This is a genomic window from Lysinibacillus sp. TE18511 (assembly GCF_054062295.1).
This window is the reverse complement of the sequence record NZ_JBSSFD010000023.1, coordinates 1-57,671: the sequence shown is the minus strand read 5'-3', so window position 1 is coordinate 57,671 and position 57,671 is coordinate 1. Positions and strand designations below refer to the sequence as shown.

61 protein-coding genes and 1 rRNA gene (2 of these 62 only partly in view) are annotated in these 57,671 nt (G+C 38.3%); 20 read left to right on the top strand and 42 right to left on the bottom strand.

All coding sequences use genetic code 11. The features are described 5' to 3' along the window. A protein-coding gene (locus ACVWXS_RS16345; protein ID WP_456959102.1) for an FtsX-like permease family protein crosses the window boundary here: on the bottom strand, positions 1-9 show its beginning. The gene continues 1,860 nt to the left of window position 1, outside the view; 9 of the gene's 1,869 nt are visible here — the first part of the coding sequence; its start codon is at positions 7-9; its stop codon lies beyond the left edge, outside the window. Beyond that, positions 1-763, bottom strand: the 5' portion of a protein-coding gene (locus ACVWXS_RS16340) for an ABC transporter ATP-binding protein (RefSeq protein ID WP_456959100.1). Its footprint begins 5 nt before the window's first position; only the first 763 of its 768 coding nucleotides appear in the window; the start codon lies at positions 761-763; its stop codon lies beyond the left edge, outside the window. The genes ACVWXS_RS16345 and ACVWXS_RS16340 overlap by 14 nt, the downstream gene beginning before the upstream one ends. A 25-nt stretch (positions 764-788) precedes the next feature. Continuing rightward, on the bottom strand, positions 789-962 hold the full coding sequence (locus ACVWXS_RS16335; RefSeq protein ID WP_456959099.1) for a hypothetical protein: 174 nt from the start codon (positions 960-962) through the stop codon (positions 789-791). A 503-nt stretch (positions 963-1,465) separates the two neighbouring features. Further along, on the bottom strand, positions 1,466-1,942 hold the full coding sequence (locus ACVWXS_RS16330; protein ID WP_456959097.1) for a glutathione peroxidase: 477 nt from the start codon (positions 1,940-1,942) through the stop codon (positions 1,466-1,468). Between the two features lie 17 nt (positions 1,943-1,959). Next, positions 1,960-3,294 carry an FAD-dependent oxidoreductase gene (locus tag ACVWXS_RS16325; RefSeq protein ID WP_368638033.1) on the bottom strand — a complete coding sequence of 445 codons (1,335 nt, stop codon included), beginning with the start codon at positions 3,292-3,294 and terminating at the stop codon, positions 1,960-1,962. 13 nt (positions 3,295-3,307) lie between these two features. Continuing rightward, the gene (locus tag ACVWXS_RS16320) at positions 3,308-4,453 is read right to left on the bottom strand and encodes a VanZ family protein (protein ID WP_456959095.1); all 1,146 of its coding nucleotides are present in this window, start codon (positions 4,451-4,453) and stop codon (positions 3,308-3,310) included. Between the two features lie 143 nt (positions 4,454-4,596). Further along, positions 4,597-4,884 carry a DUF6509 family protein gene (locus ACVWXS_RS16315; RefSeq protein WP_374964199.1) on the bottom strand — a complete coding sequence of 96 codons (288 nt, stop codon included), beginning with the start codon at positions 4,882-4,884 and terminating at the stop codon, positions 4,597-4,599. A 172-nt stretch (positions 4,885-5,056) separates the two neighbouring features. Between ACVWXS_RS16315 and ACVWXS_RS16310 the strand changes: the two genes are divergently transcribed. The 5 genes from ACVWXS_RS16310 (at position 5,057) to tatC (ending at position 10,153) form a co-directional block, all read left to right on the top strand. Beyond that, positions 5,057-6,241, top strand: coding sequence for an alanyl-tRNA editing protein (locus ACVWXS_RS16310; protein WP_456959092.1), 1,185 nt, complete (start codon positions 5,057-5,059; stop codon positions 6,239-6,241). 324 nt (positions 6,242-6,565) lie between these two features. Continuing rightward, the gene (locus tag ACVWXS_RS16305) at positions 6,566-7,312 is read left to right on the top strand and encodes a gluconate 2-dehydrogenase subunit 3 family protein (protein ID WP_456959090.1); all 747 of its coding nucleotides are present in this window, start codon (positions 6,566-6,568) and stop codon (positions 7,310-7,312) included. A 19-nt stretch (positions 7,313-7,331) separates the two neighbouring features. After that, on the top strand, positions 7,332-9,044 hold the full coding sequence (locus ACVWXS_RS16300) for a GMC family oxidoreductase (RefSeq protein WP_456959088.1): 1,713 nt from the start codon (positions 7,332-7,334) through the stop codon (positions 9,042-9,044). A 45-nt stretch (positions 9,045-9,089) separates the two neighbouring features. Further along, complete coding sequence (tatA, locus tag ACVWXS_RS16295; RefSeq protein ID WP_068986118.1) at positions 9,090-9,293, top strand: twin-arginine translocase TatA/TatE family subunit; 204 nt, start codon at positions 9,090-9,092, stop codon at positions 9,291-9,293. A gap of 11 nt (positions 9,294-9,304) precedes the next feature. Then, positions 9,305-10,153 carry a twin-arginine translocase subunit TatC gene (tatC, locus tag ACVWXS_RS16290; protein ID WP_456959085.1) on the top strand — a complete coding sequence of 283 codons (849 nt, stop codon included), beginning with the start codon at positions 9,305-9,307 and terminating at the stop codon, positions 10,151-10,153. A gap of 14 nt (positions 10,154-10,167) precedes the next feature. Here the strand turns inward: tatC and ACVWXS_RS16285 are convergent, their stop codons facing one another. The 12 genes from ACVWXS_RS16285 to ACVWXS_RS16230 all read right to left on the bottom strand — a co-directional run bounded on the left by ACVWXS_RS16285 (position 10,168) and on the right by ACVWXS_RS16230 (position 19,756). After that, positions 10,168-10,983: a metallophosphoesterase gene (locus ACVWXS_RS16285; RefSeq protein WP_456959084.1), complete on the bottom strand. Its 816-nt coding sequence runs from the start codon at positions 10,981-10,983 to the stop codon at positions 10,168-10,170. 135 nt (positions 10,984-11,118) lie between these two features. Continuing rightward, entirely contained in the window at positions 11,119-11,286 is a 168-nt protein-coding gene (locus ACVWXS_RS16280; RefSeq protein WP_456959082.1) for a hypothetical protein, read from the bottom strand. Positions 11,287-11,379: 93 nt separating this feature from the next. Continuing rightward, positions 11,380-12,102, bottom strand: a complete 723-nt coding sequence (locus ACVWXS_RS16275) for an amino acid ABC transporter ATP-binding protein (protein ID WP_456959080.1) — start codon at positions 12,100-12,102, stop codon at positions 11,380-11,382. Further along, positions 12,095-12,754, bottom strand: a complete 660-nt coding sequence (locus ACVWXS_RS16270) for an amino acid ABC transporter permease (protein WP_368638042.1) — start codon at positions 12,752-12,754, stop codon at positions 12,095-12,097. Before ACVWXS_RS16270 ends, ACVWXS_RS16275 begins: the two co-directional genes overlap by 8 nt. An 85-nt stretch (positions 12,755-12,839) precedes the next feature. After that, on the bottom strand, positions 12,840-13,637 hold the full coding sequence (locus ACVWXS_RS16265; RefSeq protein WP_456959078.1) for a transporter substrate-binding domain-containing protein: 798 nt from the start codon (positions 13,635-13,637) through the stop codon (positions 12,840-12,842). A gap of 352 nt (positions 13,638-13,989) precedes the next feature. After that, a complete protein-coding gene (locus ACVWXS_RS16260) occupies positions 13,990-14,349 on the bottom strand; it encodes a Na+/H+ antiporter subunit G (protein WP_456959076.1) in 360 nt (119 codons plus the stop codon). After that, positions 14,327-14,611 (bottom strand): Na(+)/H(+) antiporter subunit F1, encoded by a 285-nt coding sequence (locus ACVWXS_RS16255; protein ID WP_456959074.1) that lies wholly within the window; start codon positions 14,609-14,611, stop codon positions 14,327-14,329. The genes ACVWXS_RS16260 and ACVWXS_RS16255 overlap by 23 nt, the downstream gene beginning before the upstream one ends. Then, positions 14,611-15,093, bottom strand: a complete 483-nt coding sequence (locus ACVWXS_RS16250; protein WP_402989457.1) for a Na+/H+ antiporter subunit E — start codon at positions 15,091-15,093, stop codon at positions 14,611-14,613. Before ACVWXS_RS16250 ends, ACVWXS_RS16255 begins: the two co-directional genes overlap by 1 nt. Next, complete coding sequence (locus ACVWXS_RS16245; RefSeq protein WP_456959072.1) at positions 15,093-16,598, bottom strand: Na+/H+ antiporter subunit D; 1,506 nt, start codon at positions 16,596-16,598, stop codon at positions 15,093-15,095. The genes ACVWXS_RS16250 and ACVWXS_RS16245 overlap by 1 nt, the downstream gene beginning before the upstream one ends. Beyond that, a complete protein-coding gene (locus tag ACVWXS_RS16240) occupies positions 16,591-16,929 on the bottom strand; it encodes a Na(+)/H(+) antiporter subunit C (protein WP_068986129.1) in 339 nt (112 codons plus the stop codon). The genes ACVWXS_RS16245 and ACVWXS_RS16240 overlap by 8 nt, the downstream gene beginning before the upstream one ends. A gap of 3 nt (positions 16,930-16,932) precedes the next feature. Next, positions 16,933-17,355 carry a Na(+)/H(+) antiporter subunit B gene (locus ACVWXS_RS16235; protein WP_374964228.1) on the bottom strand — a complete coding sequence of 141 codons (423 nt, stop codon included), beginning with the start codon at positions 17,353-17,355 and terminating at the stop codon, positions 16,933-16,935. After that, positions 17,345-19,756 (bottom strand): Na+/H+ antiporter subunit A, encoded by a 2,412-nt coding sequence (locus ACVWXS_RS16230; protein WP_456959070.1) that lies wholly within the window; start codon positions 19,754-19,756, stop codon positions 17,345-17,347. The genes ACVWXS_RS16235 and ACVWXS_RS16230 overlap by 11 nt, the downstream gene beginning before the upstream one ends. Before the next feature lie 359 nt (positions 19,757-20,115). Between ACVWXS_RS16230 and ACVWXS_RS16225 the strand changes: the two genes are divergently transcribed. Beyond that, the gene (locus ACVWXS_RS16225) at positions 20,116-20,802 is read left to right on the top strand and encodes a histidine kinase (protein WP_368638049.1); all 687 of its coding nucleotides are present in this window, start codon (positions 20,116-20,118) and stop codon (positions 20,800-20,802) included. Positions 20,803-20,848: 46 nt separating this feature from the next. Here ACVWXS_RS16225 and ACVWXS_RS16220 read toward each other — a convergent pair whose 3' ends face one another. Beyond that, positions 20,849-22,051 (bottom strand): MFS transporter, encoded by a 1,203-nt coding sequence (locus tag ACVWXS_RS16220; protein WP_456959068.1) that lies wholly within the window; start codon positions 22,049-22,051, stop codon positions 20,849-20,851. A 116-nt stretch (positions 22,052-22,167) separates the two neighbouring features. Here ACVWXS_RS16220 and ACVWXS_RS16215 point away from each other — a divergent pair, with 116 nt between their 5' ends. Next, entirely contained in the window at positions 22,168-22,887 is a 720-nt protein-coding gene (locus ACVWXS_RS16215; RefSeq protein WP_427421298.1) for a DUF421 domain-containing protein, read from the top strand. Between the two features lie 18 nt (positions 22,888-22,905). On the opposite strand, the gene ACVWXS_RS16210 is transcribed toward ACVWXS_RS16215, so the two are convergent. Both ACVWXS_RS16210 and ACVWXS_RS16205 read right to left on the bottom strand, forming a co-directional pair. Next, positions 22,906-23,619, bottom strand: coding sequence for a CBS domain-containing protein (locus ACVWXS_RS16210; RefSeq protein WP_456959066.1), 714 nt, complete (start codon positions 23,617-23,619; stop codon positions 22,906-22,908). An 86-nt stretch (positions 23,620-23,705) separates the two neighbouring features. Next, complete coding sequence (locus ACVWXS_RS16205; protein WP_456959064.1) at positions 23,706-23,876, bottom strand: hypothetical protein; 171 nt, start codon at positions 23,874-23,876, stop codon at positions 23,706-23,708. Positions 23,877-24,145: 269 nt separating this feature from the next. Between ACVWXS_RS16205 and ACVWXS_RS16200 the strand changes: the two genes are divergently transcribed. Further along, positions 24,146-24,910: a MerR family transcriptional regulator gene (locus tag ACVWXS_RS16200; protein ID WP_456959062.1), complete on the top strand. Its 765-nt coding sequence runs from the start codon at positions 24,146-24,148 to the stop codon at positions 24,908-24,910. Beyond that, a complete protein-coding gene (locus ACVWXS_RS16195; protein ID WP_456959060.1) occupies positions 24,907-25,560 on the top strand; it encodes a GAP family protein in 654 nt (217 codons plus the stop codon). The genes ACVWXS_RS16200 and ACVWXS_RS16195 overlap by 4 nt, the downstream gene beginning before the upstream one ends. Before the next feature lie 111 nt (positions 25,561-25,671). Here the strand turns inward: ACVWXS_RS16195 and ACVWXS_RS16190 are convergent, their stop codons facing one another. From ACVWXS_RS16190 to ACVWXS_RS16175, 4 genes are all read right to left on the bottom strand, one after another. After that, positions 25,672-26,454: an ABC transporter permease gene (locus ACVWXS_RS16190; RefSeq protein ID WP_456959058.1), complete on the bottom strand. Its 783-nt coding sequence runs from the start codon at positions 26,452-26,454 to the stop codon at positions 25,672-25,674. Then, positions 26,451-27,344, bottom strand: coding sequence for an ABC transporter ATP-binding protein (locus ACVWXS_RS16185; protein ID WP_456959056.1), 894 nt, complete (start codon positions 27,342-27,344; stop codon positions 26,451-26,453). Before ACVWXS_RS16185 ends, ACVWXS_RS16190 begins: the two co-directional genes overlap by 4 nt. Continuing rightward, positions 27,341-27,544 carry a PLDc N-terminal domain-containing protein gene (locus tag ACVWXS_RS16180; RefSeq protein WP_374964238.1) on the bottom strand — a complete coding sequence of 68 codons (204 nt, stop codon included), beginning with the start codon at positions 27,542-27,544 and terminating at the stop codon, positions 27,341-27,343. The genes ACVWXS_RS16185 and ACVWXS_RS16180 overlap by 4 nt, the downstream gene beginning before the upstream one ends. Positions 27,545-28,243: 699 nt before the next feature. Next, the gene (locus tag ACVWXS_RS16175; protein ID WP_374964240.1) at positions 28,244-28,618 is read right to left on the bottom strand and encodes a YmaF family protein; all 375 of its coding nucleotides are present in this window, start codon (positions 28,616-28,618) and stop codon (positions 28,244-28,246) included. A gap of 278 nt (positions 28,619-28,896) precedes the next feature. Between ACVWXS_RS16175 and ACVWXS_RS16170 the strand changes: the two genes are divergently transcribed. Further along, positions 28,897-29,202 carry an inner-membrane translocator gene (locus tag ACVWXS_RS16170; protein WP_456959055.1) on the top strand — a complete coding sequence of 102 codons (306 nt, stop codon included), beginning with the start codon at positions 28,897-28,899 and terminating at the stop codon, positions 29,200-29,202. A 64-nt stretch (positions 29,203-29,266) separates the two neighbouring features. Further along, entirely contained in the window at positions 29,267-29,560 is a 294-nt protein-coding gene (locus tag ACVWXS_RS16165) for a 3-isopropylmalate dehydrogenase (protein WP_456959054.1), read from the top strand. A gap of 304 nt (positions 29,561-29,864) precedes the next feature. Here ACVWXS_RS16165 and ACVWXS_RS16160 read toward each other — a convergent pair whose 3' ends face one another. The 3 genes from ACVWXS_RS16160 to ACVWXS_RS16150 all read right to left on the bottom strand — a co-directional run bounded on the left by ACVWXS_RS16160 (position 29,865) and on the right by ACVWXS_RS16150 (position 33,321). Then, positions 29,865-31,544: a hypothetical protein gene (locus ACVWXS_RS16160; protein WP_456959052.1), complete on the bottom strand. Its 1,680-nt coding sequence runs from the start codon at positions 31,542-31,544 to the stop codon at positions 29,865-29,867. Positions 31,545-31,921: 377 nt separating this feature from the next. Beyond that, on the bottom strand, positions 31,922-32,353 hold the full coding sequence (locus ACVWXS_RS16155) for a protein-tyrosine phosphatase family protein (RefSeq protein ID WP_374964244.1): 432 nt from the start codon (positions 32,351-32,353) through the stop codon (positions 31,922-31,924). A 20-nt stretch (positions 32,354-32,373) separates the two neighbouring features. Next, on the bottom strand, positions 32,374-33,321 hold the full coding sequence (locus ACVWXS_RS16150; RefSeq protein WP_068986143.1) for a carbohydrate kinase family protein: 948 nt from the start codon (positions 33,319-33,321) through the stop codon (positions 32,374-32,376). A 174-nt stretch (positions 33,322-33,495) separates the two neighbouring features. Between ACVWXS_RS16150 and ACVWXS_RS16145 the strand changes: the two genes are divergently transcribed. Then, positions 33,496-34,059 (top strand): GNAT family N-acetyltransferase, encoded by a 564-nt coding sequence (locus tag ACVWXS_RS16145; RefSeq protein WP_374964245.1) that lies wholly within the window; start codon positions 33,496-33,498, stop codon positions 34,057-34,059. Between the two features lie 18 nt (positions 34,060-34,077). Beyond that, the gene (locus tag ACVWXS_RS16140; protein WP_368638062.1) at positions 34,078-34,995 is read left to right on the top strand and encodes an EamA family transporter; all 918 of its coding nucleotides are present in this window, start codon (positions 34,078-34,080) and stop codon (positions 34,993-34,995) included. A 57-nt stretch (positions 34,996-35,052) separates the two neighbouring features. Here the strand turns inward: ACVWXS_RS16140 and ACVWXS_RS16135 are convergent, their stop codons facing one another. Beyond that, complete coding sequence (locus ACVWXS_RS16135) at positions 35,053-35,250, bottom strand: hypothetical protein (protein WP_456959050.1); 198 nt, start codon at positions 35,248-35,250, stop codon at positions 35,053-35,055. 360 nt (positions 35,251-35,610) lie between these two features. On the opposite strand from ACVWXS_RS16135, the gene ACVWXS_RS16130 reads away from it, so the two are divergent. The 5 genes from ACVWXS_RS16130 to ACVWXS_RS16110 all read left to right on the top strand — a co-directional run bounded on the left by ACVWXS_RS16130 (position 35,611) and on the right by ACVWXS_RS16110 (position 42,140). After that, positions 35,611-36,717 (top strand): extracellular solute-binding protein, encoded by a 1,107-nt coding sequence (locus ACVWXS_RS16130; RefSeq protein ID WP_456959049.1) that lies wholly within the window; start codon positions 35,611-35,613, stop codon positions 36,715-36,717. A 132-nt stretch (positions 36,718-36,849) separates the two neighbouring features. Then, positions 36,850-37,920: an ABC transporter ATP-binding protein gene (locus tag ACVWXS_RS16125; protein ID WP_456959048.1), complete on the top strand. Its 1,071-nt coding sequence runs from the start codon at positions 36,850-36,852 to the stop codon at positions 37,918-37,920. 12 nt (positions 37,921-37,932) lie between these two features. Then, complete coding sequence (locus tag ACVWXS_RS16120; protein WP_456959046.1) at positions 37,933-39,654, top strand: ABC transporter permease; 1,722 nt, start codon at positions 37,933-37,935, stop codon at positions 39,652-39,654. 27 nt (positions 39,655-39,681) lie between these two features. Then, positions 39,682-41,196, top strand: coding sequence for an argininosuccinate lyase (gene argH, locus ACVWXS_RS16115; RefSeq protein ID WP_427421320.1), 1,515 nt, complete (start codon positions 39,682-39,684; stop codon positions 41,194-41,196). Continuing rightward, on the top strand, positions 41,184-42,140 hold the full coding sequence (locus ACVWXS_RS16110; protein ID WP_456959043.1) for an N-acetylglucosamine kinase: 957 nt from the start codon (positions 41,184-41,186) through the stop codon (positions 42,138-42,140). Before argH ends, ACVWXS_RS16110 begins: the two co-directional genes overlap by 13 nt. 46 nt (positions 42,141-42,186) lie before the next feature. Here ACVWXS_RS16110 and ACVWXS_RS16105 read toward each other — a convergent pair whose 3' ends face one another. The 4 genes from ACVWXS_RS16105 to ACVWXS_RS16090 form a co-directional block, all read right to left on the bottom strand. Next, positions 42,187-43,491, bottom strand: a complete 1,305-nt coding sequence (locus tag ACVWXS_RS16105) for a transglutaminase domain-containing protein (RefSeq protein ID WP_456959114.1) — start codon at positions 43,489-43,491, stop codon at positions 42,187-42,189. A gap of 147 nt (positions 43,492-43,638) precedes the next feature. Further along, positions 43,639-44,793, bottom strand: coding sequence for a transglutaminase domain-containing protein (locus ACVWXS_RS16100; RefSeq protein WP_456959042.1), 1,155 nt, complete (start codon positions 44,791-44,793; stop codon positions 43,639-43,641). 245 nt (positions 44,794-45,038) lie between these two features. Continuing rightward, complete coding sequence (locus ACVWXS_RS16095; protein WP_053993550.1) at positions 45,039-45,299, bottom strand: metal-sensitive transcriptional regulator; 261 nt, start codon at positions 45,297-45,299, stop codon at positions 45,039-45,041. A gap of 82 nt (positions 45,300-45,381) precedes the next feature. Next, positions 45,382-46,089: a glycosyltransferase family 2 protein gene (locus tag ACVWXS_RS16090; protein ID WP_456959040.1), complete on the bottom strand. Its 708-nt coding sequence runs from the start codon at positions 46,087-46,089 to the stop codon at positions 45,382-45,384. A gap of 355 nt (positions 46,090-46,444) precedes the next feature. Between ACVWXS_RS16090 and ACVWXS_RS16085 the strand changes: the two genes are divergently transcribed. After that, positions 46,445-48,295 carry an SEL1-like repeat protein gene (locus ACVWXS_RS16085; RefSeq protein WP_456959038.1) on the top strand — a complete coding sequence of 617 codons (1,851 nt, stop codon included), beginning with the start codon at positions 46,445-46,447 and terminating at the stop codon, positions 48,293-48,295. A gap of 57 nt (positions 48,296-48,352) precedes the next feature. On the opposite strand, the gene ACVWXS_RS16080 is transcribed toward ACVWXS_RS16085, so the two are convergent. The 7 genes from ACVWXS_RS16080 to aceA all read right to left on the bottom strand — a co-directional run bounded on the left by ACVWXS_RS16080 (position 48,353) and on the right by aceA (position 56,263). Next, complete coding sequence (locus tag ACVWXS_RS16080; protein WP_068986155.1) at positions 48,353-48,757, bottom strand: hypothetical protein; 405 nt, start codon at positions 48,755-48,757, stop codon at positions 48,353-48,355. Positions 48,758-48,833: 76 nt separating this feature from the next. After that, on the bottom strand, positions 48,834-50,207 hold the full coding sequence (locus ACVWXS_RS16075) for an ATP-binding protein (protein ID WP_456959112.1): 1,374 nt from the start codon (positions 50,205-50,207) through the stop codon (positions 48,834-48,836). Continuing rightward, positions 50,207-50,878 (bottom strand): response regulator transcription factor, encoded by a 672-nt coding sequence (locus ACVWXS_RS16070; RefSeq protein ID WP_456959036.1) that lies wholly within the window; start codon positions 50,876-50,878, stop codon positions 50,207-50,209. The genes ACVWXS_RS16075 and ACVWXS_RS16070 overlap by 1 nt, the downstream gene beginning before the upstream one ends. Positions 50,879-51,077: 199 nt before the next feature. Then, on the bottom strand, positions 51,078-51,473 hold the full coding sequence (locus tag ACVWXS_RS16065) for a GntR family transcriptional regulator (protein WP_456959035.1): 396 nt from the start codon (positions 51,471-51,473) through the stop codon (positions 51,078-51,080). A gap of 209 nt (positions 51,474-51,682) precedes the next feature. Next, positions 51,683-52,852, bottom strand: a complete 1,170-nt coding sequence (locus ACVWXS_RS16060) for a pyridoxal-phosphate-dependent aminotransferase family protein (RefSeq protein ID WP_456959033.1) — start codon at positions 52,850-52,852, stop codon at positions 51,683-51,685. 418 nt (positions 52,853-53,270) lie between these two features. Then, entirely contained in the window at positions 53,271-54,869 is a 1,599-nt protein-coding gene (gene aceB, locus ACVWXS_RS16055) for a malate synthase A (protein WP_368638076.1), read from the bottom strand. A 110-nt stretch (positions 54,870-54,979) separates the two neighbouring features. Beyond that, positions 54,980-56,263 carry an isocitrate lyase gene (gene aceA, locus ACVWXS_RS16050; RefSeq protein WP_456959031.1) on the bottom strand — a complete coding sequence of 428 codons (1,284 nt, stop codon included), beginning with the start codon at positions 56,261-56,263 and terminating at the stop codon, positions 54,980-54,982. Between the two features lie 214 nt (positions 56,264-56,477). On the opposite strand from aceA, the gene ACVWXS_RS16045 reads away from it, so the two are divergent. Then, positions 56,478-57,149 (top strand): LytTR family DNA-binding domain-containing protein, encoded by a 672-nt coding sequence (locus tag ACVWXS_RS16045; RefSeq protein WP_456959029.1) that lies wholly within the window; start codon positions 56,478-56,480, stop codon positions 57,147-57,149. 428 nt (positions 57,150-57,577) lie between these two features. Here ACVWXS_RS16045 and rrf read toward each other — a convergent pair. Continuing rightward, a 5S ribosomal RNA gene (rrf, locus tag ACVWXS_RS16040) occupies positions 57,578-57,671 on the bottom strand; the annotation flags it as partial.

Below are 57,671 nucleotides of genomic sequence, written 5' to 3'. Positions count from 1 at the left end.
TAACGTCATTTACTCCACCTCCGATGCCTGCAAGCACCTGTAAAATCTCTTGGAAGAACTGCTTTCTTGTTTGAGTACCACGATGAATTTCCTTAGAAAGCTGTCCGTCCTGAATGAATAGTATGCGCTGACAGAAGCTTGCTGCAAATGCATCATGCGTAACCATCATAATAGTGGCAGCTTGAGAATGATTCAGATCACTTAAACTTTCAAGCAAGTCTGTTGCTGATTTTGAATCAAGAGCACCAGTCGGCTCATCCGCAAAAATTAATTTCGGCTCTGTTACTAACGCACGGGATGAAGCTGTACGTTGCTTTTGCCCACCTGAAATTTGATATGGATATTTATCGAGTAACTCTTTTATACCAAACAGTGCGGCTATGCGTTCCACCCTTGCATTAATTACCTTTATTGGCATTTTTGCAATCGCGAGCGGCAAAACAATATTTTCACGAACTGTTAAAGAATCAAGTAAGTTATAGTCTTGGAAGATAAACCCTAAATTATCACGGCGAAAATCTGCTAACTCTGCATCCTTCATGCGTGCTAAGTTTGCATCGCCAATAACGATTTCACCAGTCGTTGGCGTATCAATCGTGGCTAATACATTTAGTAGCGTCGATTTCCCAGCCCCTGAAGGCCCCATTACACCAACAAACTCTCCTTTTTCTACTTCAAACGATATATTCGATAGCGCTGTAAATGTATTTGCGCCTTTGCCGTAAGTCTTTTCAACATTTTGTACCTTTAATAATGGCGTCATAAACGCTCACCTCTTCTTTCTGACTTTAGTATACGACCCCAAACTTACAGCAAATTTGACGCAAGCTTACAACAACCTTAAATCGTAGGCACAATGTGGGGTGGATTTCCGTTCCGATTGGGCGCTTTGCCGCTGACGCTTCGCTTTCGCGCAGATAAAACATTGCCGCTGACGCTTCGCTTTCGCGCAGATAAAACATTGTTGCTGCTGCTTCGCTTTCGCACAGAGCAAAGCTTCCTGGGGGCGTCAGTCTTCACTCCAATCAACCTATCTACATGACATAAGTTCTAACAAAATGTCACCCAACTTTTTATTTTTATCAACCAACTTTTTACTTTTATCACCTAACTTTTAAATTTTATCGACATCCACCTGCCAAAAAGCAAAAAAGGATTCACACACAAAATTGTGGGTGAATCCTTTTACTTTATTATGTCGCCCAGTCAGAACGAAGATCAACCTATCCTCATGACATGAGTTTTAACAAAATGTCATTCAACTTTTTAGTTATCGGGGCACTTTCATGAATTATCGATTAACTTTTAATCTTTATCGACTAACTTTCACGTTTTATCAACCAACTTTTGAATTTTATCGACTAACTTTCACGTTTTATCAACCAACTTCTGAATTTTATCGACATCCAACTTCCAAAGAGCTAAAAAAGATTCACACACAAAATTGTGCGTGAATCCTCTAACTTTATTCTGCTAATACTTTTTTTATATCATCCTCAAAGCTACTTGGCTTATCAGCTGATCCGTAACGTCCAACAACCTCACCGTTACGATTCACAAGGAATTTTGTGAAATTCCACTTTACACTGTTGCCAAGAAAGCCTTTTGAATGGGATGTCAGATAATCAAAAATAGGATGTGCATCTTTGCCATTGACCTTCACAATTTCATGCATTGGGAACGTCACACCATACGTCAAGCGACATTGTGACGCCGCTTCCTCAGCAGTCGCTACCTCCTGCTTAAACTGATTTGATGGAAATCCAAGAATCACAAGGCCCTCATCCTGATAATTTTTATATAAACCTTCTAACTCTTCAAATTGCGGTGTAAAACCACATTTGGAAGCCGTATTAACAATTAACATTGCCTTACCCTTATAACGATCTAAGCTATATTCAGTACCATCTTCTAAAGCAACTTGAATGTCGTAAATGCTCATTTCTTATTCCCCCTATGTTATAAACGCGCATTTTTTCTGGCAATCTGCTGTAGAGGATCCCAAACACCATTGAATGGAGGCGCGTAGGCTAAATCTAAATCTAGTAAATCTGGTAACGTCATTTTATTGTATAAAGCTGTTGCAAACACATCGATCCGTTTATCAATTCCTGCCGGTCCAACAATTTGTGCTCCTAAAAGCTGCTGATCTCGCTTACGAACAACAATTTTAATAAATATCCGTTGGGCACCTGGATAATAACCCGCAATATGGCGGGCAGACAATTTAAATGCCTCATATTCAAAACCTAACTCTTTTGCATTACGCTCATTAATACCTGTCGTGGCAATCGTTAAATTGAAAAACTTTAAAATTGAAGTACCCACTATACCACGAAACGGCGCAAACTTACCTGACATATTGAGGCCCGCTAAACGACCTTGCTTATTAGCTGTCGTTCCAAGAGGTACATAATCTAAGCGCTCTTTCACAATATTAAAATGGGTAGCACAATCTCCTGCAGCATAAATATTTTCGACAGATGTCTCTAAATGTCGATTGACAATAATGGCACCATTTTTATCTAGCACGATCCCTGTTCCCTCTAAAAACTGTGTATTCGGTCTAATACCTGTAGCCATAATGACTAAATCCGTATCAAATTCGCCATTGTCCGTAATTACACGCTCAACCCGTTGATTCCCCTCAAACGCCTCTACTTTTGTATTTAGCACAAGCTCGATGTCATTCTTTTTTGCTTCCTCATGAACATGTAGCGCAAGTTCTTCATCTAGAATTCTTGCAACATAGCTACCGCGTTGAATTAATCTTACTTTTTTGCCGCAAGCATGTATCGTCTCGGCCATCTCAAGCCCAATATAACCTGCACCTATAATCGTTACATTTTCTATATCTGACGTTAAATCCGCTAGTAAATCATCTAGCTGAGGTATTGTTTTCACCGTGTGTATACCCGTTAAATCTGAACCCTTCTCCACCGGCATAATAGGATCTGCGCCTGTTGCAATAAGTAGCTTATCATAAGGAATTTCAAATGTTTCCCCAGACGACTGCGTTCCAAGAACAAGCTTCTTGTCTACATCAATTCCGTTAACCTCATGACCAACACGGGCATCAATACGATACTTATCACGAAATGTTTCAACGTCTCTTGCGATAAGACGCTTTGTCGATGAAATACGCCCATCTACAACATAGGGCAAGCCACACTGCCCATATGAATAAATAAATCCACGTTCTAAAGAAGTAATCTCTGCTCCTGGTACATTTCGATATATTTCCATTGCTGCTGACATTCCGGCAGCATCTCCACCGATGATTACGTATTTCATCCAACAATCCCCCTTATTTTTTCCTCGTTGCTATTAAGGCTGCATACTGGTCCATAAATAAACGTCTTCTCCCTCCACTTATGATGACACGAACTATATGAATAGCAATAACCATCATTAGAACAAGGGACGCTATAAAGGCTAGCATGGTAATGACAATTTGTAGTACATAGAATGGTGAGTCCATATCTAATTGAATATGGCCTAGAATTGCGATGATCTTAGAAATACATACTACTACGAGAATTGCCGCACAACGGCGCCAAGATTGATATATGGTACTTTTGCCGTTTTCGCTGACCATCGTAAATCGCATAAATTTCATCCCTAACGTTGCGCCATTTGTAAAACTTGGGACAACACCAAATAGCAACAAATACAAAGCAATTTTTACTAAAAATTCTAAAGTATTACTATAACCAATTACAGTACCAATGATCATCCAAATGCAATGTGCAATAAATAAATCTATTGCTAGTGCCAGCAAAATAGATAATGGCTTGACGATATCTTTTTTGGCCATTTCTGCTGCTTTAGCCTCCACCGCTGCATGAGAAGGAAACAGCGCCCATACAACAGGTGCTAAAAAGAACCCTACTAACGCTCCAACACTATTAAGGATTAAATCATCCACATCAAAAATCCGGTATGCACAATTAAAAATGCCATAAATTCCTGTAACTTGTGTTACCTCATAAAACAATGTTAGCAAAAAGCTAAATAGAAATGCACGCTTCCAGTACTCTCTTTTTTTAAGAAAATAACGCAAGTATACGCCAAACGGCATGAGCAGTAAGAAATTGTAGAAAGCTTGGAAAAAAGCTGGTTGTTTCGCGATATAAAGCCATGTAGATGGATTCGTTAGAACAATCCCACTATCTTCTAAAATATCAGTGACAAATTGAAAAGGATGCAAATTATAATAAACTGTATCCGCAGATTGTAGAGAGCAAGTATCTCTTGTTTCTGGGAAAGGTAGCAAAACTAGACACAATGCTGATAAAAAGTAAAAAATAAATGAGAACATAATAATTGTTTTAGAAAAAGATAAGTAGCCGTATTTTCGATACGTATAAATAAGCCAAGGTACAAATAGCGCAAAGGATAGCATGATGGTTATTAAAAAAGCTACAATAATAGAATGTGTATAAACTGACATAAAGCACCTCTTTTTTTAAAATCCTCTTTTTTTTATTCTATAACTCAGTTTAACCTTTAAACACAACACTACTATTTCAGCAAGCTTAAATAATTCTTAATAAAAAACAGGTAAAGAAATTTTTCTTTACCTGCACGCTTCACTTATGCTTTTGTAATTTCTTCTTTGCAGAAGGCTAAAATTTCTTCTAGCTCCTCATCCTCTAATGCAAAATCTAAATACTCACCTTCAGCTTTTTCTATGATGAAGTAATTTAAAATAAATGACTCTTCACCTTTTTCAGCGATTAGTACACGAATTTCAATTCCTGCCTCATGATAAAGCTCATCTTCTTCATCAATATCTACATCTAAAATAAATTCGTAACGCTTACCTTCAATAATGTTTGTTGGATCTAAAATTTCTTCCACTGAGAATTGTGTAATTTCCATTGTATTATCTCCTTTAAGTTAACCTGTTCTTTTATATATTAAATCAAATTCAGCATGGGTCAACTAGAAAACTCATATACACCTATAAGTAATTATGCCACAATAAAATGGAACTAATTTAGAGACATGCTTCTCTTAAGGATACTCTACATATTTAAAGGAGGCTTTTTTCTTGAAAGAGCTACTATATTACCAAGATGTTATGCTACGAGAATTTGATGCAACAGTTGTCAGTAAAGGAACTGACGAAGAAGGCCGTAATTACGTGGTGCTATCAAACACTGCTTTTTATCCAACCGGAGGCGGACAACCTCATGACACGGGTACTTTAAATGATATCGAGGTCATTGATGTCGAGAAAATTAATGATGAAATCCGTCATTATATTCAAGGCGACTCTTCAAATTTGGCTGGAGAAATGCATGGTACATTGAATTGGCAACGACGATTTGATCATATGCAGCAGCATGCAGGTCAACATATTTTAACTGCAGCTTTTGTGGAGCTTTTTGATGCACCAACTGTGAGCTTCCACTTAGGTAGTGAGCAGGTCACAATTGATATTGCTGTAGACGCGCTTACAGAAGAACAGCTTGTAGCCGCGGAAGCTCGTGCCAATAACATTATTTTAGAGAATCGTCTAATTGAAACGAAGTGGATTACAGAAAAGGAACTTGAAAACTATAACCTACGTAAAGAGGTAGCGGTCACAGGAGACATCCGACTAGTGATCATTCCCGATTTTGATTACAATGGCTGCGGCGGTACCCATCCAACATCAACGGGACAAGTCAGCGCGATAAAAATTCTTGGAACGGAAAAAATGAAAGGCAATATTCGTGTTTCTTTTGTTTGTGGCCATCGAGTTTTAGCAGAGCTTGCCATGCGAAAAAGAGTACTAGGTGACGTGGCAAGACAATTAAGCGTACCTGAAGCTGAATCCGCTACAGCACTTACAAAAATCTTAACAACACAGAAAAATACAGAAAAAGCACTTTTGGCGGCAAAAGAAGAGCTGCTAAATTATGAAGCAGCAGCTCTAGTTTCAAGTAACGAGCACATTATTACTGCCGCCTTTAATCAGCGCACTATGCAAGAGCTTCAAAAATTAGCAAGAACTATTGTCGCTGAGCAGACCGAAGCTATCGTATTACTTGTTTCAGAAAATGAAGACAAGCTTCAGTTTGTCGCAGCTCGTGGTGCAAAAGTTGAGAAAAGTATGAAGGACATTGCTACAAAGGCACTGCCACTCATTAATGGAAAAGGTGGCGGAAGTGATCAAATGGTACAAGGCGGTGGCGAGCACATGATCTCTACCGAGCAACTATTGGAAGCTATGCAAGAAGTACTAAACTGATCTTTTCGATGATAAATTACAAAAAAGGAGCTCTCCGTTGCTAGGGAAGCTCCTTTTTTCATTCATCCACATCATCACTTGCTGCACGTTCTATTGCTACGATCTCCCCCATCGATGATTATAGTTTAAATAATCAATTCCTAAGAGCTTGCATTTACCAACATATTATCCACAATTAATCCACAGTTTATCTCGATACCATCAAACCAATTTACCAATCGGATGAAATTAAATATTTTTCCAACATTTCCTGATTATAATTTACTTTTTTTGCTGATTATAAAAAATAGAATAGTTTCTATACATTTTGAGGGGAGGATTTCTATGAGTCCTGAAAAAGATATTTCTCGTCGTGATTTTTTAAAAACAACAGGGATCGCAGCAGGCACATTAGTCGGCGGTGGATTAATAGGTGGTCTTGTAGGCTATAACATGCCTGGTAAAGGAACTGCCACGCTTGAGCATGGTCAGCATGGAACTGCTACTGAAGAGACTGGCTCGCCAAAAGCTAAAATGTTTTTTATGAATCAAAGAGATTTTAATATTTTAACAAATGCAACTGAACGTATTTTCCCTGAGGATGATTTAGGTCCAGGAGCAAAGGGCTTAGATGTGCCTTACTTTATCGATCATCAGCTAGCAGGGCAATACGGAAGTAATTCTAAAGAATATATGCATGGACCATTTGGCGAGGGCGCTCCAACACAAGGTTATCAGAGTCGTTTAACACGTGCAGAAATTTTTAAGCAAGGTGTTCAAAAGCTGGAGTCGGAAGCACAGAATCGCTACAAAAAAAGCTTTAATGATTTAGATGGCAAGCAAATGGATGAAATTTTAACGGCCTTCCAGAAAGGTGAAGTGCAAATGAGTGGTGTCACATCTGCATTCTTCTTTACTTTATTACGCGCAGCAACATTAGAGGGTGCTTATTCTGACCCAATATATGGTGGAAATCGTAATATGGACGGCTGGCGTATGAAAGGCTTCCCTGGTCATCAAATGACGTATATTACTCAAATCGAAAATCCGAAATTCCAAAAAATTGAGCCTAATTCATTAGGCAGCCACTAAATATACGGGGGTGTAGAAAATGGCAACAACATTACCATCTGTAGACGTTGTAACGGTCGGTGTAGGATGGACTGGCGGCATTGTCGCTGCAGAGTGCTCAAAGGCCGGCTTGAAGGTCGTTGGTTTGGAACGTGGACAAAAGCGTGGCACAGAGGATTTTCAGGCTATCCACGACGAGTATCGTTACGCCATTCGTTACGATATAATGCAAAATCTTTCAAAGGAAACGATAACCTTCCGCAATAATCGCAACATGAAAGCATTGCCTATGCGTCAGCTTGGTTCTTTTTTACTCGGTGAAGGGCTTGGAGGAGCTGGTACTCACTGGAATGGCATGACTTATCGTTTCTTACCATATGATTTCCAGATCAAGACATTAACAGACAAACATTATGGATCTAATAAGCTTGGACCTGATTATTTATTACAAGATTGGGGATTAACATACGATGAGCTCGAGCCCTATTTCGATAAGTTCGAAAAAACAACAGGTATTTCTGGTGATGACAAAAATCCATTTAGCGGCAAACGTTCAAATCCTTATCCTACTGGGCCTATGAAAATGACACCCATGCTTGAAAAATTTGAAAAGGCGGCAAAAAACCTTAAACTATCACCTTACATGGTTCCTTCTGCAAACGTATCAGAAGTTTATAAGAACCCTGATGGTGAAACAATTAATGCTTGTCAATATTGCGGTTTCTGTGAACGCTTCGGTTGTGAATATGGTGCCAAGTCATCTGCTGAAATTACTGTTGTTCCTACTGCATTAAAAACAGGTAACTTCGACTTACGCTATAACGCTAACGTTGTCGAAATCTTAAAACAAGGCAATAAAGTGACTGGCGTCAAATACGTCGATACGGTATCTGGTGAAGAATTTATTCAACCCGCGAATGTAGTTGTACTTACAAGTTATGTCTTTAATAATGCGAAGTTATTAATGGTTTCTAAAATCGGAGAACGATATGATCCCGCTACAGGAAAAGGAACACTAGGAAGAAACTATTGCTATCAGATACTCCCTGGAGCTGTAGGGTTCTTTGATGAGCAATTCAACACATTTATGGGTGCGGGTTCTCTCGGCGTAAGCTTAGATGATTATAATGGCGATAATTTCGACCATAGTGACTTAGATTTTATTCATGGTGGAAATATAGCTTTGACACAAACAGGGACTCGCCCTATCGGCTCAAATCCAACGCCTCCTGATACACCGGCATGGGGACCAGAGTTTAAAAAGCAATCGATTTATTACTATACACGCTCATTCGGTATAGGTGCACAAGGTGCTTCGATGCCACATAAGGAAAATTATTTGTCTCTTGATTCTGTATATAAGGATGCTTACGGCTTACCTTTAATGCAGTTAACATACAACTTTACAGATCAAGATCGTGCACTTCATAAATACATTTCAGCACGTGCAGCTGACATTATGAAAGAAATGGGTGCCAAAACCGTTGTTCCAAACGCTGAAATTACTGATTACAATATCGTACCGTATCAAACAACACATAATACAGGCGGGACAGTTATGAGCTTAAAACCGGAGGATGGCGTCGTCAATAATTATCTTCAACATTGGGATGTAGAAAATCTTTTTGCCGTAAGTGCCGGAAGCTTTGCTCACAATAGCGGCTATAACCCTACAGGTACTTTAGGGGCACTAGCTTATCGCTGCGCAGAGGGTGTTGTAAAGTATAGTAAATCAAGTGGTTCTTTAGTGTAAAAGCAATTGATAAGGCTAAATATTTTATTAAAGGAGGCAAGACTTATGGGAGGTCTTGGAGCAATTGGAGTACCTGGCTTAATCATCATTTTAGTGATTGTCTTAATCGTGTTTGGTCCAAAAAAATTGCCAGAAATCGGCGGTGCAGTAGGTAAAACATTTGCAGAATTTAAAAAATCTACGAAGGGGCTTATCGATGACGATGACGAACCTACAAAAAAGGTCGAAAAAAAATCTGATGCTTCGTAGGAGGGTTTCCTATGGATCCATATGAGGACGGAAAAAGAAAATATTTAAGCCCTCTTGATAAGAAAGCAGCTGAGCCTCCCACATCTGTGGAGGCTTTTGTTGAAGTTCCAATAATAGAGACAATCGAACAGGATATTGCAGCTAATCAACCGCTTTTTCCTGTGACATCATTGCTTGAACATATTACAGAACTACGAAAGCAAATTATTAAAGGGCTAATCGTATTTATCCTATTTTTTATAATTGTGTTCTCCACCATTAATATTTGGTTTCCTTTTGTAACTCGAGGCCATTCACTAATCATTTTAGGTCCGTTAGAGGTCATCAAGTTTTACATGACCATTTCCACAACGCTAGCTTTTGGGCTTTCCATGCCATTTCTAGTTCACTTTTTGTGGAGCTTCGTAAAGCCAGGGTTAAAAGAAGAAGAAAGTCGTTTTCTTGGTCTTTATGCACCTATAATGCTTGTACTCTTTTTACTAGGCGTAGCTTTCGGTTATTTTATTGTGAATCCGCTCAGCTACTCATTTTTAGTAAGCGTGGGAGCGACTAATTTTGATGTCATGATATCCGCAAGTGAATATATGCATTTTTTAGTTATGACAACCATACCACTTGGACTACTCTTTGAGTTACCTATAGTAGCCCTCTTTTTATCATCCATCGGTGTATTAACAGCTGAATCCATGAAAAAAATACGAGGCTGGTCTTATATCGCGATGGGGGTCGGTTCTGCTGTCATGACACCACCTGATTTTATTAGCCAGCTACTCGTATTAATACCAATGATTATTTTATATGAGCTAAGTATTTTCCTTGTTAAACGTATTGAACGAAAGCAAATTGAAAGCACTGCGTAGCATTCACGCAGTGCTTATTTTTTCTTTAAATCCATCACAATAATTTCCGGAAGATTAAAAATGCGATATGGTACAGTGCTATTGCCTAATCCTCGACTGACGACCATCCTAGTCTTTCCGTCTTCGTAGACACCAGCTGTATATTTTGGAAATAGCCCCTGCCCTGGCGCAAAAAGTCCTCCAAGTCCAGGAATACGAACTTGCCCACCATGTGCATGTCCTGAAAGCACCAAATCTATACCATGATTTACATACGTATTAAACACTTCTGGTCGATGCGCCAATAACAGCTTTAGCATATCATCCGGAAGACCAGCTGTTGCAATCTCCAACATTTCTTCCGTCGATCTACCCATTAGCGGATCTTCAATACCAATAATCGCCAAGCGCTCCCCGTTGCGCTCTAGCACGGTCGATTGATTGGTCATTACATGTACACCTAACGATGAGAGCGCCTCATAAATTTCACTTACCTTATTTGTCGCTACCTCATGGTTTCCTAGTACATAATAAACATCCGCTACTTCAACTAGCCCTCGAACTGCCTGTAGGCTTTGCTCCAAATCATAGCGATTGCTATCAATCACATCACCTGTGATAAAAATATAATCTGGATTTGTCGCTTTAACCGCTGCTATCAGTCTCTGTTGATTGTCACCAAAGAGAGCATCATGTAAATCTGATACTTGTACTATGCGAAGCCCATCAAAGCTGGCAGGCACTTTTTCTGATTCGAATACATGCTTATTTACAACCAGCCAGTGATTGTTTACGTACAAAAAAACGACTATAAAAACAAGAAAGAAAACTACGTATAATAATTTTTTCAATCGCAATCGCTCACTTTGTGGCTACTTTTTCAGAAAAATCTCTGACTCTTCTATTATAAGCGTAAAACGTTCGAATTGTAAGTCAATGCTCTGAAAATCCACAGATTGCACAAAAAGAATAACGCAAAATTATTCTCATTGAGTTACTCTTCTATTCGTCACTTCAGCCTTTCTATCCTTCATTTCGACTCTTCTTTCCGTCGTTTCAGCCTTTCTATCCGTCGTTTCGGCTTTATCCATCACTTTGACTCCTTTATCCATTGCCTTGGCTCTCCTTTCCGTCACCTCGGCCCCTCTTTCCATCGCTTCGATCCTCCTATCCACCGACTAATTTATATAAATACAAAAAAACGCATTTAGACACTCCTTTTAGAAAGTCTAAATGCGTTACCTTGTTTATAAAACTTTTTCTAAGAAATCTTTCGCACGCTGTGTAGACGGAGCTGTAAAAAACTCCTTTGGTGATGCATCCTCTATCAACTTTCCACCATCAAGGAATAGTATTCGGTCCGCTACCTCACGAGCAAAGCCCATCTCATGCGTTACGATTAACATGGTCATACCAGTATCCGCAAGATTTTTCATAACAGCCAATACCTCTTTTACCATCTCAGGATCAAGAGCTGAAGTTGGTTCGTCAAATAAAATTACTTTGGGATCCATAGCCAGCGCTCGAGCAATGGCAACACGCTGCTTTTGACCTCCAGACAAACGGTTTGGATATTCATTGCGCTTTTCAAAAAGACCTACCTTCGTTAATAAATCTTCTGCCTTTTTGATAGCAGCTGTCTTGTCCATACCCTTAACATTGATCGGTGCGTATGTTAAATTTTCAAGTACTGTTTTATGAGGGAAAAGATGAAAATGTTGAAATACCATGCCAACTTCTTCACGGATCTTCATAATATCTGTCCCTTTATCCGTCAGGACGTCACCAGCAATTGTAATTTTTCCGCTCGTTGGCTCCTCCAACAAATTTAAGCAACGTAAGAATGTTGATTTACCAGATCCTGATGGTCCAATAATGGCAATTACTTCTTTTTCTTTAATTTCTGTTGAAATACCCTTTAGTACTTCATTTTGTCCATATGATTTGTGTAAATCTTCAATTTTAATCACTTTTTCTCATTCCTTTCTCAATTCGTTTACCAAGGAACGTTAATACAAGCGTCATAATGTAGTAGATTACACCTGCAATTAGTAAAGGCTCGAGATAGCGATATGTTGCGCCACCTACAATATACGCTCGACGCATAATATCAAGTGCACTAATAACTGTTACAACGGCTGTTTCTTTATTTAATGTAATAAACTCATTCACTAAAGATGGTAATATATTTTTTACGGCTTGTGGGATAATAATATCCTTCATCATTTTTGCATATGGAATACCAAGTGCCTGTGCCGCTTCCATCTGTCCTTTATCCACCGCATTAATACCACCACGAATGATTTCAGAAATATAAGCACCTGAGTTTAACCCGAATGCAATAATAGCAGTTGGAACTGGGTCAATTTGAATATCTAATAGCTGTGGCACTGCATAGTAAATAATCATTAATTGTAGTACGAGCGGCGTACCACGGAAAATCGATGTATAAAAATCTGCAAACCAGCGCAAGACATTCACTTTACCAATTTTGCATAAAGCTAGTAATATACCAATTATAAAACCGATGATTGATGCACCGATTGCAATTTGAAGTGTAACACCTATTCCTTTTAATATATAAGGAATAGAGGGAATGATAGCTGTAAAATCTAAATTCACAGCGTCCCCTCCTTTCTCGTTCTTTTTTTAGGAAATGAAAAGCGCAAGCGATAGCCCTATATAGAGCTATCGCATTTCAACCTGCTTATTGAACTTTTAACCATTTTTCTTCTAGCTCTTTAATTTTGCCTTCATCTTCTAGTTCTTTTAACGCTTTGTTAATTTTATCTTTAAGATCGCTACCTTTTTGAACAGCGATTGCTTTGAAGTCTTCAGGTTGCTCTTTAACTGGGAACGCTTCTAGTTCATCGTTTGTTTTCAAATAACCTTTTGCTACACCACTTTCTACAATCCCAGCATCTAAACGTTTAGACATCATGTCTTGGATAATTTCAGGAATTCGTGTACGTCCTTCAACTGTTGCATCTACTTCTTTAGCAATAGTATTACCTAAATTTTCTTGGATAGAAGCTGTTTGTACACCGATCTTTTTACCAGCTAAGTCAGCCTCTTTTTTAATACCACTATCTTTTTTTACAATGATCACTTGCTCTGTTTGATTATATTTATCAGAGAAGTCTACAACTTTTTCACGTTCTTTGTTCGGTGACATTCCAGAAATAACAACATCAACTTTACCTGCTTGTAGAGCTGGCACTAGGCTGTTGAAGTCTATATCTTGAACTTGCATTTCTACACCCAATTTTTCACCAACTAATTTAATTAAATCGATATCAAAACCGATAATTTCTTCACCTTTTGCTACATCAACATACTCAAATGGTGCATAATCAGATGATGTACCTACTTTTAATACTTGCTTTTCTTCTGTGCCTTTGTCAGCATTTGAACTTGCATTATTCGCTTTATCTTCTTTTGTGCCACATGCCGCTAGTACACCAATGACTAGAACGAGCATTAGCATGAAAAATTTGTTCTTCATATTCAACAATCTCCTTTTATTTATGTTTTATTGTTTATGAGAATCTAGTTCTCGAAAATAGCTAAATGGATATTTATTCACTTTTAAGAATAAAAAATCTATCTGCTAATTAAGATATACTCTTTTTAAACAATAATCAAGCTAAACTAAAAATTTTTGGATAAAATATTATACACAAAATTTTCTGATAAATCAATTTATTCGAACCTGAAAACCAACTCACCTTGAATGCACGTTATCTTACTATTTTCTAATTGCTCTATAATTATCCCTACATCACAAGAATTCCATAAAATAACTTAGCTGTCTGAAAAAAAATAGACCCCCAAAAATTGGAGGTCTGCTACTTATCTTATTTTTCATCTGCGAATAGCTTAGATTTCAATTCGTCTTCACCAGATCCTTCCGCTAAAGGTACGCGAGAACGGTACGCCGCGCGACATATTAAATGCCCTGCCACAGGAGCTGTTACAAAAACGAAGACAATTCCTAAAATTAAACGTACACTAACATATCCGTCATGCACCCAAAAGTAAATAAACGTGCCCAATAGACAGGTTAAGACCGACAATGTCGAACTTTTCGTCGCAGCATGGGAGCGTGTGTATACGTCTGGTAAACGAATCATCCCAAATGCACTAATAACACTTACAATGGAGCCAGTCAAAATAAGGATGACCGCCGCCCATTCAATCATTTGATCTACGTTCAACAATCACACCTCTTTCAATATATTTCGTAAACGCTATGGTGCCGATAAAAGCTAAAATACCTAATATCAAAATGGCTTCTAAATACGCCTTTGTTTTCAATACAATCGAAACGATAGCGATTGCTGACAGTAAATTAACACCAATTGTATCAAGTGCTATGGCACGATCAGGCAACGAAGGACCTCCAATAACACGAAACAGCGATAACGCAATAGATACACTGAATAATGCAAGCGCCAACAGTAAAATTTTTTCAATCATTAACGTGTCACCTCCATGATCGCTTGTTCAAATTTTCCTATGGAACGAATGACAGCTTCTTTCGATTGTTCAATATCCATTGCATGAATATAAAACATATCGCCCTCTTCAGAAACCTCCATCACTACTGAACCTGGGGTAAGTGTGAGGAGCAACGCAAGTGCTGTTATTTCCCAATCTCCCTTGAGTTCTGTTTTATACGTAAATATGCCAGGAGTAATATTTAGTTTCGGCGTAGTAATTTGTTTTAACACGCTGTAACTCGATATTAGGAGCTCCCAGTTAAAGAGCCATAATAATTTTATAATCGAAAACACACGTCGCAAATAAAATTGTGTGCCGTAAAAGCGATGCATGACATATAATATCCCTATTCCTACGATAAACCCCATTAAAAATGTCGAAAACTGCGGGATCACTTCATCTTGTAACAGTAACCAAAGTGTTGCGATAAATAAATTCAAGATAAATTGCATCGCCATTATTTATTCACCTCACCTTGCCATGTTGTGCCATCCAACACTGCATCAATATAGATTGATGGTGTGTAGAGCGTTTCTGCTGCATCTATTACATATGGCGCCATCCATTCCGCTCCAATTCCTAAACCAATTGTACAAGCTACCAACAAGGTTAATGGCAATACAATACGCTTCGGTAACGGCTTTTCATCTTCTAAACTAATAATTGTTTCCCCAAAGAATGAGGAAAGGAATATTCGTAAGAGTGAATATAAAACAATTAAACTAGATAAAAACCCTAGCCCTAGTAGAACAAAATTTCCGCCCTCAATTGCACCTTGTCCAATTAAAATCTTACCTAAAAATCCACTTAACGGTGGAATCCCTGCAAGTGAACACATAACAATAAAGAAAAGCCATCCAAAAAAAGGATAATTTCGAATAAGCCCACTCATGTTATCGATTACCGTTTCACCAGTAACATAAATCATCATCCCAACGGCTAAAAACAACATGGCTTTAGCCACCATATCATGCATCAAATAGTATGTTACGCCCTGTAAGGCAGACTCAGTACCGATGGCAAGACCAGCTACTATAAATCCAACACCAATAAGGACATTATAAGAAGCAATTGTTCTTACATCTCTCCCTGCCAGTGCTCCCATACATCCAGCAATAATCGTCAGCCCTGCCATAATTCCAAGTACCATATGCGTCACTTCAGTGTTATTTGGAAAAAGTAATGTAAAGGTGCGAATAAGGGCATAAATTCCAACCTTTGTTAATAATGCTGCAAAAAGTGCGGCTATAGCTGTTGGAGGTGCACTGTATGAGCCTGGAAGCCAGAAAAATAATAATAGTCCAGCCTTCAAACTAAAGACAATTAAGAAAATGAGCGCTACAGTCGTAATTAGGGGATCAGCCCCAGCCTCCATAACACGGACAGAAATATGTGCCATATTCAATGTTCCAACGGTTCCATATAAAAAAGCTAATGCCACTAGGAAAATCCAAGATGCAACAACATTAATCAGCACATATTTTAATGCCTCACGTAGCTGAGTTTTATCGCCACCTAAACTAATAAGTGCATAAGAAGCAAGTAACATAACCTCAAAGCACACAAACAAGTTAAAAATATCCCCTGTTAAAAATGAGCCATTAACTCCCGCTACCATAAGCAAGACAAACGGGTAAAAATACATCTTTTCATAGCTCTTACCGATTGTGAACATGGCATATAACAAACAAATGGCTGCGACAATATTCGCCATTAACACAAGTAAGACTGCGAATGAATCAGCAACAAATAAAATGCCGAATGGCGGTGCCCAGCCACTAAAATCAATACGCATCACGCCTTGGTCCTGAATCTCTAGCAATAAAATAACACTAATGAGGACAACAAAGCTTAATGTCAATAAACTAATGATGCGCTGCAACATAACATTTTCACGTAAAAACACAAGTAAAATTGCCGTAATAATCGGCACAATTAATGGTAAAACAATCAGATTACTCATCCGGCGTACCTCTCAATTCATCAAAATTCGCCGAACCGTTCGTTTTATAGACTCGGTAACCTAGAACAAGTACAAATGCCGTCACCGCAAAGCTAATCACGATTGCAGTTAAAATTAAGGCTTGCGGTAGAGCATCTGTGTAAGGACCTTCTGATTCTTCTAAGAGTGGTACGTTCCCCTTTTTCAATCCACCCATCGTTAAAATCAGTAAATGCGCCGCATGCGATAATACCGCCGTTCCTAAAATCACACGTAATAACTGTTTCGAGAGGATTAAGTACGTCCCAACAGCTACTAATACACCCACTAAAACTAGTATTAATGACTCCATTGGCTATTCATCCTCACTTATACTTAAAATAATTGTGACCACAACACCTACAACAGTTAAAGCTACGCCAGCTTCGAAAAGCGTGACAGTCGAAAAGCCCATCTCCCCGAATATCGGCACATTTATATAACTATGAGCTTGCGATAGAAACGGCACATCAAAAAATAGTGAGCCAATAGCTGTGCCTGTTGCCAGTAAAACGCCAAGTGCTGCAACTTTTTTAAAATCAAATGGCATCCCTTTATGCACTGTCTCAATGTCATATGCTAAATACAGTAGAACAATGCCCGAAGCAAGCACGAGACCACCTATAAAACCTCCACCTGGAGCATGATGCCCTGCAAAGAATAGATAAATCCCAAGAGTTAAAATAATGAATACGATTGTCTTTGTAACAGTACGTAAAATAACGTCATTAATTTTCATGATCCGTCTCCTCCTTTCGTGGCTTTAGCTTCGTTAGTGTATACACGCCTAAGCCAGCAATCAGAAGGACAACCACTTCTAGCATCGTATCAAATGCACGGAAGTCGCCTAATATGGTGTTAACAATATTTGAACCACCCGCTAATTCGTAGGAATCATTAAAGTAAGTGGACACTGGTTCAAAGCGATCGAAATGGACAACCGCTAAGCCTACTAATGTAACAGTGGCACCAACGAAAATGGATATAACTGCCTTAGACCATTGCACTTTTTTATGGGAGGCGTCAGGCATTAAATCAGGTAAATATTTAAAGCAAAGAAGGAATAAAGCAGTTGTCACAGATTCAACGACTAATTGGGTTAACGCTAAATCAGGAGCACGGAAAATAACAAAGAAAAACGCAATTGAATAGCCTAACACGCCATTCAACAACATCGCCGTTACACGTCCTTTGGCGAAAATCATCCATACTGCTGCGAACATCATCACAAACACTAAAATGAGCTCATAAGACTCAATTGTAGAATCCTTCGCAAAATCAAATGCAATCGTATCCGACCAAATAAAATATCCCGCAATTAAGGCAACAAAAAATACATATATATAGACAAAATAATGTGTTAGATTACCTGTCATATAGCGATTAGTAAGCTTTGTAGAACTATTTTCACTAAACTCAAGCATACGATTGTAGTACGTATTAAACGCATATCTTTGAGAGAATATTCGATATACAGGCTTCCAGCTGTTTAACGTTTTAAATAAGAAAATCCCCATAATAATGACACCAAGAGTCATTAGCAATTCTGCATTAATGCCATGCCAAGCATGAATATGTGGTGTTAATTCACTAGTTGATGGGAATGTTGGATAAATACTCGCCATAGCAGGTTCTAAAATATAATGTCCTAGCACATTAGGGAAGAAGAAAATTCCAACTACAAATACGCACAGTATGATTGGCGAGAGTAGCATGCCTAATGGCGCTTCATGTGGTTTTTTATCCATCTTTTCAGGCTGTAGTTTTCCGAAAAACGTTCGGCTTATTAAAATCATACTGTAAACAAATGTAAAGATACTTGCCACCCATGCCACGATTGGAAATAACAGTCCCAAATCAGTAATTGAAAAGGCTTCTACATGACGAATAGCTAGTACGGCACCGAAAAACATTTCTTTACTTAAGAAGCCATTAAATGGAGGTAATCCAGCCATAGAAAAACTACCAATAACTGCAATTGTAAAAGTTACAGGCATTAAGGCCATTAAACCACCGAGACGGCGAATATCGCGTGTTCCCACCTCATGATCGACAATACCGACCATCATAAATAATGCGCCCTTAAATGTAGAGTGATTAATAAGATGAAACAACGCCGCGAAGCTTGCCTGCGTATAAAGTATAGAATTTTCAGCATAACCGTAATAATGGCCGACTGATCCTAGCCCAAATAAACTCATAATCAAACCAAGCTGACTAACCGTTGAAAAAGCCAATAACGCCTTTAAATCTGTTTGACGCACAGCATTAAATGAACCCCAGAATAACGTTATAAGACCAATCACACTGACTAACCAGAACCAAACAGCCTCGCCTCCAAACACTGGGGAAAAACGCGCAACTAAATAGATACCGGCCTTTACCATTGTTGCCGAATGTAAATAAGCGCTGACTGGTGTCGGTGCCTCCATCGCGTCTGGCAACCAAATATGGAAAGGAAACTGTGCGGATTTAGTAAATGCACCGATTAGAATAAGGATTAACGCTGGGATAAACAGTGTATGATCACGTATAACCTCGACATTGGCTATGATTTCACGAATGCTAAATGTCCCTGATGCTACATAAAGCATTAGAAAGCCCGCAAGCATTGAAAGGCCACCGAAAACGGTAATTGTCATGGCTTTTCTTGCACCAGCACGAGAGGCTTTGCGATGATGCCAAAATGCAATTAACAGGAATGATGACACACTTGTTAGCTCCCAAAATGTGTATAATACCATTAAATTATCTGAAAAGACGACGCCAAGCATAGCGCCCATGAATAGTAATAAATAGCAGTAAAAATGATGAAGTGATTCTTTCGTTGATAAATAGAAAATAGAATATAAAATGACTAAACTACCTACACCCGTAATCAGCAAACCAAAAATCATACTTAGTCCGTCTAGGTAAGTTGAGAAATTTATATTAAAAGAGGGAACCCACTCATATGTATGGATAAACGTTTTACCCTCGGCAATTTGAGGAATGTAGCGCGCGAGTAAAAGAAACAGAATGAATGGAACAGATAAAACAAACCAACCAAGATGTGTAATACGCCTTAGTCGCCTATAGAGTAATGGAATAAGCGCAGCACAAATAAATGGTAAAAGTATCGCAATGAGAACTGTAACCAAATGAAAACCTCCTACTATCAATTTCGTCCAGCAATTTGCTATTGACTATGTGCGAAAAACCATAGATATAAAGTCGCTTGACTATCTATTTAACTAACTGCATAATAGTGTGGCATATAGAAGCAATTGGTTTAAATACACAAGATGCATAAAGTAAATAGCTGTAAAGCATAGAGATAAACCTCGTTCCTCAAGGTTTTCCCGATATATTTTCATTAACTTTTATACATTTTTAAGTATACAATATAAATGAGCATAATGCACTGTATCAGTGTCGATTTTAGCTGTTTTAGGATACTTTTTTCAAAATAGACAGTAGAAATAACAAAATAACAACAAGATATGAGGTGGTAATTTTTATGAAGCATGTAAAAGGGCGCTTAGACGAAAGTATTTTAGTTTGTGTCTACTATGGACTTAACGGTGAACGTTTAATACGACGCGGTCATAAAATGGCTACAATGTTAGACTGTCCATTGTATATTCTTTCGGTCGATTCGCAACCCCTCGATGCATTTGATGCAGAGAAATCTAGCTACATCGAGCAATGGAAAAAGTTATCTGAAGAGCTTGAAATTGAAAAGTTCATATTACTGGATAATGAAAAACGCCCCATACAAAAGGTTATTGCAGACGTGGCAAAAAATTACGGAATTTCACAAATTATCGTAGGTCAAAGCGCACAGAGTCGCTGGGAGGAAATTACAAAGGGCTCATTCTTAAACGTCTTGTTAAAAGAAGTTCCTTTTGTTGATTTTCACATCGTTGCTGTCCAACGTCCAACTGACAATGATGCAAACGATACATACGAAAAAGGTGTACGTGCTTATTTAATCAAAGAATATGAAGATTTTAAGGTAGCATTTACATGTCCTAAATATGTATCAATTGAGGGTATATTTTTCAAAGAAATCGGCACCGACTTTGATAATGGCATTTTCAAATTCACTTACAATGATAAAATGCATGAAGTCCACATATTAGAAGGCTATGTAGCAGATAAGGAAAGACTACCTGCTGAATTTTTATCCCCATTACGTCAATAAAAAACGCGTTCAACGTGAACGCGTTTTTTTATTCATCTGGCAGTTCTTATACCGCTGAAGCAGGTTGATCCTTCGGTAAGAAAAATGCCACGAGTAATAATAATGGTAGCAAAGATACGACCATCATCGTAAAATCGATACCCCGATGATCCATTAATACACCAATTACCATCGCTCCAATTGCCCCCATTCCGAAAGCAAAGCCAGTTGTTAACCCCGCCATTGTACCAATTTTTGTCGGGACAAGCTCCTGTGCATAGACAACGGTTACCGAGAAGCTAATCATAATGAGCGTACCGATAATTACTAAAAATATCATAGCTGCCCATAACGGTACATACGGCAGTGCTAAACAAAACGGCATCGGTACAACAACGGATAATAAAATAACGTTTTTTCTACCAATCCGATCTGATAATGAACCGCCGAAAAATGTTCCAATGACACCAAATGCCATAAAGCTGAAAATTAAAATTTGTCCAAGACGAAGACTAACATCATAATGGTCCATTAAATAAAATACATAAAAACTTGTAATATTAGTGGTATAAAATGAGCGTGCAAAAATAATAGTAAATAATAACGTTAACGCAATACCTACTTGTTTTTTTGTTAAAGGCGGCAATGTGGAAACTAAGATGCGTTTTTTCTTTGCTATGCGCTCCTGCTCCAACTGCTTTTTATACCATCCAGCAATTTTACTCAACAAAATAATTCCGAACGTTGCCGCCACTAAGACAATTGCGGCACCACGTTGTCCAAAAACATCAAAAATATAGGCACTAATTAGCGGCGCAAGGGCTTGACCAGAATTCCCCCCTACTTGATAAATCGACTGTGCAAGTCCTCTTTTCGGACCTGCTGCCATAAATGACACCTTTGACCCTTCAGGGTGAAATATAGCCGAACCAAAACCTAAAAATAATACCGCAATAAGAATGATCCAATATTGCGTTGTGAACGCTATTATGGCAATACCAATAAACGAACTAGTCATACCAATTGGCAACGCGTATGGCATCGGCTTTTTATCACTGACAAATCCAACAACTGGCTGTAAAGCAGAGGCAAATATGTTAAGGACAAATGATATAAGCCCTATTTGTGTAAAGGTTAAACCTAATTCACTCTTTAATATCGGGAACATCGCTGGAATAACGGCCTGCATCGTATCATTGATAAGATGGGCAGCAGCTATTGCAATCATTATTGGATAAACAGGATTATTAAAATTTCCAACCTGTTTCATGTTGCCACCCACTTTCGAAATTATTTCAAAATTCTGTTCACGAATAATTGTCGCATACAATTGACTTTTTTGCACAAGCTATTTTTCGACAGTAGTTTAAAGGAGTTGAGATCTGTATGGAAAGTTTTTTTCATGCTAACTTTTGGGAAATGATTCTTCGGACAACACTTTCCTTCTTTGTGCTTCTTATTCTGGCACGAGTCTTAGGAAAAAAACAACTAGGTCAACTAACATTTTTCCATTACATTACAGGGATTACATTTGGATCGATTGCCTCAGAAATTGCTTCACAAACTGAAACCCCTTTTTTAGATGGTATGATTTCGCTTATTTGGTGGGGTGTTTTAACATATTTAATGACTATTATTACTATTAAATCCAAAAAAGCACGTGTCCTCATTGATGATAAGCCTACAATCCTTATTCAAAATGGACTTATTTTAGAATCTGCTTTAAGGAAAAATCGTTTGCATATGGATGAGTTAACAATGATGCTACGAGAACAAGCCATATTCTCTGTACAAGATGTGCAATATGCATTACTTGAAACTACGGGTAGACTAAGTGTGCTACCAAAGCCTACTGAACAATCAGCTACAAAACAAGATGTAAAGGCCGATGTAACACCACCAACCTATATACCAACAGAAGTAGCTTCAGATGGGCAGGTTATTTATGAAAACTTAGTTGAACTTGAGTTGACAGAAGATTGGCTTATGAAGAAGCTAAAAAAACAAAATATCCAATCGGTGGAAGATGTCTTTTTTGCCCAAGTTCAAGCAAACGGCTCTCTATATGTAAGCTTGAAGGATAAAGCAAGACGATCAAGCCCTTAACAGCTTGTCTCGTCTTGCTTAATCTATTTTTACAATATCCAATGGGGTAACGATGCCGATTAGTTTTTGATGTGGCTTCCCATGCTCCGTTATTAGTAACGCCTCAAAACGGCTTCCCCGCTCTACGCCTTGTTTAAAAATATCTTCAGCCTCGTAAATCGTTATGTATCTACTCACAAATTTGTAATTCACTCTATTTTTTTCATGTAATAAAATGTCGTGCAAAGTCGGAACTTCCTTAGGTATTTGATTGCCTACCATTACCGTAGCTAGCCAGTTTGTAATTCCTACTGTCGTCACAAGTCCTTTAAATTGATCTTTATTGAATACAGGAAACTGTGTAAATTTACGATGGCGTATAACTTTTAATACTTGTTTTAACGAATCTGTTTCCTGAAAAGCGAGTACTTTTTTGCAAAACATTTGTCCAACAAGTTCTGGCTTAGCCAGTTTTTCCTCTATGTATTCAATTCTTTCCACTACGTCTATATGTGGTTCAGCAATTACATATTCGAAGGACGTACGATGATGAACAATTGCATTTCGTAAATCTGCGTAAGAGCGCAAATCGTCTTCGTATTTACGAACTAGTACATCCTTCTTCTTAGCTTGATCAATAAGACGATAGAAGGGCATAAAATCCTTTGCACCGATAATATCTCTTAACCTGTGATCTATCCGATTAAACGCTGTTAGAAAGCGATTGGAATTTTCTATATCCAATTTTTTCACCCTCCCCTATTTATTTTTTCATATTTTCCGAGTTATTCGACAAATCCTAGTTATAGCTACATTATATTCCTAAGTTTTGGATATTCCTAGATAAGTGATGTACATAAAATAGACTCATTACCATAACGTGGGGTTGATTTCCGTTCCGACTGGGCGCTTTCCTGGGGGCGTCCGATGAGCCGCTTCACTCGCATTGCTCGCTGCAGGGTCTCATCTGTGACGCTAATCCCCAAGGAGTCGCCCAGTCTCCACTCCAATCAACTAATATACATAGCGAACGGTTTAACAAATGTCATCCCAAACTTTTTAATGATGAGACTCTTTTATGAACTTTATAAAAAAAATGTAGAATTCAATATTTAGACATAACGTTTTAATAACAATCAATTTCGCATTGCCTGACGCTTTGCTTTCGCTACAAAAACATCTGCTGAATGAAGATAAAAAATTTTTCTCTAAACTACTTGAAAGTTCCGTAACGTCATTTTGTACAATATTGGTAACAGTTAAAAAGGGGGCGCGCTAATTGCTTGTCATTCATGAAGTATCAAAACAAACAGGGATTTCTGTTCGGACACTGCGTTATTATGAAGAGATTGGCTTATTATTCCCGACAGCCAAAACAGAAGGTGGACACAGATTATATGGTGAAGAAGAGCTGAAAACACTACAACAAATCGTATTTTTAAAAACATTAGGATTTCGATTAAAAGAAATTCAGCCATTACTCAATGAATCTTGGGATTGGGCGGCAAGCTTAGATCATCAGCTTGCGTTTGTTCAAGCAGAGCAAAACAAGTTAAAGCAAATGGAAAGCGCCATACTTGGATTACAACATGCTTTGACCATCGAGGGAAGTTTAAATGAATCACTTATTCAAAAGATCATTAAACTTTCTACTCAAGAAAATGGGAAAAAGCAGGCATTTCGACAACAAATATTTTCTGAAACTGATTTGAAGCTAATACAAAAACTCCCGAATATAAATCGCAATGATCCACATTCTTTAGAGTGGATTAGTTTATTAGGTCAATTAAGGGAATTGAAGGAAAGTTATGATGCTGGAACAGCTCCAGTGCAACGCATTATTAAACGAATGATGGAAAAAGCAGCAGAGGAATACAAAGGTCATGAATCATTTTTAGAAAAGATGTGGGACATACGAAAATCCTCTTCACAGTCCGAACAGCTTGGCTTGTATCCGTTAGCGGAAGATTTCTTACATTTTATTGATCAGGCTTTTACTATTTATGAAGCTAAAAATATTAGTAAAGGGGATCCCCAACAATGAGCACAGAAAGTTTATTGTTAATTGGTGGCTTAGCTATATTAGATATGTTTAGTCCAGCTATAATCGGTGTGACTGTCTATGTATTGCTTGTGGCAAAAAAGCAGCAAAGTCGACTACTCTTAGCTTATTTAACAACAGTAGCTCTTTTTTATTTTTGTACTGGCATTTTCTTAATGCTTGGCTTAGATGTAGTTTTTGATCCAATTGCCAATGCATTAAATAGCCATTCTGCTAGATTAGTAATGACAATTGTAGGTGCGATATTATTTGTCGGGAGTTGGTTAGTACCGAAGAAAAAAAATTCGGGATCCCCTAAGCCGAAATCGTTTAGTATAAGAGCAATGATTGCTTTAGGGTTCACAACTTCTCTTTTAGAAGTGGCAACAGCTTTACCCTATTTCGCTACAATAGGCATTTTAACAAGTAATCATTTAGCCTTTTATGAATGGTTGCCCATCATAGCCGGATATAATCTAATAATGATTACGCCAGCAATCATCTTGCTCGGCTTACACATACTATTCAGACGCTTTATGACTACGCCGTTAAGAAAAATACAAGCACTTTTTGATAAAAGCACAAGTTCAGCTCTTTCATGGGTAATGTTTTTAGTTGGTCTTATTTTGCTGATGAATGGTGGTATGATTTAAGAAATAATATGGTAAAGATCCGCTATATTTTCTATTGGCAAGGCACGCTTTTTTAGTTCTCGCGCTCGTACCCTACCAAAAGAATTTACGCAGATTTTTACCATGTTTCCTTTAAATTTTCGTCATCGATGCATTTTTCTTCATCGTGAAAGTTCCAATACTAATACAAACGATTGTCAGTATCATAGTAATCACGAGACTCCACCAAAAATCAGACATTTCCATCGTGCCCCTAATTAATTGAACGCCATATAACGGTAATTTCCACGGGGATACTGTCCAAAATGTGCCGACTATTGCATTTATCATTTGCCCCATAAAAATAACAATAAATGCACATGAAGTCGCAACTATTGTTTTAAAGGTAGCACTCATCATCAATGTCACTGCTAGCACAAAGAGTAGCCAAGAAAAATACGTGAAAAAACTTGCCACAAGTGACCCTATCTCAAAGGTCCCATAAAGTACGACCGTGTAGTAAACGCTCGCAGCAAAACCAGCTAAAATACTAACAAAACCAACAGTACTCATAACGATAAATTTACTCATAAAATAAGCGCCAAACGATATAGGGCGTACATACAATAAAGTAGCCATGCCACTTGCCCTTTCTTTACTAATGTTCCCAACAAAAGTAGCCATTAATACGAGTAACCCGATCGTCTGAAATTGCCCAATGGAAGCTTGTAATAGGTCAACTGGCATTAATTCTGGCAGCAACATTTCAAAGCCTTCTGGTATGTTACCAACAGCATTTAAAATATCCATCATATAATAGTTTGTCAGTGGATCACTCATACCGAGCAGAGCAAATACAAGAGGTATCCATAAAAACTTCCAGCTGCGCCAAGCTTCTCTGAATTCTTTTTGCAGAAGGACATTAAATCCTCTCATATTTTTCTCGCCACCTTCATGAAAATCTCTTCAAGTGAAGCTGTTTGTCGTTCCACTTTCCGTATTTTATAAGGAAACTTACTTAAATGATGCAGTAGCTCCTGCATACTCGGCTTTTCATCAATGATTTCTATATATACATAACGGCCCTTTGCTTTGCCTATATGTTCAGATTGAAGAATAAATTGTTCTGCCTCTTTTTCAGTGTTAAATTCAACAACATAATTTGGTTCATCGAAGCGTTCTCGCACTTCATGCAATGTTCCATACTCTACTAGCTTTCCATCACGTAAAAATAATAATTGATCTGTCATTTCCTCGGCATCATTCAATATATGAGTCGAATATAAAATGGTCGTTTCTTGTTGTAGATCTTTTAACAAATCAAGTACTTCCCTACGTCCAACTGGATCTAAAGCAGATACAGGCTCATCTAATAACAATAATTTAGGCTTATGCACAATTGCTTGGGAAATACCTAGCCGTTGCTTCATGCCACCAGAAAACGTAGCAATTTTCTTATTTACATCATTGCCTAGCCCTACAAACTCAAGCGTTTTTTGTGCCTCTACTTTTGCTTTTTTTGCAGGCACACCATTTAGCTTTGCGGCCATTTCCGTAAACTCTAGCGCACTTAGCCAAGGATGAAATTGCTGAAATTGTGGTAAAAAACCAATATTGGCTCTTAAATCACCCTCCATCATTTTTACACTTCCATAGGTTGGTTTTAATAGACCTGTTAGCATTGATAATGTCGTTGTTTTACCTGCACCATTTGGTCCAATTAATGCTGTAGATGTATTTTCTTCCAATGTGAACTCAATCCCATCAACAGCCACTTTCTCTGCAAATCGCTTGGTGAGCCCTGTTACTTGAAGTAATGTCGTCATGTTTGCTTTCTCCCCACTATAAAGTACGCAATTGGCCCCAAAAGATTAACGAAAATAATAATAAACACCCACAAAAATTTCGGCCCATTTGTTGCATGGATTTTACGTAAGTCGAATAAAGCAACAATCATTAAAATAAATTGAACTATGATTAGTGGCGCTATGACTGCCCACGGAACTTTCGCTAACTCCTCCATCATACAGATCACCTCATCCGTTGTTATATCATCACTATAACAATTTTGTTCTGATGTGCATAGAAAAATTTTACAAATGCTGCGGGCATACAAACGAAAAACTTATTGTCAGCTGATACCCAAAATGTAGCTTCTCCTCTATATATTTCTTAGACGTGAGATGATTTTAATTGGATATTTATGTTGACCTCTCTTTAAAGTATGTGAAGAAATGTACTTAAATTAACGGAACAGGTTTCTTCAATTCAATAGGAAGAAACAAATTTTCGATAATTTAAATTGTTAAAATTATTCATAATTGGAACATATGTTAGTTTCGAACGTTTTAAAGTAAAGGAACAGGTTAGTTGAATAAGGGTATAGAATAAATTACCAAAAATACAATATTTCAAAAGAGGGATATTATGAACCACTCCAATTGCTTTTAAAATTTGGAACAATGTTAACAACAGTCAATTTCTAAAAAATAACAGCTAACAAAACCGATATTATTAAGCCAACGGGTGCGCTTATTCAATAGAGCAATCGCTTTTTTTACTAAGCGCCCAGGTTAATCAAAAAAGAAAATATAAAAAGCCAAATTTTTATATTTTCGGCTTTAAAATGATGTATCTATTAAAATTAGTTGTTTTATATACTGCGAGTTTATGCCCGTACTTGATATAAACCCGAAATATAAAATTATGAGTAAAGAAACAAAGCTTATAAACTAGTTTTCCCGCTATAATTGTGCCTATGAGGATTCATTCCGTTTACAGTAGTAACCCCACTAAACTCATGATAATGACCGCCATTAGGAAGAGGAATAGCTAGGCCAGTAACTCCACGAATTTCATGTTGATGTCGATCGTCCACAGATGTAAAGGTAAAGTATCGATGAGTGTGTTGGACCCCACTTGGTGCTGGTTCCGTAGTTCCAACGTATCTGTGATTATGTCCCACATCAAAAGAAGTTACGCCTCTAAATTCGTGGACATGGACGGGTCTACCATCCCATGAAGTGAGAAAAAGTTGGTGGGAATGCTGAGAATCCGAATCGTCTGCATGATACATGAATCCAGAAACAGGAATTTCCAAATGCACAACTCCTTTTTGCCATTTTCAATAATTTATGTAATTGAGATAAAAAAGGATACAAACTGTATTAAAAATGAGAGTAGTACAATGTCCTCTTAGTACATGATCACAAGTTCGGGGGTGTCGATTTTAAAGAATTATTTTTATTGAACAAACGAGGACTTTAGCAGAACAGGACTGTCAGGAGATAGTCTTAATTGTTACTTAACTAAACCGGCAGAATAGTTCAACAAGGATAATGGTTATTTGTGGTAAAATATAACGAGAGTAGGAATATTATGGAGAATTTAATTTTGATATTATATGTCTTAATCTTACTATCACTTAATGTTGTTTTCTTTGCATTGTTTAGAAAAGGAAAATTAAATCTTATGGTTTCAGGCATCATTATGATGGTACTTGCTCCAGTGATTGGTTTTTCAAGTGGTGCTTTACTTCTTCATTTTTATGATTGGAGTTTTGGAGGAACAGGAGAAGGTGCAGGCTATGGTGGGGCATTTTTAGGATTTATAACATTAGCTAATGGGATTCTCATTCTGGTGATTGGAGTTATAAGGTGGATTTTAAATTTCGGTAAAAAGTGAAGAGATGTTTCGTTAAGATTCTTGGTTTAAATGGGAAATATGTTTATGAAAGAAGGAAAGTTAAATGAGCGAATTTTTCTTAATACTTATGGGTTTTTCTATCGTTGTTGCAAATATTATTGGATTTATATCCTACAAAAAAAGAAAAAGTTTATATTTTGCTTCTTTTACAATATTAATACTAGCAGGTGCATTTGGTGGAATCGGAGTTATACTAGCACTATTCATTCTTCGTGATGCCTTTGCGGTATTCTATGGGTTGAATCTTGCCTACTATTTGCTAATAAATAGTCTTATCGTATTTCTTCTTGCCATTTTAGTTACTATAATTAAAAAATATACCAAAAAGAAATTGTGATTCATTCATACGCATGCCGGGCGCACATAAAAAACCCGGAAAAAATATTCTTCCGGGTTTGATCACCACTTACATTTATTCCTCCATGACACACTGCCTCGCTTCCGTATTGGCTAAGACAACCGTACTTTAGCTTTAATCAGTATTGATGGTCCTTCAGAGCTATCGATCAACCTTACTCATCGGGTTAACCCTCCTAGTCACATTGGATTTGAAGTGTAATCCTTTATAGTATAGATCAATTATTATTTTTCATACGCATTATTTTTATAAAAATTAGAATTACCTTATACCATTTATTTTTCTAATCAACATGCCTTACTTTATCGACCACTAACGCCATAGCTAAAGCGTAAAATGCCCGGCGAGCACCAGCACAGTTTGGAGATTCTTTATCAGTAGTAGTAAGGTCTGTAGCTGAACTAACAGTCCCATCTGTATTTGAAGCATCGGCTAATATATCTAAGCGAGCTAAATCCCAAAGGCCTGAACGACCGTGCGATGGGAAGTAACTTTGTCCATGTAATGCTTGACCAATTTCAAGTTGAAGTTTAATGGCTTCTCCTACTTTATTATTCAGACTTGCAAAACCTTGACCTGTAATTCCAGGATAAACATTGAACAATCCAACCATGGCCTGATTAATCCCCTCACCCTTATTAGGCATTTGCCACGGATTTTTAATCAACTCGGATGAGCCTAACATAGCATTTTCCGGAATGTACATACCCCAATATTTAGCTTGGCTAAACAAATTACTCATTAAAGTGTTCTTTATAGATGAATAGTTAGTGAAAATGTCTTTGTAGGTATTAATCATCTGAGTTACCATAACGCCTGAATCCGAATCAACATTCGGAACAAGACTATACCATGATGAAGCTGTTGGATTTTCGATTAAGCTTGCAAAGATTTGTAAGAATGTTATTGCAAATGTATTATAGGCCGGAGAATCGAATCGAGATCGTAGCATATTATTTGCCAAGGTTACTTCGGAAAATCCATGAACCGGAAGAACCCTTTTAGCAGTTAATGAATTGTTAAAGGGCTCTTGTTGGAAACACCCTTTAGAAGCATTGGCAACTGAAGTATTAGAACCCCAATGTGTATAACTAAGAACATCTCGGATTGCATTTTTCATATTATATGCAGGATCTAATGAAGCTCCAGTCCCATTAACTTTTACATCGTAAACATGTGCTGCCATCCAAAAAGCAATGGCGTTAAGTGAAGCATTAAGAATAAATCGCTCGTTTTTAGTGTTGTAATAGGAATGGTGATCTATATAATCCCTACCGCTTGTTCCTGGTTGAATACCAGCAAACGAAACCTGTCCTGAACTATCAAGAACTGTTGGCATTTCTAAGTAGTTTTTTTGAGGATCGGTGGATAAATCTGCGGTCGTGATCCAGTATCCGATTTGCCCCGAATATGGACCAGTAGCAAAACGGTAAGACCTTTCTGCATCATTGTATGTCCAAGCAGCTGGCGTCCGGTGATACATTAAAGCATAGTATTCTTTAGAATTTAATACTTCATTAGCAAAATAGTCTCGGTATCGCACTAACAACACATCAACATTAGAAAGTGAAACATCGCCCTGGGATTCGTCTAACTTCTTAAGCATTGCTGCACCAAGATAAATAAAGCCTGCTAATGGATTAATGGTCGGAAAATTAAATGCTCTATTAATAAGCTTTGGAATAACAGCATGAACAATTTCCTTGTAAACTGCATCACGTTCGCCTGCTAGTGCCTTTTGTTGGGCAAACTGGGCACAGAACATCATTAATTGCCCAACACCTTGTTGATATGTGGAAGTATCACTTGTACCGTTTAATATATTGTTTTGGAAAAATTTTCTCACTCGTGGATATCGACCTTTATCCTTCTTATACGGATGGCTTAAAGATGACTGCTCCATAGATAGTAAAAATGCTTCAACGAAGGCTTGAGCTTCTTGTAATGGTGTAAATGTAGTCATATAAAATCACTCCAAAATTTGTATTTTTAACTTACAAAAATTAAAAGTGAATTATATTTTCAAAAATAAACCAAGTTATTATTTTTGATCACCAAAGCGTGGGGTTGATTTCCTTTCTGACTGAGCGCTTACCTGGGGGAGTCCAGTCGTAACGGAAATCAACCTAATTTACATGGTATACGTTTTAACCAATATCATCCCCAACTTCGAGTAATGAGTCCTTTTTTCTCTGAGTTTGAAGTCTTTTTAAATCGAAAAAGATACGAATTATTGGCAAGGGTCTTGAACAATATTCACCAAAAATCATGAACAGTTAATTCCCTAACTAAAAAAGAAGATGTACCAAATTGGAAAAATCCTTTGGTACATCTTCTCATTTATTTATATAGCTTGTGCAAAGCATCTGCCATTTTTGGGCGAATCGTTACTTGTGGACGAGCGTTTTTTACAGCCTCTTCCGCTTCCTCTAGAGAATTAGCTACGCCAAGCTCCATTAACACGGCTGTCGCTGCAACACCTGCGCGACCTCCTCCACTTCCACAATGGAAGTACACTTTTTGCCCATTGTCATAGGCAGAAACAATTTCTTTCGCTACTTTTTGGATAGATGGCGCAACTTCTATGTCCTCATCAGCAATTGGCATATGCTTGTACTCATATGAAGCCACTTCCTGCTCCTCAGTACTTAAGCCGTTTACTCGAACATCAATCACGACATCAACCTTTTCTTGCTCAAAGGCAGAATCTGCGTCTTTCGCACCGCCAAAGAATAATCGATCCTTTACTAATACATCGTAGTTTTTCTCCATTGTATGCACGCTCCAAACGACTATTTAAGCAAATGCTTAATATCATCATAATACGGAAGAGCTGTTAATGCCCCCGCTTTAGTTGCTGCCAAAGCACCTAGCTTATTACCAAAGTTTACACAACGAGCAAGTTCCTCTTCCGTTGTAGGTAAGCCATTGTAATGAACATCGCGTAATACACCAGCCATAAATGCATCTCCAGCACCTGTAGTATCTACTGGCACAACCTTTTCTGTCGGTACATGGATAACTTCACCGTTTAATACCGCATATGTGCCATTTTCTCCTACTGTTACTAAAATAATGGGCACTAAATAACTGTTTAATTGCTCAATGCCCTCTTCCAAACTAGTCGTTTCAGTAAGGAAAAATAATTCATCATCCGTGACTTTTAAAATATCTACATGCTCAAAAAATGACGTGATCGTTTCACGGCAAATTTGCTCACTACTCCAACGAAGAGGACGAATATTCGCATCCATCGCGATAATTGCCCCTTTTTCCTTTGCCATCTCTACAGCGGCACGTGTTGTTTCAAGGGCTGTAGGATGGAACATTGTACCCGAGCACACAGTTAAAGCAGATGCATGTTTAAAAGCTGCTTCATTTAATTGGGATGCTTCTACTTGTAAATCAGGCGTCTCATCGACATAATCCTTAAAAATTCGCTCACATTCTTCTGTTAAATGTACATAAACACCACTAACACGCTTCGCAGGGTCAAAAACTGCATAATCCAGGTTTACCCCTTCTTGCGCAAGCCCATCTCGAACAAATTCAGAGCCTTCGTCATCTCCTGTAATCGTAATTAATGCAGATGGAGCACCGATACGGCTAATACCTGCAGCAACATTCACCGTTGCACCACCCATATATTTAGTAAAAGATGTATTTGTTACATCATCAGCAATATAGTCAATAAAAGCGTCTCCGTAGACTAAAATAAAATCCTTATCTTCCTTTGTCATTGTTGTCCTCCCGAATGTCTATACCTTATAGATTAGATTACCACGAAATTTGTTGTCGAATAAAGTTTTAAACTTTCGGAAAAATAGTAAAGAAGCCAACACGGTAACTCAAAAACTTGAGACATCCTCTATCTTTGTTATACTTGCCTATATAGAAAGGTGGGGATTTTGACAATGAGTATTACAATTCGACAAGCACAACCACAGGATGCCCATGCCGTTGTACCATTAATTATTGATGCGATTGGTGATATTGCCAACCGTTTAACAGGAGAACAAACAGCTAAAGCCGTTGAACAAGAACTTACTGTACTATTCAAACGTGAGGACAATCGACATTCCTATTTAAATACCTTTGTTGCTGTTGAGAATGAGCACGTATTAGGAATTCTTGTTTACTATAATGGTGTGGAAGCCATTCAAATGGATGCAAATCTCGTAAAATGGCTTGAAGAAAAAAATGCGCCATCTATTATCATCGATAAAGAGGCTCACGAAGATGAATATTATATTGATACTGTTTGTGTAGCACCAGAAGCTCGCGGAAAAGGAATTGGAACATTATTACTACAATTCGCAATAGAGGAAACACAAAAACGAGGCTATGCAAAATTATCATTAAATGTTGAAACACAAAAAGAAGATGCTCGTCGCCTTTATGAACGTCTGGGCTTTGTTATTACTGAGCCATGGTCCATAATCGATGAACCATTCCATCATATGGTGAAACAGTTTTAGGATGTGAAACACAAAAACATGAATAAAAATTTATTATACGCTCTATTAATAGTGATCGCTTCAAGTAGCTATGGGATTTTATCGACAATTGTCAAAGTGGCTATGCAGCACGGCTTTACATCAGGAGAAGCAGTATCAAGTCAATATATTATTGGCTTTATGCTAGTTCTAACTATTTTTATAGCGACACAAAGGCAATTACCGAAGCTTTCTAAAAAGGGACTGCTTATTTTAGTTTGCGCTGGAATATTTACTGGTACTACTGGAATTGTCTACGGTGAATCATTAAAGTATCTACCAGCCTCTCTTGCAGTAGTCATGCTGTTCCAATTCACCTGGATCGGCTTATTATTAGATTGCGCGCTACATAAACGCTTACCAAGTCGAGCTGAAGTGATTTCTCTCATTGTATTATTTGCTGGAACCATTTTAGCTGCTGGTGTACTAAATGTAGATTTAAGCGGTATTCCTATTCAAGGATGGCTGCTTGGTTTTACAGCTGCCTTTACCTTTGCTTGCTTTATCCAATTTAATTCACGTCCTGTGGAGGGTATTACCACTACATCACGCGTGTTGATTGTTTCCTTTGTCGCCCTTATTTTAATTTGTATTTTCCTAAACCCCGAAATTGTTTGGAATGGAAAATTATTTAACGAGGGCTTATGGAAATTTGGATTAGCACTTGGAATCTTCGGTATTATTTTGCCGATTTACTTATTTTCTATAGCTGTTCCGAAAGTGGGAGGAGCGCTTGCCTCCATTTTAAGTGCTATAGAGCTACCCGTTGCCGTTACCGTTTCCGTTATTGTTCTACATGAACCATTAACTTCTTTACAAATAGCAGGTATTATCTTGGTTATTATCGGTATGATGCTTCCGACAATACTTGCTCAGCGGCAACAAAAGAAAAAATCTTTAGAACCTGTTAGTAAATAAATACTTTAATCTAAATTAGAAAGGGAGATGTATCATTTTTTTGATACATCCCCTTTTTCAGCATTCTGTAATTATAAAACAACCGCCCGATACATAAACGCCGTAAATTGTGCACGTGTTACTCCTAATATCTAAATCCGTTTCGAAGATCTCTTGTTCCTGCAAATCTTGCGCAAAAGATCTTTCCATACTTCCCAAAACCACTCCCAACATCATCGTTAAAGCGGTGAAAATCTTCAAAGCTTTACTACTCATATTAAAGCCCCCTTGATCATCACCCTAGCTTTGGGATGGCATTGTTAGAACCTCCTTATTTTAGCTATTATTCAAACGGTAGCATACATTTCAAAACTATTAAAATCAATATTTGTTTGCTTTTGGACATATTTCGATAACCAATTTTACTGAAATTTTCAAATTGACGAGTTTACATTTAATCTTGAAGAACTTCTTTTTTAAAGGGGCTTTTTTCATTTCGCCAATGTCGTCGATACCTATTATTCTCTTAGTATTCGAGCACGGCATTATATTTTTTCGATTATTCTAACATTAATGCGGTGTCTCCGGATTATACTGCTATATGTAAGTTTTTCACTATTAGGAAGGAGGAAGATTATGCAAAAAACACGTATCTTCGGTTTTGTACTTGTACTGATGCTTCTTGTCTTGGCTGCTTGTAGTAGTGATAACAACAAGGATTCTAAAAAAGATGCAACCGCTAACGACAAAACATCCGATTCTGAAAAGGCAGATGTAGCAGCTACACCATCTGGAAAGCTTGTGATCTATACGGGGCGTGATGAAGCAATGGTGCAAAAGGTAATCGATCAGTTTAATGAAAAGTACCCGGACATTGAAGTGGAGTTTTTAACGATGGGCGCACAGCAAATTTTAGAACGTCTGCGTGGTGAAAAAGCAAATCCTCAGGCAGATTTTTGGTGGGGCGGTACGCAATCCGCACTAATTGTCGGTGCCAATGAAGATTTACTCCATTCTTGGAAGCCTAGTTTTATCGACTCCATTGATGCAGCGCATAAGGATGCAGATGGTCGTTGGTTCGGGGAAATGCTACTGCCCGAAGTGATTATGATTAACAGTGATTTATTAACGAAAGAAACCGGTCCACAAGATTGGGATGATTTATTAGATCCAAAATGGAAGGATCAAATTTTAATTCGTGGTGTGTTAGCTTCTGGTACGATGCGTACTATTTATTCATCAATGATTGTACGTCAGGGCGCAGATACACCTGAGAAGGGTTACGATTGGTTATTAAAATTAGATGCCAACACGAAAGAATATACACAAGATCCAAATGCACTTTATTTGAAGATGACACGACAAGAAGGCAGCGTTTCTTTATGGAATTTACAAGATATTTTATTAAAGAAATATACGACTGATTATCCGTTTGATTACATCTATCCGAAAAGTGGTGCACCGATTTTAGTTGATGGTGTTGCAGTTGTAAACAATGCCAAGAATATAGAAAATGCAAAGCTCTTCGTAGAATTCTTATTCGAAAAAGGAATGGTAACGCAATTAGCAAATGAATACTATCAAATTCCTACTCGCTCAGATATCGATAAAGCCGAAATGCCTGAGTGGTATCAAGAATTAGATTTAAAAACGTTTGATATAGATTGGCAGCTCATGTCTGAAAAAGAAGCCGAGTGGATGGAGCATTGGGATAACAATATTAAAGGCCGCGGGAAAAAGTAACCAATTCCTAACTGTCCAATGGCTCTAACATCGTAAAGGGATCTATTGAATATTGTTCATGTTTTAAGCCTCGAGTAATTTTTTGCTCGAGGCTTCGTGCAACTAGTTTTCTGCGAGAAAGGAGCATTGCATTTGAAAAGTGTCAAAATAGAAAATGTCTCTAAGCAATTTGGTCAAGTGTTTGGTGTAAAAGATTTAAATCTTCATATTCAAGCTGGTGAGTTTTTTACGTTTCTTGGCCCAAGTGGTTGTGGTAAAACAACAACCTTAAGAATGATTGCAGGCTTCTATTACCCTTCAGAAGGGAAAATATTTTTTGATGATGGAGACGTGACAAGACTTCAGCCCAATAAACGGAACATCGGTATGGTGTTTCAGAATTATGCCCTCTTTCCTCATATGACAGTAGACGAAAACATCGCCTTTGGCTTACAAGTACGGAAATTTTCAAAGGCGGAGATTAAGCAAAAGGTTGACCGCATTAGAGGGCTTGTACATTTATCGCAATATGGCAATCGAAAAATAAATGAATTATCCGGTGGGCAGCAGCAACGGGTTGCCTTGGCAAGAGCTCTTGTGATAGAGCCTGATATTTTATTGTTAGACGAGCCATTGTCTAATTTAGATGCTAAATTACGCGAAGAAACGCGCGTTGAAATAAAACGTATTCAATCTGAGCTTGGTGTTACAACAATTTATGTTACGCATGATCAAATGGAAGCGATGTCTATGTCAGATCGTATTATGGTCATGGAAAATGGGAACGTCAGACAAATCGGTACTCCGCAAGAGATTTATAATCGTCCTTCAAACCGCTTCGTAGCAGATTTTATTGGCGAGACAAACCTACTGGAAGCGACAATCGACGCCGTCAATGGTAACGATATACAAGTAAAAACAGCAAGTGGACTTGTTCTCACTGGGCAAAAGCAACAAAGCTCCCCCTCTTTAACGCATATGATTGGAGACAAAGTGTTTATTTCTATTCGTCCTGAATCGATCCATCAAGGTACTGGTGAAAACACATTAACAGGTAAAATCACTTTTGTGGAATTTACAGGGGTTAGTGTGAACTACATGGTGGAATGTCTAGATTTTTCACTAAAAGTAATGATCATCAACATGAACGGTCAGTTAAAAAAAATTGGTGAAGAAATCACTTTAACTATAGCCCAAGATTCACTGTATTTTTTAGGGGAATAGGAGGGTAACAACATGGAAAAAACGCACCTCAAACCTTCTGAAGGAAATGCATGGACACGACTAACAAGCTCAAATTGGTTTGTGTATATATTAGTTGCACCTTTATTTTTAGTGTTGTTTGCCTATGTGGTATACCCGTTCTATCAAACTTTTATAGAAAGCTTTTCTAGTGATGATGCGCTAGCTAATTATAAACAGTTTTTTAATTTCGCTAGCCCCGCCAATATAGAAGCATTATGGACTAGTTTATATATATCCGTTATTGGTGTTATTTGCTGTGCAATCGTTGGGGTTACCATGGCATTCTTACTCGAGCGTTACGATTTTCCAGGTAGACGCGTACTCTCTATTTTAGTTTTGGTACCTATGGCTCTTCCGCCATTAGTAGGTGTACTTTCTTTTACATTCTTATATGGGGAAAGCGGTATATTTCCACGTGCGTTTCAACACCTATTCGGCTTACATGAAGTGCCCTTTTCATTAAAAGGCATCTGGGGCGTTATTGTTGTCCATACATTCACGATGTACACTTACTTCTATTTGACTGCCTCCGCTGCTATAAAGGGGTTAGATCCAGCTCTAGAGGAGGCGGCAACTAGTCTAGGTGCAGGGCGTATTCGAGTATGGACAAAGGTTATTTTGCCCATGTTAACACCCTCAATTGTTGCCTCATCCTTACTCGTATTTATGATATCCATGGCCTCCTATACAGCACCTTTAATGTTCGGTGTCGAACGTACGATGACGATGCAAATCTATTTATCACGTACGAACGGGAATTTAGATATGGCAGCGACACAATCTATGATTCTATCCTTTGTGTCTATTACTTTTTTAATTATTATGCGTTGGTATCAAAACCGCCGAAACTATCAAAATCTAAGCAAAGGTATTAGTGTTCATCGATCTGAAGTTTCTTCAAAAGGAATGAAGATGATTGCGACTATCGCGTCTTTTATAGGTACATTAATTTTAATTTTGCCGATTTTAGTTCTTATCTTAATTTCATTTTCAGTAGATGGTGCATGGAAAACACAAATCTTGCCAACCGACTATACACTGGATCATTATCTAGCGCTCTTTACGGATGAGCGAACATGGCGACCTATTTGGAACTCCATTCAAATGGGGATCGTTGCAACACTCGGCAATATCCTATTCGGTGTCGCAGCAGCCTATGCGATGGTACGTTTAAATTTTAAAGGCAAGACATTGCTCGATATTTTAATTATGGTTCCTTGGGCGTTACCAGGAACCGTTGTAGCTGTCAATTTGATTGCTGCTTTTAGTACGGAAAATATATTCGCCTTTAATCAGGTTCTGATCGGGACGTTCTGGATTTTGCCGTTAGCCTATTTCATTAGACATTTACCGCTCGTTTTCCGGTCTACATCGGCATCTCTTGTGCAATTAGATCAGTCTATCGAAGAAGCGTCACGAAGCTTAGGTGCAACTTGGTGGTATTCATTTAGACGGATTGTCTTACCACTTACATTTACGGGCATTTTGGCAGGTACGTTACTAGCACTTGTTCAAAGCTTCGGTGAATTCGTAGCGTCAATTCTTATTTACAGTACGTCAACAATCCCATTATCTGTGGCGATATTTCAAAAATTGTATGCGTTTAAATTTGGAACTGCTTGTGCATATGGCGTCTTACAAATTTGTTTAATTTTAATTGTACTTATTATTTCCGAGAAGTTATCTAAAGGCAGTGCTGGTTCGGCCATATAACTGCTAATTTACTAGGAGGCAATTACTATGTTTGAAGATTTCCGCAACAAAACACAGCAAGAAGATGGGATGATTTTCCCTTCTAATATTTATCGCAAAATTGTCTTACAGCCAGCTTATGAAGAAGCCAAGAAGAATTTTTTAACAATTATGCTACAAATCAATATTGCACACTTAAAAATGTTAGAAGAACAGGGACTTGTAAAAAAAGAAGAAGTCAAACAAATCGGTATTGCACTAAAAAAACTAGACTTGAACTATTACCGTATAGAGGATTACAACCCGCGATATGAGGATTTATTTTTCCGTATCGAAAATAAATTAATAGAGCTTGCTGGAGATGTTGCTGGGAATCTTCACATTGGTAGAAGTCGCAATGATATGGGCATTGCCATCTATCGTATGACTTTAAGAAAAAAATTGTTATTGCTCATGCGAGAATTACTGACATTACGGGATGATTTAATCGCAGCGGCTGAGGAGCATGTTGATACGATTATGATTGGCTATACTCATACGCAGCAGGCACAGCCAACAACTTTTGCCCATTATTTGAAAGCTGTCATCGATCAACTTGAACGAGACTTTGAACGCTTGCAGCATGTCTATAAAACCGTGAATCGTAGCAGTATGGGAGCAGCAGCATTAACGACAACCGGCTTCAACATTAGTCGAGAGCGTATGTGTGAGTTATTGGCATTCGATGATATTATCGAAAATGCGTGGGATGCTGTTGCTGGTGCGGATTATATTGCAGAGGCAGCAAGTATTGTTCAGCTTGCGGCACTTAATCTCGGTCGTACATCTCAAGACTTTTTACTATGGGCTACACAGGAATTCAATGCCTTTACGCTGGCAAGTCCATACGTACAAATTAGCTCTATCATGCCTCAAAAGCGCAATCCCGTTTCGATCGAGCACACACGTTCATTACTATCTGCAGTTGTTGGGGATGCTAGTACAGTATTGCAAATGGTACATAATACACCGTTTGGAGATATCGTAGACACTGAAGATGATATGCAGCCCTATTTATGGCGTGCTATTGACCGTTTAATAGGTATTTACAAGCTATTTGGTTCACTTGTCGTTACGATGAATGTAAACAAGAAAAAACTAAGAAATCGTGCAGAGAATAGTTTTGCCAATGTAACGGAGCTTGCCGATACGTTAGTGCGCTCTGAAGGGATTTCATTCCGCCAAGCTCACAGTATTGTCAGTAAGTGTGTAAAGGTACTACTCTCTCACAGTGAGGAATCTCTTGCAAGTCTGACATGGGGTCTAGCGAATACCCAATCCAAATTGATTACTGGTAAAGCATTAAATATTTCTGAAGAGGATTTTTATAACACATTAAAGCCAGAGACTTTTGTCGGTGTCCGAACGTTACCTGGTGGCCCAGCGCCAGAAACGATGAAGGCATCTCTTGAACGCTCCAAGGCAAATGCTCATAACCTTTATGAATGGATTCGTTTGAAGGAGTCTATGATTGTTGAGGCGGAACAGCAATTAACAGTATTTATCGAGGAATGGAATCAATGATGGAATGGCTACTTATTATTGACGGTGGTGCTACAAAAACGGCATGTACGGTCGTACATGCCGAGTCTGGTGAAATAAAATATACTAAATCAACAGGTGGCTCGAACTATCAAGCTATTGGCGCTGAATCTGCTACAGCAATATTGCAAGAGCTTTTAATACATGTACAGCAGTTTTTGCAAAGTCAGGCCGTCTCTCAAATCGATGTAGCTACCTTTGCAATGGCTGGCATTGATTCTTCTAAAGATCATGAAATGGTGTCTGCAATTGTTCATAAAGCGCTATCGGCATTACAACTTAAAATAACAACACTTATTATTGAAAATGACGCACAAGCTACTTTATTAGGTGTTACCGCAGGACAGGCAGGCGCTTTACTCATAGCTGGAACAGGAGCAATTGCGTACGCATTTGATGGCTCGCAAATAGTACGTGCAGGTGGTTGGGGGCATCGTGCCGGAGATGAAGGTAGTGGCTATTGGTTAGGACAAGAGGTTATCCGCGCTATTTTCCGAATGGAAGACGGGCGTGGTGAGCCAACCCTATTAAAAGATACTATCTATGATTACTTACGTATCCAAGATGTTACGGAGTTAGCTGCCTGGCTGTTCCACCCATCTTACACGAATGCACAGCTTGCCAAAATGGGTGCCTTTTTGGCAGATGCCGTGACCAAAAAGGATTCATGCGCCATTCAAATATCGATACGTGCTGCCCATGAATTAGTGCTCCTTGCTAGCGCCTTGTTGAAAAAAATTAGCTATCAAGGAGACGTATTTAACCTTTATTGTAATGGTGGTGCCATTAAGCATAACCCATTAATTTTTAAAATTTTTTCCCAGGAAATGAAATCGAAGTATCCGCAAATAGAAGTTTCTTTATGTCAGCACCAACCGATCTATTATCTTATAGAGCGCACAAAAAGGGCCTATGACAGTCTGTAATGTCATAGGCTTTTCATGTTGTTAAAATTCTATTATGTTAATGAAATTAAAGTGCCATTTTTTTCAGTTCATTTGTCGTGAAATATAGATAGCCATCCTTCACAAATAAATCCTTCGTATCTTCCCGATTTAATATTTGCTCCCCGCTTCCATCCGGGCGAATTTTCGTTAAATACGCTCCGCGTGAATAATTACTAAAATATAACCAACCATCTGCATAAACGATATATTGTGCACGCGAATGGGAAACACGCTTCGATTTACCTGTTTTCAAATCAAGCACGTACAATTTATTATCATCAGAAATATTGCTATAAAATATTTGCTGTCCTACTTGTGCAGGGAAATCTACATCGTGAAAGTAGTTATACGTTGTACCCGTGGCTTTTGGGTAGTCTTCAGCAATCCACGTATGATCTTTTGCCATCGTTCGATCATCCACTAAAAAATATTGATAGCGTATCGATCCTTTACGATCAGGTACTGGATCATTCCATGTAGTATCGAGATGATACCATTGATTGTCCAACTTTACTAAATTCCAAGCATGTCCTTGCTGTCCGACATAGCCTACTATATATTTTGTTTCTATCCCTAGCTTTTGTAACATCGTATGCGCTAACAATGCATAGCCCTGACAAACACCACCATGTTCTGTAAGCACTGTATATGCGCTATGTGGACTTGCATTCGTTTGTTCTGTATAGGCGGTGGTAGCAACGATATAATCATTGACAGCCCTAACCTTCTCTACATCACTTAATGATTTTTTATTGATAGAGGCTATAATCTCTTGAGCGTTCATTTCAACAGATGCCGCCTGTTCTGGTGTCATTAAATAACTTTGCTCACCAAAGATGGTAGCTGTTTTCCCTCCATATTCAAAACGAATAGAATGTTTGCTAATATGCCCATATACATAATCATCTCGCTTTATAGCATTTTCATAGGCTTCTTCCACTATCTGCTCAATCCGCTGTGTATTGCCTTTATATTGAATCTCAAACGTAGGTGAAAAACTACTGTAGTACGCATACATCGCATCAGCCATTTCCTTTGCATTCGTAACAACTAACTTTGCTTCAGGTGTTTTGGAAGTTGAAGCTGTAACAGCTACCCCTTCTTCTGGCTTTTCTTCTATAGGTGTGGCCGTTTCAATTGAGGCATTCTCTGAAAGCTTAGCAGTAGCATCTATAATTTTTTCCTTCGTTGAGAGAAGCATCGTTTCTATTTCATCATTATTTGCCCAAGTGATCACTTGTTGTACAACTGCTTTACCAGCTGTATAGATAGGGTCAATAAAAATTACGATTATTACGATAATGGCTAATTTTTTCCACAAAATGCTCACCTCCGACTGTTTTCCTGTTTTCATTATATACAAAAAAAGCACAAAGAACTCACTTAGAAGTCCTTTTGTGCTTTCATTTTATAAATAGATAAAGATATTTGTAGGGTATGGTCGCATCCGCAAGCGGCGACCTGTTTACATAGAAGCTTAGTTTATTTTAAGCTTTTGTTCTTTTGCATTAACATAATAATTTAAATAATTATTACTAATGCTTAAGTCAGCCACTGATTGCTTCACAAGCACCTCAGTTTTTAATGTCTGAAGATTTAATTTTGTTAAGTAACCACCGTTACTGTAATCACTGAAATATAAATTGTTGTTCGCTCCTGTAATATACAAGGCACGTTTATCAATAACTTTTGTTTTCTTACCGTTAGTTAAATCAAGCTTATACAATTTATCGTTATCCGCTGTATTACTAAAGTACAGTGTATTATTAACTTGATAAGCGAAATGAACATTTTGCATATAGTTATATGTTGTACTTGTTGCAGCAGGATAATCTGAAGCGATCCATGTATGGTCTTTCTTAAGCTGTGCATCCGGTACTAAAAAATAATCGTACGAAGAGGCACCTAAACGATTTGGTAATGGATCATTCCATGTTGTATCTAGATGATACCATTGACCATTAACCTTCACTAAATTCCATGCATGTGCTTGGTTACCATCAACATAACCTACAACATACTTTGTTTCGATTCCCGCTTGTTCCAACATTTTATAGGCTGTTAACGCGTAGCCTTGACATACAGCTTGTCCCTCCATTAGCAATGCATATGCACCATGAGGGCTAGCATTTGTTTTAGTACTATATGCTGTATTTGAAACAATATAATCATTAATCGCTTTTACTTTGTCGAACTCTGTCATTGAAGGTTTAATAATTGTTTTTAATACTTGATCAATCTTTTTTTGTACGGCCGCTTCTTGCGTTGGGTCTGTGAAATATTTCATTTTAAATGTCACATTGCCTGCTGAATCTGCAGAAATAGTAGTACTTTCCATGTGACCACTCGCATAGACCGCCTGCTCTTGAGCTTTTTCAAATGACTCCTTAATTTTTTTATTGAAATCAGTCATTGGTCCGCTATATGTAATTTTAATTTCCGATTCGAAATTATTTAATTGCTTTACGATTTCTGTTGTGAATTGATCCCAAGTTGTTACTTTGGTATTGGCTACTACTTTATGAGCAATAACTGAGGAAGTATGTACTGGATGAGTGTCCGTATTTTGAGCATAAGCTGCTGTTGGACTCAACATCAGTAATGCTGCACCGCTTATCAACCATTTTTTCATAATAAATCACCTTCCCGTTTGTTATGTTCTTGTAATCAAGAATAACAGAGAAAGTAACTACAAATCTATCGTACAAGTTCACTAACTATGACTTTTAACCACATAATAAATTTTAATACATAGGTAAAAACTCCCTTGAATAAAATATAAGTACCGATTTTTGCAAAAAAAAATAAAAACCCACCTGTTTAGTGAGTTTTCTATCTATGAATTGCCTTTTCTACATAAGCTGGCTTTTCTTTATGTTAACGACTTTTTACTACTAAATTGACTGCCTCTTGAATAGCTTCATTCATTTTCTCGCCGTCACCTTCAGCATTTTGTACACATTCTAAAAGATTCGTACTGACAATTACACCTACTGTACGATCTACTGCTGAGCGTACTGCCGATAATTGAGTAATGACTGCCTTACAATCCTTTCCTTCTTCCATCATTTTCAAAATTCCACGTAGCTGGCCTTCCATCCGTTTCACACGATTTTTTACTTGATCTGAATATTCCATCATCATTGCTCCTTTTTTCATACTCGCTACGTTCTTGAGTAATTATTATTCTTTATCCTAGCACATTATTTCAAAATTAAACCTACCTATTCCTTGGTTTTAAATAGTTCATAAGCATTTTAGCAATAATTGACCTAGCGTTTGTTATTTCATCATACTGGATCACTGTATTTTTCTTTATTCGTATCTGACCTATCTCTACTTCAAAAATTGGACACTGTCTTTTAAGTGCAGCAACTAACATATTTGTGTCATAGTCATATCGTTCACCTTTTACTTTTAGCAGCCATGGTAGCTCTTTTATAGAGATAAATCGTAAGCCTGTTTGTGTATCCATTAGTTTTCTATGATAAAGGAGCTCAAAAAACAAGCTTGTTACACGATTGCCCCAGTATGATAAAAGAGTGCTGTCGGAAGAGTGGAAGTTACGTATCCCTAGCACAATCCCTTCAGAAAACACCTTCGTCATGGTTAATACTAATTTCACATCTTGTAATGTATGTTGACCATGGGCCCCTACTGTAATCACACCCTGGCACAAACCCCTTTGCGACCATATATAAGTAAATGCTGTCTTTAGTGCCCCACCTTTTCCAATATTACGGTCATGCTCTAACACTTTGCAGCTGTCAATTTTCTTTAACTCTTCAAAAATACCTGCATATTTTTCATCGCTACCATCATTGACAATAATAATCTGTGTAATTGTAGTTGCTAATAGTTGATGTACATAAGTTATAAGTGATTGTTGTGGATTAAATGCTGGAATGATTGCTGCAATATTCTTCATTATTTCTATCCTCCGAATGACTTTCTTAGCAATAGCTACTACGAATCTCAACGAATATCCTTATACAAAATAGTATCATGTAAAAAGGACAATTCAACTGAAGACTCCAAACCAATGACCCCTCGGCATCATTGTTTCCAGATGCACAGTGCTAACGCAGCGGCGAGGGGAAAGACTTCTGTACCTGCCGCTCAAAAGACATTTGCTGAAATAAGTTAAACACATCAATAATATTAATATTTTCCCGATATATGAAGAAAGAGGATTTTTTCGAAAGAGGTGAGTCCCTATCGTCATTCAATATGAAATTTCCCAAGATCACTGCAAGAAATTAAAAGCTTTGTCCTTCGTTAAAATGGCTAAAAACTTTCAGGACGCTAGCTCGCTCGCCATCTCAAAGCCAGCTATATCTCTACAAAAATCACTCCTTGTACTGGAGGAAATTTTATATGAGCTCTATAAGCTGGAAATGCATACCGAACCGAAGCTAAAAAATACCCGATCATTACTCAATAATCGTAGCTTTGTTGCAAAAATTCATCCACGTCGGGTTTATCTACTAATGAATCTTGCAAACAAAATGACTTCTAGTAATAGTAGTGAAATCGTGGAGGCAAAGGCGGCAAAAATTGTTCTTGATTATATAAGTGATATTGTAGAATGGTTTATTGACCGCTATGACCGTAGCTTAAAGGAAAAAATGGTTCACATAGCCCCCTTTGAAGATATAACTTCAGCGCTTAATTTAAATACATGGCTTCAAGAAGAACAGTCACCCGAGGCCTATAAAAATGCGGCAAGTTGGTTTGAGATTGCCGCAAAACAAGGGAATGCAAGTGCTCAATATAATTTAGGCGCTCTCTATAACCAGGGCCGCGGTGTAAAGAAAAATTATGCGGTAGCAAAAATGTGGTATGAACGCGCCGCTTCGCACAATGATGCAAACGCACTTTATAGCTTAGGCGTGCTCTATCATTTAGGACATGGTGTAATACAAAATTATGAAGAAGCAGCTCGTTATTATAAAAAGGCTGCAGATTTAGGAAATGCAGATGCACAGTATAATTTAGGCGTTCTATACAATCAAGGGCTTGGCATGACACCAAACTTTGCCGAGGCAGCAAAGTGGTATATTCTAGCGGCCAATCAAGGGAATACAAGTGCTCAAAATAATCTTGGCTTCCTTTATCACAATGGAACTGGTGTCAAGCAAAGCTATGAGGAAGCTATAACCTATTTTGAAATGGCTGCATTAGCGGGCGATGCAAGTGCTCAGTATAATCTTGGCTATTTGTATCTTAAAGGTCGTGGTATCACGCAAAATTTTGAAGAAGCTGCGAGGTGGTTTCACTTAGCTGCACTTCAGGACCATACAAATGCTGAATTTCAATTGGCGATGCTATATAACACTGGTCAAGGTATACCTCAAGATTGCGTAGAGGCTATTAAATGGTTTAAGCTCGCTGCGCATAAAGGACACTTAAATGCTCAATACTGTCTCGGTGTCCTTTATGTCCAAGAAAATGATATTGCTTTAGCTAAAGATTGGTTACAGCTTGCTGCTCACCAAGGACATATCAGTGCAGGCTTTGAGCTTGGACGCATCTATGTATATCAACTTCAGCAACCTAACAAAGCTTTACCCTTTTTTAAAGAGGCTGCTGAAAAGGGCTATGCTAACGCTCAGTACGAACTCGCATTATTATACGCAACTGAATTGAATTATGTAGAAGCAGTGAAATGGTGGAGAGCCGCTACCGATCAATCTCATATTAACGCAGAATATCAATTGGGGTTGTTATATGAACAAGGATTGGGTATCGCCCAGGACTTAGAAGAGGCACGACGCTGCTATCGACTTGCAGCCATCCAAGGACATGCAGGCGCTCAATATCAGCTCGGTAATTTATTTGATAAGGGAAAAGGTGTCGAACAGGATTACACAGAAGCCGCAAAATGGATTGAACAAGCTGCGGCAAAAGGACATGCCAAAGCACAGTACCAACTAGCTCAAATGCACAGCCATGGACAAGGTGTGCCAAAGGATTTTGCGAAGGCAGCCCAACTGTATCGATTAGCAGCTTACCAGGGACATCAAAAGGCTCAATTCCAGCTTGGTATGCTTTACAAAAAAGGACAAGGTGTTGCACAGGATTATACGGAGGCAACAAAATGGCTTAAGAAGTCTCTTGAAAAAATAGAATAGTTTTTCCTAAAAAAATATCCCGTGTCACCCTCTAACGATCGTGACACGGGATTATCATTATTTTTGCATGTCTTCTTTTTGATCTACCATAAATGTTACAAAGATAAATAAAGCAAAGCTAATTAATAGCGTTGTCCCACCTACGATAAAGAAAATCAATGTAAATGTATTACTAAAATTAAATGGATTTATATTGTAGAACCACATGCCTATTGTTAAGCCAAAAACACCAAGAATTGCTGTCCAACCATGTGCCGCTACTAATTTTTGTGATTTAACTTTGAAGGCACGATAGAAAATGCCCCATGCAAACATGCTTAACCAGCCAACTAATAAAATGTGTGCATGTATCGGTCTATATTCATAACTACCAGTACCAGACATATGTGAACCTAGATACGTACCAAATAAGGCAAAAATCGCAGCAAGACGAATAAGGCGTAAACTCCATTTTTGTTCCATACGTTAACTCCTCCTAAGCTTTTTCAACTTATTAAGTAGTCTATCGTGTGAACATGAACTTTACATGAACTCCTCATTACAGTTGTTTTGGTAAGGCGATACGAACCTTCGTACCCGAATTAATAACACTTTCCATTTGAACCGTTCCTCCATGTAACTCAGCAATTTGCTTTACGATGGCCAGTCCAAGCCCAGTCCCTTGCTTTGTTCTAGAGGCATCCGCGCGATAAAAGCGATCATATACCTTTTGTAATTGATCAGCAGTCATCCCTATACCGCTATCCTCAACGATTACTTCAACTGAAGTTGAGGATTCTTGCAAATGTACATGAATTTCTCCACCTTCAACATTATATTTAATGGCATTCGTCAATAAATTATCCCAAACATTTTGTAATAGACCCGCATCACCATCATATGTTACTGGTTCAAGCTGATACGATAATTGTACATTTGCCTCTTCAAGTTGCCAGCGATATTTTCTTACAGTTTCCTTCAATTGCTCATCTAAACGATAAGGCTCACACTTTAATAACCTTGTAGATTGATCGAGTGACGTTAGTAAAAGTAATTGCTTCGTTAATGTCGACAGACGCTTCGTTTCTAGCTCAATAATTGTCGTATATTCCTGCCTTTCCTTGTCAGTCAGCAAGGGATTCTTTAGCAAATCAACATAGCCTTGAATATTCAACAATGGTGACTGAAAATCATGGGATACATTACTAATAAACTCTTTACGTATTCGATCATTTTCCTGTAATTTTTCCGTCATGACATTAAAGCTAACTGCTAATTGTCCAATTTCATCTGCTCGATCTATATCCAGTAACGTATCGAACTTTTCATGTGCAAGCTGATGTGTTGCCTCTGTTAACTGTGTAATAGGGCGAATTAATGCTTTTGCAAAAAGTAGCATTGCCAATAGACTAAGTACTGCCATCACAAGAATAAGTCCACCAAGTATCGTATGCACCTCAGAGAATAACAGGCGAATATCAGGCCTGATAAACAGTGCATAATGCTTATTTTCATATGTAAATGGTACACCTATCGTATTAATTAGCTCATTCGCAAAAAAGCCTGTCATAAAAGTCTCTTTTGGAAAATCGCGCATACCATGATAAATTTCTCCGTCTAAAACACGATCAACAGTATTAGATGACAGTGTTTTATCGCGATATTTACCACCGTAAAATTCCCCTTCATCACCAGCTGTTACATAAATTTGATAACCAATTTCGCCAAGAGTTGTAAAATAATTATCTAAATCGTCAGGCTTTGCTGTCTCGATGTATTTCGTAATATCCTGCGCAATATTCACATTTTTAGCATCATTTTTTTCCTTTATAACTTGATGATAATAAGTATTTGTTACTAAAAAACCGATACACAAGCTGCCAATCATAACGAGCAAAGTCGTGACAACAAACTTACTATATAACGTTTTCATCATGCATTAACCTCGAGCTTATAACCCACTCCACGGACCGTTGTAATCTCAACATCTGTTTCATAACGATGCAGACGCTCACGGATCCTCTTTACATGCGTATTTAAAGTCTGCTCATCTCCATCATAATCATAGCCCCACACCTGTTCCATAATAATACTACGTGTAAACACCTGATTCGGACGTGATGCTAGTAATGCCAATAGCTCAAATTCCTTTAAAGGCAGAACAAGTGTATCTTCCCCAATGATTACTTCAAAACTTCGACGATCGATGACTAGTCTACCCACCTGGATTGTTACCTGATTTTTCTTATCTAGTCTACGCAATATGGCAGCTATGCGAAACAGTAATTCTTTAGGTTCGAATGGTTTCACAACATAGTCGTCTGAGCCTGCCAAAAATCCTCGTTCCTTGTCTTCAAGCTCGCCCTTTGCCGTTAATAACAATACAGGAATATCATAATCCTGGCTCAATGTCTCGGTTAATGTAAAGCCATCCATCCCTGGCATCATGACATCCACAATAGCCAGATCAGGCAAGTTTCCTTCAAGTAATTGCAGGGCCTTTTGTCCATTTTCCGCCTGCAACACCTGATAGCCCTCTCTTGTCAGATAAATATTCACTAGCTGCAAAATATGTACATCATCATCTACAACGAGAATTTTCATTCAAGCCTTACCTCCATCCAATTCAAAAAATTCCGCTCCTATCCGCAGACAATCTGCAAGCATCCGTTGAGTCTATCGTTGAACGTTGCTCCGCGAGGAATGAGGAGATCTTTTAATATCTACTTTCATTCATATTATAACGAAAAGAGAGAAATCAACAGCAATATAAGTAATGGCAAAAAAGCCAAGCAGCATTTTGCTACACTCCTTCTATTGGGATTTGCAAATCAGCACATACCTTTTTCATCATGCGCTCAATCTGCTCGACTGTAGCACCGAGCACCATTCCTTCTGCCACAACAGGCTTTAAAATTTTTTCAATTTGCTGTAATTGTTCAGAAGTTAAGATGCGCTCCTCTGTAGATCGAATAATAGCACCTGATTTGGCTCTGATTGTAATGATCCCTTTCGCCTCTAACTCATGATAGCTTTTATTAACCGTGTGCATATTAACACCTAAATCAGCCGCTAAATTACGTACAGATGGCAAAGTATCCCCTGACTGCATATCCCCTCTTGCAATTCCTTCAATAATTTGACGTGTTACCTGTTCATAAATAGGTACGTCAGATTGTGGCTCTATTTTAATAAACATTCCTATCATCTCCACATTTGTTATATAACCAATATAACAAATTATCATTTTTTGTGCATAAAGAAGAGGGAGATTTTTAGAGGTATATAAGAAGAACCTCGAATTGAATCAACAGTTATACAAACCGTTGGCAATATAGGCTATGACGGCTTTGTGAATTGACAAAGAGATGTCCCATTACATCATGAGACATCTCTTTTCAACAGTAGCTATTTCGCAACAATTGCTAATTTTTCTTGTAAACATGCAGTAGCTTGTTCTATATCCACTATGCATCCTACTTCATTTAATGTTTCCCCTATTACTCTTACTGCCTCTTCTAGCATTGCAGGAGTTGTGTTACCCATATGCCCGATACGGAAGGCCTTTCCTGCTAAATGCGCTAGTGCACCAGCTACTATCACGCCTTTTTCTGCAAGTTTTGCACGGAACTTTGCATCCTCTACCCCTTCAGGATACAGTAAGCAGCTAAGCGTAGGTGCCGCAACCGCTTCTTCAGCAAGTGCCACCATACCATATGTGGACAATGCAGCTCTTATTGCGCAACCATATGCGACATGACGTGCCTCACGTTTTGTCATCCCTTCTTCTAGTACAATGTTCATCGCCACATCATATGCATAAATTAGGTTTACAGGAGGTGTCGCAAAATATTTTCCTGGATCATTCATTACCGGAATCCAATTTTTAATATCGCTATAATAGGCAGGAATTGAGCCCAATGCTTCACGTGCCTTTAAAGCAGATTGATTGAAGGCGATAATCGCTAAACCGGGTGGTACACCAATTGCCTTCTGTGACCCTGTTAATACAACATCTAATTTATATTCAGGACGGCCATATTCCTTGCTCATATTTTCATCAAGGGCAGCTGTCGCTACAACCCCATCTAAAATAACAAGTGCCCCGGCTTTCTTAATGACTGGTACTAATGCATCCAAATCGGATACTACACCTGTAGAAGTGTCCGCATGTGTAATAGTAACAGCTTTAAAATCCCCCTCAGCCAATTTTTCTTCAACTGCAGAAACTTCGGCCTGCTTACCCCATTCAGCCTGTAGTACCTCTACATGAATACCATAAGCTTTGGCTAATGGTGTAAATCGGTCACCGAAATAACCGTGACTAATTACGAGTAGCTTTTCTCCTTTGCCAACCGTATTAACAATCGCCATTTCCATAGCAAGTGTCCCAGATCCGGCTATGACGAAAACCTCGCCATCTGTTTGTAATATTTTTTTTGTTTGTTCTATGGCATTTTTATAGATCGAAACAAAACGTGGATCTGTATGTCCCCTCGTTTCACTTGCTAAGGCATCATAAATTTCAGCTTCTACTGGAGTTGGTCCAGGAACTAATAATAATTCTTTATTACGCATTTTACGATCCTCCTTAGAATGAAGATAAAAAGATGCCTTACAAGCTCCCCATCTAAGCCCGCAAGACATCTTTCACCCCTTTAAATCTCTTTACTTTTAGAAGTAGACCCCTTTTATTTTGTAACCATGCTCAATTCTCAGTAAGGAACGGGGGAACAGACCCCGCTCGTTTACATTAGTGGAAAATAGAGTGGACTCCATTCGAGTTCAGTCCACAACAATCTAGGAAAGTTGGATATGTTCGTTTAGTAGATTCGGATCTCACATCCGCCGGAGGCTTTGGGCCAACAAATGTTTTTTGCGCGAAAGCGTAGTGCTAACGCAGCGTCAGCAGCACGACGTTGGTCACTCAGTCGTTGCCACAGGACGTGGCGCTTTTAGACTGAGTTCCTCTCTTTCAGCGATTGCTGAAAGCAAGTTAAGCTAATTTTTCGTAACCTGGAAGCGTCAAGAATTCGGCAAATTCATCTTGCTCAATTAAAGATTTAAACAGCTCAGCAGCTTCTTCATAGCGACCGCTGTTATAGACTTGTTCCCCAACAGCCTCTTTAATTTTCACAAGCTCTTCCTCCAAGACTTCTAGTACGAATGCCAATGTAATACCACGCCCATCCTCTAAAACACCTTTTGGATGGCGAATCCATTGCCATACTTGTGTACGAGAGATTTCTGCAGTTGCAGCATCCTCCATTAAGTTATTAATCGGTGCAGCTCCGTTGCCTCGTAGCCAAGAAGCAATGTACTGAACCCCTACACTACAGTTAATACGAAGACCTTCAAGTGTAATTGTACCTTCAGGAACAGCTACTAATTCTTCCGCTGTAACATTTACATCCTCACGTTTTTTATGGATTTGGTTTGGTGTCGTCATAATCGCATCAAACTGTTCCATCGCCGTTGCTACCATACCTGGATGTGCTACCCAAGTTCCATCATGGCCATCTGTTGCCTCACGACGTTTATCTTCTGCAACTTTTGCAAAAGCCACAGCATTCGCATCATCATCACCCTTAACAGGGATTTGTGCTGCCATACCGCCCATCGCAGGAGCATTACGTTTATGACATGTTTGAATACATAAAGACGTATATGCCTTCATGAATGGTACAGTCATTGTTACTTGTCCGCGGTCCGGTAAAATTACATCAGGTTGATTGCGCAGACGTTTAATATAGCTAAAAATGTAATCCCAACGTCCACAATTCAGACCCGCTGAATGTTCACGTAGTTCAAATAAAATTTCATCCATTTCAAATGCTGCTAAAATGGTTTCGATTAATACAGTAGCCTTAATTGTCCCTTGTGGAATTCCGATATAATCTTGTGCAAAAACAAAGACATCATTCCATAAGCGAGCCTCTAAATGGCTTTCAAGCTTCGGTAGGTAGAAATAAGGCCCTGTACCCTGTGCCAATGCATTTTTAGCATTGTGGAATAAATACAGACCAAAATCAAAGAAACTACCCGAGATCGGTTCGCCATCTACTAGTACATGCTTTTCAAGTAAATGAAGACCACGTGGGCGAACTAATAATACAGCTGTTTCTTCGTTTAACTTATATGTTTTACCATTGGATGCTTGCGTAAATTCAATAGTCTTATTAATAGCATCACGCATATTAATTTGGCCACCAATCATGTTTTCCCATGTCGGAGCAGATGCATCCTCAAAGCAGGCCATAAACATTTTTGCACCAGAGTTTAAAGCATTAATAACCATTTTACGGTCAACTGGTCCAGTAATTTCTACACGACGGTCTTCCAAATCTGCTGGAAGTGGTGCAATTGTCCAATCTCCCTCACGAATATGCTTTGTTTCTTGTAAGAAGTCGAGTTTCTCACCTGCATCAAGACGCTTTTGACGTTCTTGACGAGCCTCTAACAGCGCTTTACGACGAGCATCAAATTTTTCGTGCAGGGCAAGAACAAACTCAAGGGCTTCTGGTGTTAAAATTTCTTTTGTTTGCTCGTTTTGTTCCCCAACAATTTTAAGCTTACCTGTTGTTGCTTGTTCCATCAGTTATTTCCCCCACCTTTGCGATATTAAGTAGTCATCCCCCGCTTTAGGAGGAGCGGAGGAGACAGATCTATGATTATGAATTTAGGAAAACACGTACTTTATAAAACTTATACGAATTGTTCTGTTTCTGTAGAGCCAGCCATTGCTGTTGTAGAAGAAGTACCACCAGAGATAACTTGAGATACTTCATCAAAGTAACCAGTACCTACTTCACGTTGGTGACGTGTAGCTGTGTAGCCTTTTGATTCTGATGCAAACTCAGCTTGTTGTAGCTTAGAGTATGCAGCCATACCATTATCTTTATAATCATGCGCAAGCTCAAACATAGAGTGGTTTAATGCATGGAAACCTGCTAATGTAACGAACTGGAATTTATATCCTAACTTACCTAACTCGCGTTGATATTCTGCGATTTCATCTTCTGATAGATTCGCTTTCCAGTTGAATGAAGGTGAACAGTTGTATGCTAGCAATTTACCTGGGAATTCAGCATGAATAGCTGCTGCAAATTCACGAGCTTCCTCAAGTGATGGTTTAGAAGTTTCACACCAAATCAAATCTGCATATGGAGCGTAAGCTAAACCACGAGCAATCGCTTGTTTGATGCCTGGTTCTGTACGGAAGAAGCCTTCTGGAGTACGTTCACCAGTAATAAACTCAGCATCACGCGGATCGATATCAGATGTTACCATATCAGCAGCGTCAGCATCTGTACGAGCGATTAAAATTGTATCAACACCCATCACATCTGTTGCAAGACGAGCAGCAATTAAGTTACGAACAGCATTTTGTGTTGGAAGTAAAACTTTACCACCTAAGTGACCGCATTTTTTCTCAGAAGCTAATTGGTCTTCTAAGTGAACACCAGCAGCACCAGCTTCAATCATTCCTTTTACAAGTTCAAATACATTCAGAGGACCACCGAAGCCAGCCTCAGCATCTGCTACGATTGGAGCGAACCAATCAAATTGATCTACACGTCCTTCAGCATGATCGATTTGATCTGCACGTTGTAAAGCTTGGTTAATACGTTTAACTACTGCTGGTACAGAGTTTGCTGGATATAAGGATTGGTCAGGGTACATTTGACCAGAAAGGTTAGCATCAGCAGCAACTTGCCAGCCTGATAAGTAAATTGCTTTTAATCCTGCTTTGACTTGTTGTACAGCTTGATTACCAGTTAATGCACCTAATGCATTAATGAACGGTTCTTCATGTAAAGAATTCCAAAGTCGAGCAGCACCTTTAGCTGCTAAAGTTTGTTCAAGTACAACAGAACCTTGTAACTTAACAACCTCTTCAGCTGAATAACCGCGTTCAATGCCTGCCCAACGTGGGTTTTCTTCCCACTGTTTTTCTAATGCTTGGATTTTTTCTTGACGTGTTGACATATTAAAATTCCACCTTCCCCTTTGTATACAATATACTCTGTTAAAAAACTTTCAACTAGCTGTTCCATAACAGGTTTACTTGTTGTAAATTAATATATAACAGCACATCTGAATTTTCATTATTTTTAGATAAAATACCGAATTTTAATGATGAAACTGCTTTTTTCAACGACGAAATTTGGTAAACTGTTTACAAACAAGGGGGATATTCACAATGAATAATGAGTTTAATTCTTTGCCAATAGATATTTCACAACAGTTTATTTCAATGTTAAAAGACTGGGTTCCAGACAATTCATCCATTGCAATTGCAGCAGAAAACTCCTATATCTATTTTCATTCTGGACATCAAAACATCAATTTGGAGGTAGGCCAACAAGTACAATCAGGCAGCATTGCAGAGCAAGTTCTACGCACGAGGAAACGGACAGACGCTGTTTTAGATAATTCCTTATTCGAAACACCATATTATGGGATAGGTTACCCTATAAACATTTTAGATGTGCCTGCAGCGCTTGTTGTAGTATTACCTTCAACCTTTACCGAAAAGAAAGTAGAGCTCTTTCAATTTTTAACTGGAAAGCAAGATGAGGAATGGAATCCTGTTGCGATTGAAAAAATCTCTCATATTGAAAGCCTGCAGAAAAAAACGTGGTTTTATGTAGAGGGGGAGCAATTTAAAACAAGTATTACACTTAAAGAGCTTCAAATGCGTTTACCTTCATTCTTTATTCGTATTCATCGATCCTATATTGTTAATATTCATTTCATTAAAAAAATGGCTAAGGACCTGACTTCCAACTTTATTGTTACTTTAACAGATGGAAGCGAACTACCTGTCAGTCAATCCTATATCAACAATTTGAGAACAGCCCTAGAATTTTAGGGCTATACAAATAGGTATCGAAATAGTAGAGAATAAACATAATAGATAATAAAATAAAAACTAGAGTACTTCTTGTTAAAATTGAAACAACAAGTACTCTAGTTTTGTATGAATGAAATCTCTCATCACGCGACATTCGAGGACATTTCAGCGACGTTTACCTTTTTGATTCAACTGATGACTTTATAAGTGCAACCACTTTCCTCTCATGTAACTGCAAGAATTACTGGTCAGTCCCAATTCAGCCTTGTATCTGATTTTTGTTCGTCAGTTCAAGACTTTGCGTCTGACTTTCTTCAGATTCCACATCATCATGAACACCCTTGTCTTTCGCTAAGAGTTTCTACTGCCGAGCTTGTAGTGAACTTTCACCAAGTTTGCCGCGTGCACATAAAAAAGCCTGAGAAAAAATTCTCAGGCTTTAAATTGCCTAGCGACGTCCTACTCTCACAGGGGGAAGCCCCCAACTACCATCGGCGCTAAAGAGCTTAACTTCCGTGTTCGGTATGGGAACGGGTGTGA

Excerpts from the sequence above, each read along its gene's own strand:
- ACVWXS_RS16190 (WP_456959058.1), bottom strand. The coding sequence starts at position 26,454 with ATGAGAGGATTTAATGTCCTTCTGCAAAAAGAATTCAGAGAAGCTTGG.
- ACVWXS_RS16090 (WP_456959040.1), bottom strand. The coding sequence starts at position 46,089 with ATGAAGAATATTGCAGCAATCATTCCAGCATTTAATCCACAACAATCA.
- ACVWXS_RS16240 (WP_068986129.1), bottom strand. The coding sequence starts at position 16,929 with ATGGAGTCATTAATACTAGTTTTAGTGGGTGTATTAGTAGCTGTTGGG.
- ACVWXS_RS16045 (WP_456959029.1), top strand. The coding sequence starts at position 56,478 with ATGAATAATGAGTTTAATTCTTTGCCAATAGATATTTCACAACAGTTT.
- tatC (WP_456959085.1), top strand. The coding sequence starts at position 9,305 with ATGGATCCATATGAGGACGGAAAAAGAAAATATTTAAGCCCTCTTGAT.
- ACVWXS_RS16060 (WP_456959033.1), bottom strand. The coding sequence starts at position 52,852 with ATGCGTAATAAAGAATTATTATTAGTTCCTGGACCAACTCCAGTAGAA.
- ACVWXS_RS16245 (WP_456959072.1), bottom strand. The coding sequence starts at position 16,598 with ATGAGTAATCTGATTGTTTTACCATTAATTGTGCCGATTATTACGGCA.
- ACVWXS_RS16265 (WP_456959078.1), bottom strand. The coding sequence starts at position 13,637 with ATGAAGAACAAATTTTTCATGCTAATGCTCGTTCTAGTCATTGGTGTA.
- aceA (WP_456959031.1), bottom strand. The coding sequence starts at position 56,263 with ATGTCAACACGTCAAGAAAAAATCCAAGCATTAGAAAAACAGTGGGAA.
- ACVWXS_RS16300 (WP_456959088.1), top strand. The coding sequence starts at position 7,332 with ATGGCAACAACATTACCATCTGTAGACGTTGTAACGGTCGGTGTAGGA.
- ACVWXS_RS16095 (WP_053993550.1), bottom strand. The coding sequence starts at position 45,299 with ATGGAATATTCAGATCAAGTAAAAAATCGTGTGAAACGGATGGAAGGC.
- ACVWXS_RS16170 (WP_456959055.1), top strand. The coding sequence starts at position 28,897 with ATGGAGAATTTAATTTTGATATTATATGTCTTAATCTTACTATCACTT.
- ACVWXS_RS16320 (WP_456959095.1), bottom strand. The coding sequence starts at position 4,453 with ATGTCAGTTTATACACATTCTATTATTGTAGCTTTTTTAATAACCATC.
- ACVWXS_RS16185 (WP_456959056.1), bottom strand. The coding sequence starts at position 27,344 with ATGACGACATTACTTCAAGTAACAGGGCTCACCAAGCGATTTGCAGAG.
- ACVWXS_RS16150 (WP_068986143.1), bottom strand. The coding sequence starts at position 33,321 with ATGACAAAGGAAGATAAGGATTTTATTTTAGTCTACGGAGACGCTTTT.
- ACVWXS_RS16315 (WP_374964199.1), bottom strand. The coding sequence starts at position 4,884 with ATGGAAATTACACAATTCTCAGTGGAAGAAATTTTAGATCCAACAAAC.
- ACVWXS_RS16305 (WP_456959090.1), top strand. The coding sequence starts at position 6,566 with ATGAGTCCTGAAAAAGATATTTCTCGTCGTGATTTTTTAAAAACAACA.
- ACVWXS_RS16255 (WP_456959074.1), bottom strand. The coding sequence starts at position 14,611 with ATGATTGAAAAAATTTTACTGTTGGCGCTTGCATTATTCAGTGTATCT.
- ACVWXS_RS16110 (WP_456959043.1), top strand. The coding sequence starts at position 41,184 with ATGGAATCAATGATGGAATGGCTACTTATTATTGACGGTGGTGCTACA.
- ACVWXS_RS16065 (WP_456959035.1), bottom strand. The coding sequence starts at position 51,473 with ATGTTTATTAAAATAGAGCCACAATCTGACGTACCTATTTATGAACAG.
- ACVWXS_RS16155 (WP_374964244.1), bottom strand. The coding sequence starts at position 32,353 with ATGGAGAAAAACTACGATGTATTAGTAAAGGATCGATTATTCTTTGGC.
- tatA (WP_068986118.1), top strand. The coding sequence starts at position 9,090 with ATGGGAGGTCTTGGAGCAATTGGAGTACCTGGCTTAATCATCATTTTA.
- argH (WP_427421320.1), top strand. The coding sequence starts at position 39,682 with ATGTTTGAAGATTTCCGCAACAAAACACAGCAAGAAGATGGGATGATT.
- ACVWXS_RS16140 (WP_368638062.1), top strand. The coding sequence starts at position 34,078 with ATGAATAAAAATTTATTATACGCTCTATTAATAGTGATCGCTTCAAGT.
- ACVWXS_RS16235 (WP_374964228.1), bottom strand. The coding sequence starts at position 17,355 with ATGAAAATTAATGACGTTATTTTACGTACTGTTACAAAGACAATCGTA.
- ACVWXS_RS16100 (WP_456959042.1), bottom strand. The coding sequence starts at position 44,793 with ATGAAAAAATGGTTGATAAGCGGTGCAGCATTACTGATGTTGAGTCCA.
- ACVWXS_RS16280 (WP_456959082.1), bottom strand. The coding sequence starts at position 11,286 with ATGGAAAGAGGGGCCGAGGTGACGGAAAGGAGAGCCAAGGCAATGGAT.
- ACVWXS_RS16180 (WP_374964238.1), bottom strand. The coding sequence starts at position 27,544 with ATGATGGAGGAGTTAGCGAAAGTTCCGTGGGCAGTCATAGCGCCACTA.
- ACVWXS_RS16165 (WP_456959054.1), top strand. The coding sequence starts at position 29,267 with ATGAGCGAATTTTTCTTAATACTTATGGGTTTTTCTATCGTTGTTGCA.
- ACVWXS_RS16335 (WP_456959099.1), bottom strand. The coding sequence starts at position 962 with ATGTTTTATCTGCGCGAAAGCGAAGCGTCAGCGGCAATGTTTTATCTG.
- ACVWXS_RS16085 (WP_456959038.1), top strand. The coding sequence starts at position 46,445 with ATGGCTAAAAACTTTCAGGACGCTAGCTCGCTCGCCATCTCAAAGCCA.
- ACVWXS_RS16075 (WP_456959112.1), bottom strand. The coding sequence starts at position 50,207 with ATGAAAACGTTATATAGTAAGTTTGTTGTCACGACTTTGCTCGTTATG.
- ACVWXS_RS16195 (WP_456959060.1), top strand. The coding sequence starts at position 24,907 with ATGAGCACAGAAAGTTTATTGTTAATTGGTGGCTTAGCTATATTAGAT.
- ACVWXS_RS16250 (WP_402989457.1), bottom strand. The coding sequence starts at position 15,093 with ATGGCGATGCAATTTATCTTGAATTTATTTATCGCAACACTTTGGTTA.
- aceB (WP_368638076.1), bottom strand. The coding sequence starts at position 54,869 with ATGGAACAAGCAACAACAGGTAAGCTTAAAATTGTTGGGGAACAAAAC.
- ACVWXS_RS16120 (WP_456959046.1), top strand. The coding sequence starts at position 37,933 with ATGGAAAAAACGCACCTCAAACCTTCTGAAGGAAATGCATGGACACGA.
- ACVWXS_RS16215 (WP_427421298.1), top strand. The coding sequence starts at position 22,168 with ATGGAAAGTTTTTTTCATGCTAACTTTTGGGAAATGATTCTTCGGACA.
- ACVWXS_RS16220 (WP_456959068.1), bottom strand. The coding sequence starts at position 22,051 with ATGAAACAGGTTGGAAATTTTAATAATCCTGTTTATCCAATAATGATT.
- ACVWXS_RS16135 (WP_456959050.1), bottom strand. The coding sequence starts at position 35,250 with ATGAGTAGTAAAGCTTTGAAGATTTTCACCGCTTTAACGATGATGTTG.
- ACVWXS_RS16070 (WP_456959036.1), bottom strand. The coding sequence starts at position 50,878 with ATGAAAATTCTCGTTGTAGATGATGATGTACATATTTTGCAGCTAGTG.
- ACVWXS_RS16325 (WP_368638033.1), bottom strand. The coding sequence starts at position 3,294 with ATGAAATACGTAATCATCGGTGGAGATGCTGCCGGAATGTCAGCAGCA.
- ACVWXS_RS16130 (WP_456959049.1), top strand. The coding sequence starts at position 35,611 with ATGCAAAAAACACGTATCTTCGGTTTTGTACTTGTACTGATGCTTCTT.
- ACVWXS_RS16080 (WP_068986155.1), bottom strand. The coding sequence starts at position 48,757 with ATGGAACAAAAATGGAGTTTACGCCTTATTCGTCTTGCTGCGATTTTT.
- ACVWXS_RS16330 (WP_456959097.1), bottom strand. The coding sequence starts at position 1,942 with ATGAGCATTTACGACATTCAAGTTGCTTTAGAAGATGGTACTGAATAT.
- ACVWXS_RS16160 (WP_456959052.1), bottom strand. The coding sequence starts at position 31,544 with ATGACTACATTTACACCATTACAAGAAGCTCAAGCCTTCGTTGAAGCA.
- ACVWXS_RS16145 (WP_374964245.1), top strand. The coding sequence starts at position 33,496 with ATGAGTATTACAATTCGACAAGCACAACCACAGGATGCCCATGCCGTT.
- ACVWXS_RS16225 (WP_368638049.1), top strand. The coding sequence starts at position 20,116 with ATGAAGCATGTAAAAGGGCGCTTAGACGAAAGTATTTTAGTTTGTGTC.